At 72.6% G+C, this 57,671-nt stretch carries 45 protein-coding genes and 1 pseudogene (1 of these 46 running past the window's edge); 22 read left to right on the top strand and 24 right to left on the bottom strand.

The window, feature by feature from the left end:
* The 7 genes and pseudogenes from KBZ10_RS25145 to KBZ10_RS25110 form a co-directional block, all read left to right on the top strand.
* A protein-coding gene (locus KBZ10_RS25145) for a LacI family DNA-binding transcriptional regulator (RefSeq protein ID WP_210990010.1) crosses the window boundary here: on the top strand, window positions 1–523 show its 3' portion. The gene continues 515 nt to the left of window position 1, outside the view; only the last 523 of its 1,038 coding nucleotides appear in the window; its start codon lies off the left edge, out of view; its stop codon occupies window positions 521–523.
* A 755-nt stretch (window positions 524–1,278) separates the two neighbouring features.
* Window positions 1,279–2,589: an ABC transporter substrate-binding protein gene (locus KBZ10_RS25140; RefSeq protein WP_210990009.1), complete on the top strand. Its 1,311-nt coding sequence runs from the start codon at window positions 1,279–1,281 to the stop codon at window positions 2,587–2,589.
* Between the two features lie 5 nt (window positions 2,590–2,594).
* Window positions 2,595–3,554: a carbohydrate ABC transporter permease gene (locus KBZ10_RS25135; RefSeq protein WP_210990008.1), complete on the top strand. Its 960-nt coding sequence runs from the start codon at window positions 2,595–2,597 to the stop codon at window positions 3,552–3,554.
* Entirely contained in the window at window positions 3,551–4,453 is a 903-nt protein-coding gene (locus KBZ10_RS25130) for a carbohydrate ABC transporter permease (protein WP_374223415.1), read from the top strand. The genes KBZ10_RS25135 and KBZ10_RS25130 overlap by 4 nt, the downstream gene beginning before the upstream one ends.
* A 43-nt stretch (window positions 4,454–4,496) precedes the next feature.
* A pseudogene (locus KBZ10_RS25125) lies at window positions 4,497–7,160 on the top strand (glycoside hydrolase family 3 N-terminal domain-containing protein); the annotation flags it as partial.
* 311 nt (window positions 7,161–7,471) lie between these two features.
* The gene (locus tag KBZ10_RS29790) at window positions 7,472–8,512 is read left to right on the top strand and encodes an SDR family NAD(P)-dependent oxidoreductase (RefSeq protein WP_307847596.1); all 1,041 of its coding nucleotides are present in this window, start codon (window positions 7,472–7,474) and stop codon (window positions 8,510–8,512) included.
* Window positions 8,513–8,979: 467 nt separating this feature from the next.
* Entirely contained in the window at window positions 8,980–10,137 is a 1,158-nt protein-coding gene (locus KBZ10_RS25110) for an alkaline phosphatase PhoX (RefSeq protein ID WP_210990006.1), read from the top strand.
* Here KBZ10_RS25110 and KBZ10_RS25105 read toward each other — a convergent pair.
* A complete protein-coding gene (locus KBZ10_RS25105; protein WP_210990005.1) occupies window positions 10,115–11,209 on the bottom strand; it encodes a helix-turn-helix domain-containing protein in 1,095 nt (364 codons plus the stop codon). The genes KBZ10_RS25110 and KBZ10_RS25105 overlap by 23 nt on opposite strands.
* Window positions 11,210–11,955: 746 nt before the next feature.
* Window positions 11,956–14,706 carry a pyruvate, phosphate dikinase gene (gene ppdK / locus KBZ10_RS25100; RefSeq protein ID WP_210990004.1) on the bottom strand — a complete coding sequence of 917 codons (2,751 nt, stop codon included), beginning with the start codon at window positions 14,704–14,706 and terminating at the stop codon, window positions 11,956–11,958.
* 633 nt (window positions 14,707–15,339) lie between these two features.
* On the opposite strand from ppdK, the gene KBZ10_RS25095 reads away from it, so the two are divergent.
* Window positions 15,340–16,899, top strand: a complete 1,560-nt coding sequence (locus KBZ10_RS25095; protein WP_210990025.1) for a trehalase family glycosidase — start codon at window positions 15,340–15,342, stop codon at window positions 16,897–16,899.
* Between the two features lie 330 nt (window positions 16,900–17,229).
* Here the strand turns inward: KBZ10_RS25095 and dusB are convergent, their stop codons facing one another.
* Together dusB and KBZ10_RS25085 are read right to left on the bottom strand one after the other, a co-directional pair.
* Window positions 17,230–18,357 carry a tRNA dihydrouridine synthase DusB gene (gene dusB / locus KBZ10_RS25090; RefSeq protein WP_210990003.1) on the bottom strand — a complete coding sequence of 376 codons (1,128 nt, stop codon included), beginning with the start codon at window positions 18,355–18,357 and terminating at the stop codon, window positions 17,230–17,232.
* Between the two features lie 195 nt (window positions 18,358–18,552).
* Complete coding sequence (locus tag KBZ10_RS25085) at window positions 18,553–19,935, bottom strand: glycine--tRNA ligase (RefSeq protein ID WP_210990002.1); 1,383 nt, start codon at window positions 19,933–19,935, stop codon at window positions 18,553–18,555.
* A 175-nt stretch (window positions 19,936–20,110) separates the two neighbouring features.
* Here KBZ10_RS25085 and KBZ10_RS25080 point away from each other — a divergent pair, with 175 nt between their 5' ends.
* From KBZ10_RS25080 to KBZ10_RS25065, 4 genes are all read left to right on the top strand, one after another.
* Entirely contained in the window at window positions 20,111–21,082 is a 972-nt protein-coding gene (locus KBZ10_RS25080) for a metal ABC transporter substrate-binding protein (RefSeq protein WP_210990001.1), read from the top strand.
* Window positions 21,083–21,165: 83 nt separating this feature from the next.
* On the top strand, window positions 21,166–21,936 hold the full coding sequence (locus tag KBZ10_RS25075) for a metal ABC transporter ATP-binding protein (protein ID WP_247702955.1): 771 nt from the start codon (window positions 21,166–21,168) through the stop codon (window positions 21,934–21,936).
* Entirely contained in the window at window positions 21,936–22,835 is a 900-nt protein-coding gene (locus KBZ10_RS25070; RefSeq protein WP_210989999.1) for a metal ABC transporter permease, read from the top strand. Before KBZ10_RS25075 ends, KBZ10_RS25070 begins: the two co-directional genes overlap by 1 nt.
* Before the next feature lie 83 nt (window positions 22,836–22,918).
* Window positions 22,919–23,371, top strand: coding sequence for a Fur family transcriptional regulator (locus KBZ10_RS25065; RefSeq protein WP_210989998.1), 453 nt, complete (start codon window positions 22,919–22,921; stop codon window positions 23,369–23,371).
* Between the two features lie 150 nt (window positions 23,372–23,521).
* On the opposite strand, the gene KBZ10_RS25060 is transcribed toward KBZ10_RS25065, so the two are convergent.
* From KBZ10_RS25060 to KBZ10_RS25010, 11 genes are all read right to left on the bottom strand, one after another.
* Window positions 23,522–24,382 (bottom strand): isoprenyl transferase, encoded by an 861-nt coding sequence (locus tag KBZ10_RS25060; RefSeq protein ID WP_210989997.1) that lies wholly within the window; start codon window positions 24,380–24,382, stop codon window positions 23,522–23,524.
* 14 nt (window positions 24,383–24,396) lie between these two features.
* The gene (gene recO, locus KBZ10_RS25055) at window positions 24,397–25,143 is read right to left on the bottom strand and encodes a DNA repair protein RecO (RefSeq protein WP_210989996.1); all 747 of its coding nucleotides are present in this window, start codon (window positions 25,141–25,143) and stop codon (window positions 24,397–24,399) included.
* Between the two features lie 76 nt (window positions 25,144–25,219).
* Window positions 25,220–25,894, bottom strand: a complete 675-nt coding sequence (locus tag KBZ10_RS25050) for a TerB family tellurite resistance protein (protein WP_247702962.1) — start codon at window positions 25,892–25,894, stop codon at window positions 25,220–25,222.
* A 333-nt stretch (window positions 25,895–26,227) separates the two neighbouring features.
* Entirely contained in the window at window positions 26,228–28,015 is a 1,788-nt protein-coding gene (leuA, locus tag KBZ10_RS25045) for a 2-isopropylmalate synthase (RefSeq protein ID WP_210989994.1), read from the bottom strand.
* A 332-nt stretch (window positions 28,016–28,347) separates the two neighbouring features.
* Complete coding sequence (era, locus tag KBZ10_RS25040; RefSeq protein ID WP_210989993.1) at window positions 28,348–29,310, bottom strand: GTPase Era; 963 nt, start codon at window positions 29,308–29,310, stop codon at window positions 28,348–28,350.
* Between the two features lie 150 nt (window positions 29,311–29,460).
* Entirely contained in the window at window positions 29,461–29,826 is a 366-nt protein-coding gene (locus KBZ10_RS25035; RefSeq protein ID WP_210989992.1) for a cytidine deaminase, read from the bottom strand.
* Between the two features lie 51 nt (window positions 29,827–29,877).
* Window positions 29,878–31,218 carry a hemolysin family protein gene (locus KBZ10_RS25030; RefSeq protein ID WP_210989991.1) on the bottom strand — a complete coding sequence of 447 codons (1,341 nt, stop codon included), beginning with the start codon at window positions 31,216–31,218 and terminating at the stop codon, window positions 29,878–29,880.
* Window positions 31,215–31,712, bottom strand: a complete 498-nt coding sequence (ybeY, locus tag KBZ10_RS25025; RefSeq protein ID WP_210989990.1) for an rRNA maturation RNase YbeY — start codon at window positions 31,710–31,712, stop codon at window positions 31,215–31,217. Before ybeY ends, KBZ10_RS25030 begins: the two co-directional genes overlap by 4 nt.
* Window positions 31,713–31,724: 12 nt before the next feature.
* A complete protein-coding gene (locus KBZ10_RS25020) occupies window positions 31,725–32,789 on the bottom strand; it encodes a PhoH family protein (RefSeq protein ID WP_210989989.1) in 1,065 nt (354 codons plus the stop codon).
* A gap of 174 nt (window positions 32,790–32,963) precedes the next feature.
* The gene (locus KBZ10_RS25015; protein WP_247702954.1) at window positions 32,964–33,881 is read right to left on the bottom strand and encodes a ribonuclease Z; all 918 of its coding nucleotides are present in this window, start codon (window positions 33,879–33,881) and stop codon (window positions 32,964–32,966) included.
* Window positions 33,882–33,886: 5 nt separating this feature from the next.
* Window positions 33,887–34,246, bottom strand: coding sequence for a histidine triad nucleotide-binding protein (locus tag KBZ10_RS25010; protein ID WP_210989988.1), 360 nt, complete (start codon window positions 34,244–34,246; stop codon window positions 33,887–33,889).
* Window positions 34,247–34,513: 267 nt separating this feature from the next.
* On the opposite strand from KBZ10_RS25010, the gene KBZ10_RS25005 reads away from it, so the two are divergent.
* From KBZ10_RS25005 to KBZ10_RS24995, 3 genes are read left to right on the top strand one after another with little or no spacing between them, the layout of a single operon-like run.
* Window positions 34,514–35,689: a DUF262 domain-containing protein gene (locus tag KBZ10_RS25005; RefSeq protein WP_210989987.1), complete on the top strand. Its 1,176-nt coding sequence runs from the start codon at window positions 34,514–34,516 to the stop codon at window positions 35,687–35,689.
* Window positions 35,686–36,801, top strand: coding sequence for a DUF3696 domain-containing protein (locus KBZ10_RS25000; RefSeq protein WP_210989986.1), 1,116 nt, complete (start codon window positions 35,686–35,688; stop codon window positions 36,799–36,801). The genes KBZ10_RS25005 and KBZ10_RS25000 overlap by 4 nt, the downstream gene beginning before the upstream one ends.
* Entirely contained in the window at window positions 36,779–37,741 is a 963-nt protein-coding gene (locus tag KBZ10_RS24995) for a hypothetical protein (protein ID WP_210989985.1), read from the top strand. The genes KBZ10_RS25000 and KBZ10_RS24995 overlap by 23 nt, the downstream gene beginning before the upstream one ends.
* A gap of 32 nt (window positions 37,742–37,773) precedes the next feature.
* On the opposite strand, the gene KBZ10_RS24990 is transcribed toward KBZ10_RS24995, so the two are convergent.
* Window positions 37,774–38,271: an ATP-binding protein gene (locus KBZ10_RS24990; protein ID WP_210989984.1), complete on the bottom strand. Its 498-nt coding sequence runs from the start codon at window positions 38,269–38,271 to the stop codon at window positions 37,774–37,776.
* A gap of 183 nt (window positions 38,272–38,454) precedes the next feature.
* On the opposite strand from KBZ10_RS24990, the gene KBZ10_RS24985 reads away from it, so the two are divergent.
* The 4 genes from KBZ10_RS24985 to KBZ10_RS24970 all read left to right on the top strand — a co-directional run bounded on the left by KBZ10_RS24985 (window position 38,455) and on the right by KBZ10_RS24970 (window position 43,731).
* Window positions 38,455–39,294, top strand: coding sequence for a DUF5753 domain-containing protein (locus KBZ10_RS24985; RefSeq protein ID WP_210989983.1), 840 nt, complete (start codon window positions 38,455–38,457; stop codon window positions 39,292–39,294).
* A complete protein-coding gene (locus KBZ10_RS24980; RefSeq protein ID WP_210989982.1) occupies window positions 39,278–39,493 on the top strand; it encodes a DUF397 domain-containing protein in 216 nt (71 codons plus the stop codon). Before KBZ10_RS24985 ends, KBZ10_RS24980 begins: the two co-directional genes overlap by 17 nt.
* Before the next feature lie 185 nt (window positions 39,494–39,678).
* A complete protein-coding gene (locus tag KBZ10_RS24975) occupies window positions 39,679–42,906 on the top strand; it encodes a S41 family peptidase (protein WP_210989981.1) in 3,228 nt (1,075 codons plus the stop codon).
* A gap of 324 nt (window positions 42,907–43,230) precedes the next feature.
* Window positions 43,231–43,731 (top strand): hypothetical protein, encoded by a 501-nt coding sequence (locus tag KBZ10_RS24970; protein WP_210989980.1) that lies wholly within the window; start codon window positions 43,231–43,233, stop codon window positions 43,729–43,731.
* A gap of 85 nt (window positions 43,732–43,816) precedes the next feature.
* Here KBZ10_RS24970 and KBZ10_RS24965 read toward each other — a convergent pair whose 3' ends face one another.
* The 4 genes from KBZ10_RS24965 to hrcA all read right to left on the bottom strand — a co-directional run bounded on the left by KBZ10_RS24965 (window position 43,817) and on the right by hrcA (window position 48,082).
* Complete coding sequence (locus KBZ10_RS24965; RefSeq protein ID WP_210989979.1) at window positions 43,817–44,557, bottom strand: 16S rRNA (uracil(1498)-N(3))-methyltransferase; 741 nt, start codon at window positions 44,555–44,557, stop codon at window positions 43,817–43,819.
* Window positions 44,554–45,729: a nitronate monooxygenase gene (locus KBZ10_RS24960; RefSeq protein ID WP_210989978.1), complete on the bottom strand. Its 1,176-nt coding sequence runs from the start codon at window positions 45,727–45,729 to the stop codon at window positions 44,554–44,556. The genes KBZ10_RS24965 and KBZ10_RS24960 overlap by 4 nt, the downstream gene beginning before the upstream one ends.
* A 196-nt stretch (window positions 45,730–45,925) precedes the next feature.
* Window positions 45,926–47,065: a molecular chaperone DnaJ gene (gene dnaJ, locus KBZ10_RS24955; RefSeq protein ID WP_210989977.1), complete on the bottom strand. Its 1,140-nt coding sequence runs from the start codon at window positions 47,063–47,065 to the stop codon at window positions 45,926–45,928.
* The gene (gene hrcA / locus KBZ10_RS24950) at window positions 47,066–48,082 is read right to left on the bottom strand and encodes a heat-inducible transcriptional repressor HrcA (protein WP_210990023.1); all 1,017 of its coding nucleotides are present in this window, start codon (window positions 48,080–48,082) and stop codon (window positions 47,066–47,068) included. It lies immediately after the preceding gene.
* 204 nt (window positions 48,083–48,286) lie between these two features.
* On the opposite strand from hrcA, the gene KBZ10_RS24945 reads away from it, so the two are divergent.
* Together KBZ10_RS24945 and KBZ10_RS24940 are read left to right on the top strand one after the other, a co-directional pair.
* Window positions 48,287–49,009: an MBL fold metallo-hydrolase gene (locus KBZ10_RS24945; RefSeq protein ID WP_210989976.1), complete on the top strand. Its 723-nt coding sequence runs from the start codon at window positions 48,287–48,289 to the stop codon at window positions 49,007–49,009.
* Between the two features lie 35 nt (window positions 49,010–49,044).
* A complete protein-coding gene (locus tag KBZ10_RS24940; RefSeq protein ID WP_210989975.1) occupies window positions 49,045–49,890 on the top strand; it encodes a DUF3097 domain-containing protein in 846 nt (281 codons plus the stop codon).
* A 76-nt stretch (window positions 49,891–49,966) separates the two neighbouring features.
* Here KBZ10_RS24940 and hemW read toward each other — a convergent pair whose 3' ends face one another.
* The 3 genes from hemW to lepA all read right to left on the bottom strand — a co-directional run bounded on the left by hemW (window position 49,967) and on the right by lepA (window position 55,462).
* On the bottom strand, window positions 49,967–51,199 hold the full coding sequence (gene hemW / locus KBZ10_RS24935; protein ID WP_210989974.1) for a radical SAM family heme chaperone HemW: 1,233 nt from the start codon (window positions 51,197–51,199) through the stop codon (window positions 49,967–49,969).
* 267 nt (window positions 51,200–51,466) lie between these two features.
* Window positions 51,467–53,356, bottom strand: a complete 1,890-nt coding sequence (locus tag KBZ10_RS24930) for a long-chain fatty acid--CoA ligase (protein WP_210989973.1) — start codon at window positions 53,354–53,356, stop codon at window positions 51,467–51,469.
* Window positions 53,357–53,587: 231 nt separating this feature from the next.
* Window positions 53,588–55,462, bottom strand: coding sequence for a translation elongation factor 4 (lepA, locus tag KBZ10_RS24925; RefSeq protein ID WP_210989972.1), 1,875 nt, complete (start codon window positions 55,460–55,462; stop codon window positions 53,588–53,590).
* Between the two features lie 202 nt (window positions 55,463–55,664).
* On the opposite strand from lepA, the gene rpsT reads away from it, so the two are divergent.
* Window positions 55,665–55,931 carry a 30S ribosomal protein S20 gene (gene rpsT / locus KBZ10_RS24920; protein ID WP_030547367.1) on the top strand — a complete coding sequence of 89 codons (267 nt, stop codon included), beginning with the start codon at window positions 55,665–55,667 and terminating at the stop codon, window positions 55,929–55,931.
* A gap of 473 nt (window positions 55,932–56,404) precedes the next feature.
* Here rpsT and holA read toward each other — a convergent pair whose 3' ends face one another.
* Window positions 56,405–57,400 carry a DNA polymerase III subunit delta gene (gene holA, locus KBZ10_RS24915; RefSeq protein ID WP_210989971.1) on the bottom strand — a complete coding sequence of 332 codons (996 nt, stop codon included), beginning with the start codon at window positions 57,398–57,400 and terminating at the stop codon, window positions 56,405–56,407.
* Between the last annotated feature and the right edge of the window lie 271 nt (window positions 57,401–57,671).

Raw genomic sequence — 57,671 nt, 5'->3', positions numbered from 1 at the left:
CGGCATGGCCGCCACCGAACACCTGCTGGAGCTCGGGCACCGCCGGATCGGCTTCATCGGCGGCCCCATGCGGCTGCTGTGCAGCCGGGCCCGGATGGACGGCTACCGCACCGCGCTGGAGGCGGCGGGAATCCCCGCCCTGGACGAGCTGATGGTGGGCGGCGACTTCTACCACGAGTCCGGCTTCACCGGCGCGCAGAAACTGCTGGACCTGCCCGAGCCCCCCACCGCGATCTTCGCCTCCAGCGACCAGATGGCCCTGGGCGCCATCGAGGCGCTGCGCCGCCGGGGACTGCGGGTGCCCGACGACGTGAGCGTCGTGGGCTTCGACGACCTGCCCGAGATGCGGTGGTCCTCCCCGCCGCTGACGACGGTGCGGCAGCCGCTGGCCGAGATGGGGAAGGTCGCGGCGCGGACGGTGCTGCGCCAGGCCCGGGGCGAGGAACTGGACTCCCCGCGGGTCGAGCTGGCGACGGAGCTGATCGTCCGGCACAGCTCGGCGGCGCCCGCGCGGAGGCCCTGAGCGCCGCCGGACCCGCCGCCGGACCCGCCGGGGGGACTCCCGCTCCGGCACGCCCGGCCCGGACCCGCGGCCCCGGAGTCCGTACGCACCCCGCCGCGCGCGCCGGCACCCCGGCGGCCGTTGACGGTCCCGGCGGCCCTCGGCCTTTCTCCGCGCCGCCAGGTGCCGCACGGCCTCCCTCGGCTCGCCCCTGACCCGGCCCGGCCCGGCGCCCGGCGCCCCTCCCCGCCCCCCCGGCGGCCCCCTCGGCCCCGGGCGGCCCCATGAGCGTCCGCACATCCCCCGCACCGGGCACCGGAGCTCCCGGCGGCCCCGCGCGCCCGGGCGGCCCTCCTGGCGCCATCCGGCACCCCCGGGTGCGCCCGGCCGGCGACGGGCCCCGGTAGCCCACAGTGTCCTCGCCCGGCCTCCGGGCGCACCGGGCCCGGCCACCGTCAACACCGGCCGGCCGGAAACCCGTCCGGAAACCCGTCCGCAAGCCCGACCGGCGGCCCCGGGCAACCGGAAAGCCCTTGGGCGTCCCCGCCCGCGCACCGCGGGCGGCGCCGGGCGCCCGGGCCTCCGAGGTGGGTCAACGCGGCCGCCCCGCAGCCCCTTTCGGGCATCGCCGGGCGGGCCCCGGAGCCCTTTCACGCCGGTCCGGCGCGAACCCTCCGATCCCATTTTCGTTACAGCCGTTGACACAGCTCATGATGGATCCGTAACTTCCAGAAACATCGACCGATAATTTTCGGAAAGCTTCCGGAAGGTGTGCCATGCGGAACAACCTGTCACGTAGAGGCGGCCGCGCCATCGCCGCGCTCACGGCCACGATCGTCGCCTCGTCCGTCCTGGCCGCCTGTGGCAGCAGCGGCCCCGAGGGCGCCGGGGGCGGCGAGGAGGGGACCCTCAACGTCTGGGTCTACGGAGACGCCTCCACCAAGGTCCAGGACGAGGCCGTCAAGCGGTTCAACAAGAACTCCGACGTCAAGGCCAAGCTCACCAAGGTCCCCGGCGACAGCTACCAGGACAAGCTCCGCACCGCGATGGGCACCCCCAACGCCCCGGACGTCTTCTTCAACTGGGGCGGCGGAAGCATCGCCAACTTCGTCGAGAAGGACATGCTCGTCGACCTCACTCCGGAGTTCGAGAAGGACCCGGACCTCAAGGGTGCGTTCATCGACTCGATTGTCGACGCCGGCAAGGTCAACGACAAGTACTACGGCGTCCCCATGCGGGGCATGCAGCCGGTGATCCTGTTCTACAACAAGAACGTCTTCGAGAAGGCCGGCGCCGAGCCCCCGCAGTCCTGGGAGGACATGCTCGACCTCGTCGGCACCTTCAAGAAGGAGGGCGTCACCCCGTTCGCCCTCGCCGGCGCCGACGCCTGGCCCGAGCTGATGTGGGTCGAGTACCTGCTCGACCGCAACGGCGGCGCCGAGGTCTTCCAGCGCATCCAGGACGGCGACTCGGAGGCCTGGGGCGACCCGGCCGTGCTCAAGACCGCCGAGCAGATCAAGGAGCTGGTGGACCGGGGCGCGTTCGGCAAGAACTTCGCCTCCGTCAACTACACCGAGGACGGCGCCTCCACCCTCTTCGCCAAGGACCGCGCCGCCATGCACCTGATGGGCAGCTGGGAGTACGCCAACCAGAAGGCGAACCAGCCGGAGTTCGCCGAGGACGGCATCGGCTGGACCTCCTTCCCCGCCATCCCCGGCGGCAAGGGCGACCCCAAGAACGTCGTCGGCAACCCGACGAACTACTGGTCGATCAACGCCAAGGCCAAGGAGCAGGAAGCGGCCCTGGAGTTCGTGAAGACCGCCGCCGAGGACGCGTACGTCAAGGACCTGGTCGCCAACGGTGACGTGCCCACCACCTCCGACGCCGAGAAGCGGCTGACGGCCCACGACGCCCCGCAGTACGCCGAGTTCCAGTACGAGATGGTCAAGGCCGCCCCGAACTTCACCCTCTCCTGGGACCAGGCGCTCCCGTCCCAGCAGGCCGAGCCCATGCTCACGAACATCCAGAAGCTCTTCAACGGCCAGCTCTCGCCGAAGGCCTTCGTTGAAGCCATGAAGGGTCTGTAAGTCACATGCCGGCGTCCGCCACCCCTGGAACCACGGTGAAAGAGCCCCCCACGGGAGCGGTCAGGGCCCGGCCGTCCCGCGCCTCATCGGGCGCGGGGCGGCCGGGCCTCGGCTGGGCCGTCCCCGGGCTGCTCTTCTTCACCCTCTTCGCGATCATCCCGATGCTGCTCGTCGTGGCCCTGTCCTTCACCTCCTGGCAGGGCCTCGGCACCCCCCAGTGGACCGGTGGCGCCAACTGGTCCCGGCTCTGGGAGGACCCGGAGATGCGGCAGGCCATCTGGCTGAGCGTGCTGCTCACCGGGCTGTCCTGGCTCTTCCAGACCCCGGTGGCACTGCTGCTCGGCGTCTGGGCCTCGGGCAAGCAGCGCAACCGCGCCGTCCTCTCCGCGATCTTCTTCCTGCCGCTGCTGGCGTCCTCGGTGGCCCTCGCGCTGCTCTGGAAATCGCTGCTCGACCCGAACTTCGGCCTGATCGCCGACATCGGCCCGTACATCGGCTACCCGGACGGCAACCTGCTCGGCGACCCCCAGGGCGCCTTCGCCGCCGTGCTGTTCGTCGCCTCCTGGCAGTTCATCCCCTTCCACACGCTGCTCTACCAGGGCGGCGCGCGGCAGATCCCGAAGTCGCTCTACGACGCGGCCTACGTGGACGGGGCCGGCACCGTCCGGCAGTTCTTCAGCGTCACCCTGCCGCAGCTCAGGAACACCGTCATCACCTCGTCGGTGCTGATGGTGGTGGGCGCGCTGACCTTCTTCGACACCGTGCTCATCCTGACCGAGGGCGGTCCCGGCACGGACACCACCATCGTGCCGTACCTCATGTACACCACCGGATTCGACGCGTTCGACATGGGTTACGCCAGCGCCATCGCCACCATCCTGGTCGCCATCGCCACCGGCATCTCCCTGCTCCTCGTACGACTCACCGGCTTCAGCGCCATGCGCAGTACCCGGGAGGGAATGTGACCGACGTGCTGTCCAAGCGCCCCGCCACCGGCTCACCGGAGCACGGCGGCCCCCGGCCCGCGTCCGGACGGCGGTCCTTCCGGCTGCCGCGCTGGAACTACCCGGCCGGCTTCGCCTCGCTGATCTGGCTGCTCGTCGTGGGCGTGCCGCTCTACGCCCTGGTGACCTCCACCCTGCGGACCCGGGACGACTACCTCGACAGCGGAGCGCTGTCGGTGCCGGGCGACCCGACGCTGGACAACTACCGCAAGGTCTTCGAGAGCGACTTCCTGACCTACCTCACCAACACGGCCATCGTCACCGTGGCGACCGCCGCCATCGTGGTGGTGCTCGCCGTGACGATCGGCTACACGGTCGTCCGGACCCGCAGCCGGATGTCCAACCGGGTCTTCCAGGTCTTCCTGCTGGGCCTGGCGATCCCCGCGCAGGCCGTGATCATCCCGGTCTATCTGATCATCACCAAGATGCATCTCTACGACTCGCTGCTCGCGATCATCCTCCCGACGGCGGCCTTCACGCTGCCGGTCAGCGTCGTGATCCTGGCGGGCACCATGCGCGACATCGACGAGGAGATGTACGAGTCCATGGCCCTGGACGGCGCCGGCTCCCCGCGCATCCTGTGGCAGCTCGTCGTCCCGCTCAGCCGGTCCGGCATCTCCACGGTGATCGTCTATGCCTCGCTCCAGGCGTGGAACAACTTCCTGTTCCCCCTGATCCTCACCCAGTCCCCGGAGACCCGGGTGCTGACCCTCGGCCTCTACGACTTCGTCGGCCAGTTCCGGGTGGACATCCCGGCGCTGCTCGCGGCGGTCGTGCTGTCGATCGTGCCCATCTTCGTCGTCTATCTCTTCGCCCGCCGTCAGCTGGTCAGCGGCCTGATGGGCGTCGGCGGCAAGTAGACGGCGCCGCCCCCCACCACTTCATGCGCCGGACAGGAGTCCCATGCACCCCGAGACGAAAGGCCCCTGGCAGGACACCTCGCTGTCCACCGGGGCCCGCGTCAGCGACCTGCTCACCCGGATGACCCTGGAGGAGAAGCTCGCCCAGCTGTTCAGCATCTGGCCCGGCTCCGACAACGAGGGCGAGGACGTCGCCCCCCTGCAGCACGAGATGACGGCGTCCGGCGAGCCCGCGGACCTGGACGCCCTGATCCGGCACGGGCTGGGCCAGCTCACCCGGGCCTTCGGCACCGCGCCCGTGGAACCGGCGGCGGGCGCCGCGGCCCTGGCCCGCACCCAGGCCCGGATCGCCGCAGCGAACCGTTTCGGCATCCCGGCCATCGCCCACGAGGAGTGCCTCACCGGCTTCACCACCTGGGGCGCCACGGTCTTCCCCACCCCGCTGGCCTGGGGCGCCACCTTCAACCCGGCGCTGGTCGGCCGGGCGGCGGAGCTGATCGGCTCCACCATGCGCTCCGCCGGCATCCACCAGGGCCTCTCCCCCGTCCTCGACGTGGTGCGCGACCCCCGCTGGGGCCGCACCGAGGAGTCGATCAGCGAGGACCCGTACCTGGTGGCGACCATCGGCACCGCCTATGTCCGGGGGCTGGAGTCCAGCGGCGTCATCGCCACCCTCAAGCACTTCGCCGGCTACTCCGCCTCCCGCGCCGGCCGCAACCACGCCCCGGTCTCCGCGGGGCGGCGCGAGCTGGCCGACGTCCTGCTGCCGCCGTTCGAGCTGGCGGTACGGGACGGCGGCGCGCGCTCCGTCATGCAGGCGTACAACGAGATCGACGGGGTGCCGGCCGCCGCCGACCCCTGGCTGCTGACCGAACTGCTGCGCGACGCATGGGGGTTCACCGGCACGGTCGTCGCCGACTACTTCGGCATCTCCTTCCTGGAGTCGGCCCACCACGTCGCCGGCTCGCCCCGGGAGGCGGCCGGGATGGCCCTGGCCGCCGGCGTGGACGTGGAACTGCCCGCCGTCCGCTGCTACGGCACCCCGCTGCTGGACGCCGTACGGGCCGGGGACGTCCCCGAGTCCCTGGTGGACCGCGCGGTCAGCCGCGTCCTCCGGCAGAAGTGCGAACTCGGCCTCCTCGACCCGGACTGGGACCCGGCGCCGCCGGTCCTCGCCGGACCGCCCGCCGCGGTCACCGGCCCCGCCGGTGCCCCGGCGGACGGCACCGCCGCTCAGGACACGGCCGGCGACGGCGGAGCCGTGGCCCCGCTGACCGCCGCCCGCGAGGCGGCCCTGCGGCCCGGCACCGTCCCGGGCGCCGCGGGCGCCGACTTCGACCCGGCCGAGATGCGGGCGGTGGCCCGTCAGCTGGCGGAGGAGTCCGTCGTGCTGCTCGCCAACGACGCGGGACTGCTGCCGCTGACCGCCGGACCGGGCACCCGGATCGCCGTGGTCGGCCCGCTGGCCGACGACCCGGCCGCGATGCTCGGCTGCTACACCTTCCCCCGCCACGTCGGCGTGGAGCACCCGGAGCTGCCGCTGGGCGTGGAGGTCCCCACCCTGCTGAAGGCCGTCCGGGAGGCTCTGCCCGAGGCCGAGATCTCGCACGTGCCCGGCTGTGCCCCGCCGGAGCCGGAGAAGTCCGGCGCGGTGGCCGCGGGCGTCACCGGCGCGGGCTCCGCGCCGCTCGGCGGCGTCCTCACCAAGGCGGAGACCGCGGCCGGCGGCGCCGGGCTGCCCACGGCCGCGGAGCTGCTCGACGCCGAGGCCGGCCTGCTCACCGAGGCGGTCGCGCTGGCCGCCGGGGCGGACGTCTGCGTGGCCGTCCTCGGCGACCGCTCCGGTCTCTTCGGCCGCGGCACCTCCGGCGAGGGCTGCGACGCCGCGGACCTCGAACTCCCCGGCGCGCAGGGCGCGCTGCTGGACGCCCTGCTGGCCACCGGCACCCCGGTCGTGCTCGTCCTGCTGACCGGGCGCCCGTACGCCCTCGGCCGGTACGCCGGCCCGGGACGCTCCGGCGGCACCCCTCCGGCCGCCGCCGTCGTCCAGGCCTTCTTCCCCGGCGAGGAGGGCGGGCCGGCGGTCGCCGGTGTGCTGTCCGGGCAGGTCAACCCCTCCGGGCGGCTGCCGGTCAGCGTGCCGTACGGGCCCGGCGGCCAGCCGTGGACGTACCTGGCACCGCAGCTCGGGCTGCACAACGAGGCCAGCTCCCTCGACCCCACGCCGCTCTACCCCTTCGGGCACGGCCTGTCGTACACCGCGTTCGCCTGGACCGGCGGCGGTGTGGAGCCGGCGGACGGCTCCCCGGCCGGCGCGGACGGCGACGGGACCGTCCTGCTGGACACCGACGACGAGGCGACCGTCCGGCTCACCGTGCGCAACACCGGCGACCGGCCCGGTACGGAGACCGTCCAGCTCTATCTGCACGACCCGGTGGCCCGGACCACCCGCCCGGTGAACCGCCTCATCGGCTACGCGCGCGTGCCGCTCGGGCCGGGAGAGGCCGCGGAGGTGCGGTTCGGCTTCCACACCGACCTCGCCGCGTACACCACGCGCGACGGCCGCCGCATCGTGGACTCCGGCGACCTGGAGCTGCGGCTGGGCGCGTCCAGCGCCGACATCCGGCACACGTCCCGGGTCCGGCTGAGCGGCGCGGAGCGCACCGTCGGGCACTGCCGGCGGATGGTCTGCGCGGCCATGGTGCACCGGCTGGGCGTGCCCGGGCAGGGCGCGGCGCCGGCGGCGCCGGAGGCCGCGCGCGAGGAGAGCGGCACCGTGGCCGTCGCGCCCTCGGGCCGGTCTCTCTAGTGCTGTGACCGGAGGGTTCGCCGGCTCGCTCACGCCCTCCCGTGCCGGGGTGCCTCCCAGCCGTCCGCGGCGGGAGGTGCGCGGGCGGTGTGACGATGCGGCGGTCGCCGCCCCGGACCCCGCGGGCCGGTGCACCCTCCCCTTGCGGCACTAGGCTGGCCGGCGGGCCGCGCGAGCGGCCCGCCACCGGCCGATCCGAGGAGCAGGGCGTGCGGCGCTGGACCGTGAAGGACATTCCCGACCAGAGCGGCCGTACGGCCGTGGTGACCGGCGCCAACAGCGGCCTCGGCCTCGTCACGGCCCGCGAACTCGCCCGGTGCGGCGCCGCGGTGGTGCTCGCCTGCCGGGACGAGACACGCGGCCGGGCGGCCGAGGCGCGGATCGCGGAGGAGGTTCCGGGCGCGCGGGTACGGCTCGCCCTGCTCGACCTGGCGGATCTGTCCTCCGTCCGGGAGTTCGCCCGGTCCTTCGGGCAGGTCTCCGGAACCGGCGGGTCCGGGCCCGGGTCCGGGAACGGCGGCTCCGGAGAAGGCGGTTCCCGGGACGCGACGCGTGCCTCCGGCGCCCCGGGCGGCGGCCGGGGCACCGCCCGGCTGGACCTGCTGATCAACAACGCGGGCGTCATGGCGCTGCCGTACCGGCGCACGGCCGATGGCTTCGAAATGCAGTTCGGGGTCAACCACCTCGGCCACTTCGCCCTCACCGGCCTGCTGCTGCCGGCTCTGCTCGCGACACCGGGCGCGCGGATCGTCACGGTGTCCAGCGCGATGCATCTGCTGCCCGGGGCGGGGGATCCGGGTGATCCGTCCGGCGAGGAGCCGTACCGCCGCTGGATGGCCTACGCCCGCTCCAAGAGCGCCAATCTGCTCTTCACCCACGAGCTGTCCCGCCGGCTGCGGCGGGCGGGCTCGGACGTGGTGGCCGCGGCCGCCCATCCCGGCTACGCCGCCACCGATCTCCAGACCGCGGGCCTCCGCATGGAGGGGCGCCGCAGAACCGAGCGCCTGGTGGGGCTCGGCGGCAGACTGCTGGCCCAGCCCGCGGCGGACGGCGCGCTGCCGTCGCTCTACGCGGCCACCGCGCCCGGCGTCCGCCCGGACGACTTCTACGGTCCGGGCCGCGCGGTGCCGCCCCGGAGCGGGCCGGCTCCCGCGCGCCGCGCGGCGCGCACGCTGGACGACGCGGCGGCCGAACGCCTGTGGCGGCGCTCGGAGGACCTCACCGGCGTCCGCTACGAGGCCCTGGGCTGACCTCCCCGGCCTGAGGGCGGGTTCCCGGCTCGGCCCGGGCCCCCGACTCGGCCCGGAGTCCCGGCTCGGCCCGGAGTCCCGGCTCGGCCCGGCCCGGGTGCCGCCCGGCCGTGGCCTGCTGCGACCGGGCGGGCCGCGCTGTACCCGGCCACGGTCTCCGGGCCCGTCCCGTCCGGTGGTTGCCCCGGGCGGCACCCGCATCCCCGTCCCGCCCGGCCCCCGTGCGGTCCCCGGGACGGCGACCCCGGTGAGGGCCCAGCCCCCGGGGCGGCCCGGGAGCGGCCGGGCTCGCGTGCCGTACGGGCCGCGGGGGAAGCCGTGACCGGTTCCGGCACGGTCGTCCCCGCCCCGCCGCCCACCCGTCACCGCTTGTTGATGCACAGTCAACTACCGCCGCACAGACTCCCGTCACCCGACTCCGCGCCCGGTCCCGGCGCGGGGCAGACACGATCCCGGTGGGAGGATCTGTGGAACGTCGTACCTTCCTGCGCACCACCGTCGCCGGCGGTTCGGCCGCGGCCTTCGGCGGCAGTCTCTGGCGCGGTGCCGCGCACGCGGCACCCGCCCAGCCCGGCAGCGGCCCCTACGGCGCCCTGCGGCCGGCGGACGCCAACGGCATCCGGCTGCCGGCCGGTTTCAGCAGCAGAGTGATCGCCCGGTCCGGGCGGAAGGTGTCCGGCACCTCGTACACCTGGCACAACGCCCCCGACGGCGGCGCCTGTTACGCCGACGGCGGCGGGTGGATCTACGTCTCCAACTCCGAGATCAACCCCTCGGGCGGGGCGGGCGCGGTGCGCTTCTCCTCCTCCGGCGCGATCACCGGCGCGTACCGCGTCCTCTCCGGCACCCGGCAGAACTGCGCGGGCGGCAAGACGCCCTGGAACACCTGGCTCTCCTGCGAGGAGGTGGACCGCGGCTACGTCTACGAGACCGACCCGTGGGGCGTGCAGGCGGCCGTCCGCCGGGACGCCATGGGCCGCTTCAAGCACGAGGCCGCCGCGGCCGACCCGGTACGCAAGGTCGTCTATCTCACCGAGGACGTCTCCGACAGCTGCTTCTACCGCTTCCGTCCGGCCACCTGGGGTGACCTCTCCTCCGGCACGCTGGAGGTGCTGAGGATGGGATCGGGCACCTCCGGCCCGGTCACCTGGGCCCCCGTGCCCGACCCGAGCGGCGCCTCCACCGCCACCCGCAACCAGGTCTCCGGCGCCAAGCGGTTCAACGGCGGCGAGGGCTGCCACTACGCCGACGACACCTGCTGGTTCACCACCAAGGGCGACAACCGGGTCTGGCAGTACAACGCCGCCTCCGAGACCATCGAACTGGCCTACGACGACTCGCTGGTGAGCGGCGGCGCACCGCTCACCGGCGTCGACAACCTCACCCGCGCCGCCTCCGGCGACCTGTTCGTCGCCGAGGACGGCGGCAGCATGGAGATCTGCGTCATCACCCCGGACGACGTGGTCGCCCCCTTCCTGCGCGTCGACGGCCAGTCCTCCTCCGAGATCACCGGACCGGCCTTCTCCCCCGACGGCAGCCGCCTCTACTTCTCCAGCCAGCGCGGCACCAGCGGCCGCTCCTCCGGCGGTATCACCTACGAGGTCACCGGCCCGTTCCGCTCGTAGCCGCGGCCCGGGCCCCCGGGGCGGGGCCGGCGGAGACCTCCGCCCGCCCCGCCCCGTCCGCCGCCGGGGACACGTCGGCGCCGCCGTGGAGGAGGGCGGCGCCGAGCGGCGTCAGGGTGTGCAGGACGGCGCTGCCGTGCCGCAGGGTCACGACCAGACCGGCGTCGCGGAGCACGCTGGCGTGCTGGCTGGCGGAGGCCGCGGAGACGCCGACCCGGCGGGCCAGCTCGCCGGTGGTGCACCCGCCCTCGATGGTGCGCAGCACGGCGGAGCGGGTCTGGCCGACGAGCCTGCCCAGCGAGCCGACGTCCGCCGCGTACGGCCGGAGCGGTGCCGGGGCGGCGTTCTCACCGGCGTGCCGCACCGGGTAGACGAGCACGGGGGCCAGCTCCGGGTCGTGGAAGGCGACCGGGGTGACCCGGCAGAAGAAGGACGGCAGCAGGAGCAGGCCGCGGCCGTTCAGCCGGAGGTCCCGGTCGACCGGGTAGTCCGCCTCCAGGACGGGCGGGCGCCAGCGCATCGCCGGGGGCAGCGAGGCCAGCAGCCGGTCGGCGCCGCCGTCGAGCAGCGCCCGCCCCCGGGCGGCCCGGTCGGCCTCGATCTGCGCGCGGATGTGCGGCCAGTAGGGGGCGATGGCGGCCCGGTGGTAGCCGCGCAGCGCCCCGATGAGCTCGTCCAGGGCCCGGGGCCGTCCGGTGGCCAGTTCCTCGTGCCGCGGCGCGGGCCCGGACGGGCGGCGGTCGCGGGCGCCGGCGGCGAGCAGACCCAGATCGCGGCGGAGGCGCTCCGGTGGGGTCTCACGGAGCGCCTCCATGGCGGGCTCCATCCCGCAAATACCCTCGGGCGGTGTCAGAAAATCGGGGAAATACCCGCGCATCGGCACCAGCGGGGCGAGCAGCCGTGCTTCACCGTTCAAGCGGGTGCGGGTCTCCCTCCGCCATTCCCCGAAGACCGCGGCGGAGCGTTTGTCGCGCAGCCGGTGGAAACTCAGAACCGTTTCCCACAGGGCGTCCGGACGCGCGGCTATGCGTATGCGCCCCAGGTCGCGTCCGGTGAAATGGATGCGTAGCACCAAACCCCCACAAGTATCCCCCCGTCCGGCTTCCCGACGAGTATGCACCTGCACACAGTGGGTCACCACGTGCTTTTGGCCACAGTTGAAACGGGTCGCGGCCGACGGGCGTCCCACGGAAGGGTGGAACCCGTCGGGCACCGGGAAACGGTTGTGAGGCTGTCGTGGGGGCAGTGCGGAAACCGTTTCCGGGCGGCTGGGTACCGTCCATGGGCCCGATGGGGTGGAGGACCGCGGTCCGGTGATTCTCGAGCTCGCCGGACCGCGGGAGTCCAGTTATGCGCGCGCCGGCGTCCGGTCCCGCCGCCTCCGGCACGGAATGCGCTTTCCGGTCAGGTTGAATTTCCGAACATTTCCCGCCGCGGCCCGGGGCGCGCCATGGAGCCGACACCGAAAAGGGGCGCGAAATTAGCGGTGGCAATCCCTCCGCGCCCGGCACCGGCCCCGCCCGCGCCGGCCCCGCGGCCCGCCGGCATCACGCTCCGGCCGCCGCCGAACGCCGCGGCCGCCGAGCCCCGTGCCGCTCCCGTTGCCGCTCCCGTTCCCGCTCCCGGCGCCGCTGCCGTGCGGTCCCGTCCGCCGGCGCGCCCGTACGGGCGGACCCGCGGTGGAGCCCGGTCCGGGCATGCGGAAGGGGGCGGCCGCCCCGCACAGGCGCCGCCCCCTTCCCCCGGTGACCCGGGTCCGGCCGCCCGTGGTGAGGGTCGTGTCCGCGGCGGCCGGCTCCGGTTCGGTCGTGCTCCCGGTCAGCGGCTGTCGCTGCCCAGGCTCTCGGCCGCCGCGCGGCCCGCCTCCAGGCGGGCGACGGGAATGCGGAAGGGCGAGCAGGAGACGTAGTCCAGGCCCACCTCGTGGAAGAAGTGGACGGACTCCGGGTCGCCGCCGTGCTCACCGCAGACGCCGAGCTTGATGTCGGGACGGGTGGACCGCCCGGCCTCGACGGCGTTCCGCACCAGCGAGCCGACGCCGTCGCGGTCGATGGTCTCGAACGGGCTGACGCCGAAGATGCCCTTCTCCAGGTAGGCGGTGAAGAAGCTGGCCTCCACGTCGTCGCGGGAGAAACCCCACACCGTCTGGGTCAGGTCGTTGGTGCCGAAGGAGAAGAACTCCGCGGCCTCGGCGATCTGGCCGGCGGTCAGCGCGGCCCGGGGCAGCTCGATCATGGTGCCGATGGTCAGCTTGAGGTCGGCGCGGGCGGCGGCCTCGACCTCGGCGATGACCCGCTCGGCCTCCTCGCGGACGAACTCCAGCTCCTGGACGGTGCCCACCAGCGGGATCATGATCTCGGCGCGCGGGTCACCGTTGGCCGTCCGGCGCTCCGCCGCCGCCTCGGCGATCGCCCGTACCTGCATGGCGAAGAGGCCGGGGATGACGAGGCCGAGGCGCACACCGCGCAGACCCAGCATCGGGTTCTGCTCGTGCAGCTTGTGGACGGCCTGGAGCAGGCGGAGGTCGTTCTCGTTGGCGTCCTTGCGGGCCTCCGCGAGAGCGACGCGCACCGACAGCTCGGTGATGTCGGGCAGGAACTCGTGCAGTGGCGGGTCGAGCAGCCGTACGGTCACGGGCAGCCCGTCCATGGCCTCGAACAGCTCGACGAAGTCGGCCTTCTGGAGCGGCAGCAGCGCGTTCAGCGACTCCTCGCGCTCCTCGTCGGTGTCGGCGAGGATCAGCCGTTCGACCAGCTCGCGCCGCTCGCCGAGGAACATGTGCTCGGTGCGGCAGAGGCCGATGCCCTGGGCACCGAAGCGGCGGGCGCGGGAGGCGTCCTCGGCGTTGTCGGCGTTGGCGCGGACCCGCAGCCGGCGGACGCGGTCGGCGTAGGCCATGATCCGGTGCACGGCCTTGACCAGGTCGTCGGCGTCCTCGGCACCGGCGTGCATCCGGCCCTCGAAGTACTCCACGACCGGCGACGGCACGACGGGCACCTCGCCGAGGTACACCCTGCCGGTGGAGCCGTCGATGGAGATGACGTCGCCCTCCTCGACGACGACCCGGCCCTTGCCGTCGGGCGACTTGGCGGTCAGGCAGCGCTTCTTGGTGTCGACCTCCAGTTCCTCGGCGCCGCAGACGCAGGTCTTGCCCATGCCGCGGGCGACGACGGCGGCGTGCGAGGTCTTGCCGCCGCGCGAGGTGAGGATGCCCTCGGCGGCGATCATGCCGTTGAGGTCGTCCGGGTTGGTCTCGCGGCGGATGAGGATGACCTTCTCGCCCGAACGGGACCACTTGACCGCGGTGTACGAGTCGAAGACGGCCTTGCCGACGGCGGCGCCCGGCGAGGCGGCGATGCCGCGGCCGAGCTGCTCGGAGGCGGCGGACTCGTCGAAGCGCGGGAACATCAGCTGCGCGAGCTGGGCGCCGTTGACGCGCTGCAGCGCCTCCGCCTCGTCGATCAGGCCCTGGTCGACGAGCTGGGTGGCGATCCGGAAGGCGGCACCGGCGGTGCGCTTGCCGACCCGGGTCTGGAGCATCCAGAGCTGGCCGCGCTCGATGGTGAACTCGATGTCGCACAGGTCCTTGTAGTGCGTTTCGAGCGTCTCCATGATCTGCATGAGCTGGTCGTAGGACTTCTTGTCCAGCTGTTCGAGATCGGCCAGCGGCACGGTGTTGCGGATGCCGGCGACGACGTCCTCGCCCTGCGCGTTCTGCAGGTAGTCGCCGTAGACGCCCTGCTGACCGCTGGCGGGGTCGCGGGTGAAGGCGACGCCGGTGCCGGAGTCGGGCCCGAGGTTGCCGAAGACCATGGAGCAGACGTTGACGGCGGTGCCGAGGTCGCCGGGGATGCGCTCCTGGCGGCGGTACAGCTTGGCCCGGTCGGTGTTCCAGGACTCGAAGACCGCGCACACGGCCAGGTCCATCTGCTCGCGCGGGTCCTGCGGGAAGGAGCGGCCGGTCTCCTCCCGCACGATGCCTTTGAAGCGTTCGACGATCTGCTTCAGGTCGCCGGCGTCGAGATCGATGTCGACCGTGACGCCCTTGGCCCGCTTGGCCTCGTCGATGGCCTCCTCGAAGAGTTCGCCGTCGACGCCGAGCACGGTCTTGCCGAACATCTGGATGAGGCGGCGGTACGAGTCCCAGGCGAACCGCTCGTCGCCCGACTGCCGCGCGAGGCCCGCGACGGAGTCGTCGGAGAGGCCGATGTTGAGGACGGTGTCCATCATGCCGGGCATGGAGAACTTCGCGCCGGAGCGGACGGACACCAGCAGCGGGTCGTCGGCCTGGCCGAGTTTCTTGCCCATCTTCGCCTCAAGGGCGGAGAGGTGCGCGCTCACCTCGTCGCGCAGGGCGGGCGGTTCGGCACCGGTCTCCAGGTAGACCTTGCACGCCTCGGTGGTGATGGTGAACCCCGGTGGCACGGGGAGACCGAGGTTCGTCATCTCGGCCAGGTTGGCGCCCTTGCCGCCCAGCAGGTCCTTGAGATCCTTGTTGCCCTCGGTGAAGTCGTAAACGAACTTCTGCTGCTCGGCTGCGGCTACATGGGGGTTCGTGGTTTCCGACACGGGATCTCGCACTCCTCGTGGTGGGGTTCCCCCTCGGAGCGGTTCGGGGGAGGGGCTGCCCTGACGGCGGGGAGCGTACCCAGATCGAAGGTTGATGAGTACGTCCACTGGATGGTCATCGGGTTGTAACCCCGCGTCTGCCACCGGATCGAAAGTGAGCTTGCTCTCCTGGTGGAATCGTTATGGGTTCAGGAAATGAACTCACGGCGACCGGAGAGGCGGTGCGAGGGACCGGAGCGCGGCCATGGGGCCACAGCGCGTCACGTGATCCGCGACCTCTTGAAGCCAGAATGGATGGCACTGGGTGCCACCCTTTGAGAGGTGCAGGCCAATGCAAAACGCTCATCTGAGCGGACCTCCGATCACAGTGGCGAGAATCACGCACCCTCCAGGTACCCCGTCTCACGACATGGACACATGAGGGCGGCCGATCGCTCGAATGAGCGATAAGGGTGCCGGGCCCGGCTGAGGCGCGCATCACAATGAGACTTTTGCCCTGGGACTGGACAAAACCCTCCGGTACGTTCGTGCGGTATCGACAAGCCGTCGACAAGCCGTCCCCTACTCGGAGTCCCGGAGCCTCTCGTGGAAAGCGTCGCCCCCGCCGGCAACCCGCGCCTCCCGCGACCCACCATGCCCGCGTCACCCCCGGACGCACTGCGCCGCGGCGCCGAACGCGTCCTCGCGGGCAACTGGACCGGCACCTCCACCGTCCCCTCCCGCGGCCTCTATCCGCACCAGTGGAGCTGGGACTCCGCGTTCATCGCCATCGGCCTGCGCCACCTCTCCCCCGACCGCGCCCGGCGCGAGCTGTCCACACTGCTCGACGCGCAGTGGGAGGACGGCCGCGTACCGCACATCGTCTTCAACCCGGAGGTGCCGGCCGGCGCCTACTTCCCCGGGCCCGAGTTCTGGCGCTCCTCGCGGGCCGGCTCCGGTACCGGGGCACCCGACCGCACCGAGACCTCCGGCCTCGTCCAGCCCCCGGTCCACGCACTGGCCGCCTGGCTGGTGCACGAGGCCGACCCGGAGTCCTCCGCCCGCGAGCGCTTCCTGGCACGGCTGTACCCGCGGCTGGCGGCCTGGCACCGCTATCTCGTGGAGCGCCGCGACCTCCGGGGGCACGGACTGGTCTCCATCGTCCATCCCTGGGAGTCGGGCATGGACAACAGCCCGTGCTGGGACGCGCCGCTGGAACGCGTCGAGCCCGCCGGCCGCGGCACCTTCCGGCGCGCGGACCTCGACCACTGCGATCTCGCCGACCGGCCCACCGATCTCGACTACGGCCGCTATGTCCGGCTCGCCGCCGACTACCGCGACCACGGCTACCGTGACGACGCCCCGCACGCCTTCGCCGTGGAGGACGTGGGCCTCAACGCGCTGCTCACGGTCTCCGAGCACGCCCTCGCCCGGATCGCCGCGTCCCTCGGCGCCGACCCGGCGGAGCACCGGGCGCGCGCCGAACGCCTCACCCGGTCCCTGGTCGAGCACCTGTGGGACCCGGAGACGGGGATCTTCCGGGGCCACGACGTGCCGGGCGACGAACCGCTCTCCGGACTCAGCGCCGCCGGACTCCTGCCGCTCGCCGTGCCGGGACTGCCCGACGAGGTCGTCGCCGGGCTGCTGGCCACCGCCACCGGCCCGCACTTCGGCCTCGGCCGCACGGTCCGGCTGGTGCCCAGCTACGACCTGCGCGGACAGGCCTTCGACCCGTCCCGCTACTGGCGCGGGCCGGCCTGGTTCAACGTCAACTGGCTGCTGGAGCGGGGCCTGCGGCAGTACGGCGCCGTGGCGGCGGCCGACGAACTGCGCGCCGCGGCGCTGGCCGCGGCCGACGCCTCGGGCTTCGCCGAGTACGTCGACCCGCACAGCGGACTGGCGCGCGGCAGCCGGGACTTCGGCTGGACGGCCGCGCTGGTCCTCGACCTGCTGACGGCAGCCGAACGTTCGGAGGCCGCGGCCGGGGCCGGGGTGCCCGCCACGGCGCCCCGCGCGGCGCGGTCCCCGGTGGTCGCCGCGGCCGCGGCGACGGTGCTCGGCGCGGAAACCGGCGGGGACGGAAGCGGCGCGGGCGGCCCGGGCGGCGGCAGGGGCGGGGCGGCCGGCCGGCCCGCTCCGGCCGGGGGACCCGAGCCGGTACCGGTCCGGGTCAGCCTGGTCCGGAGGCCGGGGCCGCCGCGGCGCGAGACGTAACGCGCGGCGCGCGGGCCCTCACGGGCCGCCGCCCGGTGCACCGCCCTGTGGGCCACCGCCCGGTGCACCGCACTGTGGGCCACCGCCCGGTGCACCACACTGTGGGTCACCACCGGGCACACCGCCCCACGGGCCGCCGCCCGGTGCACCGCCCCTGACGGTCACGGCCACACCGCCCTCCCTGGGCCACCACCCGGCACACCGCGCGCCCCTGCCGTTCGCCCCGCCTCCGCGCCCCGCCGAGGGCGGGCCCGACCGCCCGGAGCGGCCCGCCGAAGCGGCCCATCCGGGCAGCAGCGGCCGGGCCCGGCCCGGCGCGGGCCGGCGGCGTCAGCCGCCCGAGGTGTCCAGCTCCGCGTCCGCGCTCACGCACGCGCTGTCGTACGGATCGGCCAGCCAGCCGTCCGGCAGCACCACCCGGTTCCGTCCCGAGGTGCGTCCGCGCGGGCCGTCCGCGTGGGCGGGCCAGGGCTGGTCCGGGTCCAGGCGGCCCAGCAGCTCGTCCAGTTCGGCCAGGGACGAGGCGGTCGCCAGCCGCCTGCGCAGCTCGGAGCCGACCGAGAAGCCCTTGGTGTACCAGGCGATGTGCTTGCGGAAGTCGATGACCCCGCGCGCCTCGTCCTCCAACCACTCCCCCAGCAGCCGGGCGTGGCGCCGCATCACCGCGGCGACCTCCCCGAAGGACGGCTCCGCGGTCTCACCGCCGCCCTCGAAGGCCGCCACCAGATCGCCGAACAGCCAGGGCCGCCCCAGGCAGCCGCGGCCGACCACCACGCCGTCACAGCCGGTCTCGCGCACCATGCGCACCGCGTCGGCGGCGGACCAGATGTCGCCGTTGCCGAGCACCGGGATCTCCGGAACGGCCTCCTTGAGGCGGGCGATGGCCTCCCAGTCGGCGGTGCCGCCGTAGTGCTGAGCCGCCGTCCGGCCGTGCAGGGCGATCGCAGTGACGCCCTCCTCGGCGGCGATCCGCCCGGCGTCGAGGTAGGTGAGGTGGTCGTCGTCGATGCCCTTGCGCATCTTCATGGTGACGGGCAGCCCGCCCGCGCCGGCGACGGCCTCCCGCAGGATCGCCCGCAGCAGCGGCCGCTTGTACGGCAGCGCCGAACCGCCGCCCTTGCGGGTCACCTTGGGCACCGGGCAGCCGAAGTTGAGGTCGATGTGGTCGGCCAGGCCCTCGTCGGCGATCATCCGGACGGCCTTGCCGACGGTCGCCGGGTCGACTCCGTAGAGCTGGACGGAGCGGGGCTTCTCGGTGCCGTCGAAGTGGATCAGCCGCATGGTCTTGGCGTCCCGCTCGACCAGCGCCCGAGTGGTGATCATCTCGCTGACGAACAGGCCCTTACCGCCGGAGAACTCCCGGCAGAGCGTGCGGAACGGCGCGTTGGTGATCCCGGCCATGGGGGCGAGCACCACCGGCGGCTGCACGGTGTGCGGGCCGATCTGCAACTGCGTCATCGAGCGGCTTTCCTCGGTTCGTACGGTTCCGGCCACCCGCGTACGGGGGCGGAGGCGGAAGGGACGGTCTCCCATTGTCCCGCACCGCCGGACGGCACCGCGCCCCGGCGCCCGCCGTCAGCGGGTACCGGGGCGCCGGTGGCGTTCACCGGGCGGGCGGCCGGCCGGGGAAGCCGGGCCGCCGCGCGGCCGGAGTCAGCAGCCCAGGAGGCGGGAGGCCAGGTAGCCCTGGATCTGGTCCAGGGAGACCCGCTCCTGCTTCATGGTGTCGCGCTCGCGGACGGTCACCGCGTTGTCGTCGAGGGTGTCGAAGTCGACGGTGACGCAGAACGGCGTGCCGATCTCGTCCTGGCGGCGGTAGCGGCGGCCGATGGCGCCCGCGTCGTCGAACTCGATGTTCCAGTTCTTCCGCAGGTCGGCGGCGAGGCCCTTGGCCTTGGGCGAGAGCTCCGGGTTGCGGGAGAGCGGCAGCACGGCGGCCTTGACCGGCGAGAGGCGCGGGTCGAGGCGGAGCACGGTGCGCTTCTCCATCTTGCCCTTGGCGTTGGGCGCCTCGTCCTCGACGTAGGCGTCGAGGAGGAAGGCGAGCATGGCGCGGTTGACGCCGGCCGCCGGCTCGATGACGTACGGCGTCCAGCGCTCGCCGGCCTCCTGGTCGAAGTACGACAGGTCGTGGCCGGAGGCCTTGGAGTGGGCGCCGAGGTCGAAGTCGGTGCGGTTGGCCACGCCCTCGAGCTCGGAGAACTCGCTGCCGCCGAAGTTGAAGCGGTACTCGATGTCGGCGGTGCGCTTGGAGTAGTGGGAGAGCTTCTCCGCCGGGTGCTCGTACCAGCGGATGTTCTCCTCCTGGATGCCGAGGTCGCGGTACCAGTTCCAGCGCTCCTCCATCCAGTAGATGTGCCACTTCTCGTCCTCGCCGGGCTTGACGAAGAACTCCATCTCCATCTGCTCGAACTCACGGGTCCGGAAGATGAAGTTGCCGGGCGTGATCTCGTTCCGGAAGGACTTGCCCATCTGCGCGATGCCGAACGGCGGCTTCTTGCGCGAGGTCTGCTGCACCGCGGCGAAGTTGGTGAAGATGCCCTGGGCGGTCTCGGGCCGGAGGTAGGCGACGGAGGCGGAGTCCTGGGCCGGGCCGAGGTGGGTGGCGAGCAGCCCGGAGAACTGCTTGGGCTCGGTGAAACCGCCCTTGTTGCCGCAGTGCGGGCAGTTGACGTCGGCGAGGCCGTTCGCCGGCAGCCGGCCGTGCTTGGCCTCGTACGCCTCTTCCAGGTGGTCGGCGCGGAACCGCTTGTGGCAGGAGGTGCACTCGGTGAGCGGGTCGCTGAAGGTGGCGACGTGGCCGGAGGCCTCCCACACCTCGGGGGCGAGGATCACCGACGAGTCGATACCGACCACGTCCTCGCGCGAGGTGACCATGGCGCGCCACCACTGGCGCTTGATGTTCTCCTTGAGCTCCACACCGAGCGGCCCGTAATCCCAGGCGGCGCGCTGACCGCCGTAGATCTCACTGCACGGGTAGACGAAGCCACGGCGCTTGCTGAGGCTGACGATGGTGTCGATCTTGTCGGCGGCCACGGTGCTCTCTTCATGATGACGACGAACAGCGGAATGCCTCAGGCTACCGGCGGGCGGTCCTCCGGGACCAATTGGTGTCCGGGCTTTGGCCGTCCGGCCCGGGCGGGGGTCCGTGCCGCGGGCTTCTCATCCGCTTTATTGACAATCGTTTCCACCTTTGTTGAAAATGGATGTCATGAACGTACGCCGGAACCGCCCCGCCTCCCGAATATCCGCCGCCGCGGCCGCCGCCGGGGTCACCGCCCTCGGGCTCGTCACGCTCACCGCCTGCGGCACCGGCACGGCGGGCGCGGGCGGGGACGGCAAGGTGAACGTCGTCGCGTCCTTCTACCCGCTGGAGTACCTCGCCGAGGAGATCGGCGGGGAGCACGTCTCCGTCACCACGCTGACGAAGCCCGGGGTGGAGCCGCACGACCTGGAGATCAAGCCCCGCCAGACGGCCGAGCTGGGCGAGGCCGACGTGGCCTTGTACCTCAAGGGACTCCAGCCCGCCGTGGACTCCGCCGTGGCCCAGTCCGGCGTGAAGAACGCCGTGGACGCCGCGGAACTCGCCGCCGGGGAGCACGGCGACGAGCCCTCCGGGGAGCCGGAGTCCGGCGGGGACGGCCACGACCACTCCGGCGGCGCCTCCGACCCGCACCTCTGGCTCGACCCGACCGCTTACGCCGAGGTGGCCGAGGGCTTCGCCACGACCCTCGCCGAGGCCGACCCGGACCACGCCGCCGCCTACGAGAAGAACGCCGGCGTCCTGGTGAAGAAGCTCAGGGCGCTCGACAAGGAATTCGCCGACGGCCTGCGCAACCGCACCACCGACACCTTCATCACCACCCACACCGCCTTCGGCCACCTCGCCGCCCGGTACGGCCTGGAGCAGGAGGCGATCGGCGGCCTCGACCCCGAGGCCGAGCCGAGCCCCGCCCGGATGCGGGAACTGCACACCATCGCGGAGCGTGAGAAGGTGACCACCGTCTTCTTCGAGACGCTCGTCAGCGACGCCACCGCGAAGACCCTGGCGGCGGACACCGGCCTGAAGACGGATGTGCTCGACCCCCTTGAGGGAATCACCGACCGGTCCGCCGGCGATGACTACTTCGAGGTCATGCGCGCCAACCTCGACGCGCTGCGGAAGGCCCTCGGCTCCGGGTGACCCGGCGCCCGCCTCCCATGACCACCCACCCGCACGCCCCCTCCGCCCCACCCACCCCACGACCGTCCCCGGAGGACCGGATCATGGCCGCACAGCCCGTTGTCTCCCTGCGCGGGGCCACCGCCCGGCTCGGTGCGCGCACCGTGCTGCGCGGAATCGATCTGACCGTCGCCCGGGGCGAGGTCGTCGCCCTGCTCGGCGCCAACGGATCGGGCAAATCCACCGCCGTACGGGCCGTGGTCGGCCAGGTGCCCCTGGAGCAGGGCTCCCTGGAGCTGTTCGGCACCCCGCTGCGCCGCTTCCGCGACTGGGCCCGCATCGGGTACGTACCGCAGCGGACCACCGCCGCGAGCGGCGTGCCCGCGACGGTGCGCGAGGTCGTCTCCTCCGGCCGCCTGGCCCGTACGGGACTGCGGCCGCGGCGGAGGGCCGACCGGGCCGCCATCGACCGGGCGCTGCGGCTGGTCGGCATGGACCACCGTGCCGGGGACTCCGTGAACGCCCTCTCCGGCGGCCAGCACCAGCGGGTGCTGATCGCCCGCGCGCTGGCCTCCGAACCGGACCTTCTGATCATGGACGAGCCGATGGCGGGGGTCGACCTCGCCGGGCAGGAGGTCCTCGCGGACATCCTGCGCGCACAGGTCGCCGCCGGCGCCACCGTCCTCCTCGTGCTGCACGAACTGGGCCCGCTGGAGCCGCTGATCGACCGCGCCGTCGTCCTCCGTGACGGCTGCGTGGTGCACGACGGGCCGCCGCCCGAGGCCGTGGGCCAGCACGCGCTGCCCGGCCACGACCATGTCCACCCGCACGCCGGACCGACGGCGGAACCGATCCGGACGGGGCTGCTGACCTGATGGAGATCCTGAACTACGCCTTCATGCAGCGGGCCCTGCTCGCCGCCGTGCTCGTCGGCGTCACCGCCCCGGCCATCGGCATCTACCTCGTCCAGCGCCGCCAGGCGATCATGGGCGACGGCATCGGCCACGTCGCCATGACCGGCGTCGCCCTCGGCTTCCTGCTGAACAGCAGCCCGGTGTGGATGGCGACCCTGGTCGCGGTGGCCGGCTCGGTCGGCATGGAGCTCATCCGCTCCCGCGGCCGCACCAGCGGCGACGTCGCGCTCGCCCTGCTCTTCTACGGCGGCATGGCCGGCGGGGTCATGATCATCAACCTGGCGCCGGGCGGCTCCACGGCCAATCTCTCCACCTATCTCTTCGGCTCCATCACCACCGTCGCCCCCGAGGACGTGGTGGCGATCTGCCTGCTGGCGGCCTTCGTGATCGCGATCACCCTCGGACTGCGCCGCCAGCTCTTCGCCGTCTGCCAGGACGAGGAGTTCGCGCGGGTCACCGGACTGCCGGTGCGGCTGCTGAACCTGCTGCTCGCGGTCACGGCCGCGCTGACGGTCACCGTCGCCATGCGCATCGTCGGGCTGCTGCTGGTCAGCGCGATGATGGTGATCCCGGTCGCCGCCGCCCAGCGGGTCACCCGCGGCTTCGCGGCGACCCTGGCCATCGCGATGGGGATCGGCGTCACGGTCTCGCTGACCGGTACGGTGACGACGTACTACGTGGACGCCCCCTCGGGCGCCGCGATCGTCCTGCTGGCCATCGCCGTCTTCCTGGCCTTCGCGGCCGCGACCGCGCCGCTGGCCCGCAGCCGGGCCCGCCGGGCCGCGGCGGACGAGGGGGAGCGGTGCGCTCTGGAGAAGGCGGACGGGGAGCGCCCGGCGGGCGACGACGTGAAGGTCTGAGGTCCCGGACGGGACCGGCGAGGGCGGCCGTGGGGGCTGGCACAATGGCCAGTCGGATGCGGGCCGGCGAGGAGGAGGCAACGGTGGCCACAGCGGGGAGCGGCGGAACGAGCACGGCGCCGGTGCGCGGCCGGTCGACGCGGCAGCGCGCGGCCGTGGCCGCGGCCCTGGACGAGGTGGACGAGTTCCGCAGCGCCCAGGAGCTGCACGACGTCCTCAAGCACCGTGGCGACTCCGTCGGCCTGACGACCGTCTACCGCACCCTGCAGTCGCTCGCCGACGCGGGCGAGGTGGACGTCCTGCGCACCGACGAGGGCGAGGCCGTCTACCGCCGGTGCAGCACCGACGACCATCACCACCACCTGGTCTGCCGGGGCTGCGGCAAGGCGGTCGAGGTGGAGGGCCCGGCCGTGGAGACCTGGGCCGACCAGATCGCGGCCGAGCACGGCTTCGTGGACGTCGCCCACACCATCGAGATCTTCGGCACCTGCGGCGACTGCGCGGCGAAGGCCGCGGCGGGCGGCGGCAGGCGCTGACGGCACCCGCCCGCGCGGCACGGGCCCGCCCCGGGCGGGGCCGGACACGGCCGCCCCGGAGACGTACACGGCGAGGGGCCCCGCGGCCCCTCGCCGTATCGCTGTCCTCCGGGCACTCCCCGGGCACCGGCCCCGGAACGGCCCGGAAGCTCAGCCCCGCGGGGCGCCGGCCCCGCCGGCCGCGTCGCCCGGCGGCGGCTGCGGCTCCGTACGGTTCGGCTCCGCGCCGCCGAAGCGGCGGTCGCGCTGGGCGAACTCCAGGCAGGCCCGCCACAGGTCGCGGCGGTCGAAGTCCGGCCACAGCACGTCCTGGAAGACCATCTCGGCGTAAGCGCTCTGCCATATCAGGTAGTTGGAGGTGCGCTGCTCCCCCGACGGCCGGACGAAGAGGTCCACGTCCGGCATGTCCGGGTAGTACAGGTACCGCTGCACCGTCTTCTCGGTGACCTTGGACGGGTCGAGCTTCCCGGCCCGCACATCGGCCGCGATGGCCGCCGCGGCGTCGGCGATCTCGGCGCGCCCGCCGTAGTTGACGCAGAAGTACAGCGTCATGGCGTCGTTGTCCTTGGTCTGCTCCTGCGCTATCTGCAGCTCCTGGACCACGGACTTCCACAGCTTGGGCATCCGCCCCACCCAGCGGATGCGGATGCCCAGGGCGTCCATCTCGTCCCGGCGGCGGCGGATCACGTCCCGGTTGAAGTTCATCAGGAAGCGCACCTCCTCGGGCGAGCGCTTCCAGTTCTCCGTGGAGAAGGCGTACAGCGACAGGTTCTTGACGCCCATCTCCAGGCAGCCCTTGAGCACGTCCAGGACGACGCCCTCACCGACCTTGTGCCCCTCGGTGCGCGGCAGCCCGCGCTCCTTCGCCCAGCGCCCGTTGCCGTCCATGACGACCGCCACGTGCTTCGGGATCAGCTCCCCGGGGATCTCCGGCGGGCGCGCGCCGCTGGGGTGCGGCTCCGGCTGCTGGTACTCGCGACGGGTACGGCCCAGAATCCCGCGTCGTGCCATGCGGTCCACGTCTCCTATTTCTCCACATACCTGAGGGAACGCAGTCCGCGCTCCAGGTGCCAGTGCAGATAGGCTGCCACGAGCCCGCTGCCCTCCCTGACGTACCGCGCCTCGCACGCGTCCGCCGTCTCCCAGTCGCCCGCCAGCAGCGCCCCGAGCAGGGCCAGGGCCTCCCCCGAGGGCACGACGCTCCCCGGCACCCGGCAGTCCCCGCACACCACGCCGCCCGCCGACACCGAGAAGAAACGGTTCGGGCCCGGGAGGCCGCATCGGGCGCAGGCGGCGAAGCTGGGCGCGTAGCCGTTCACGGCCAGCGAGCGGAGCAGGAAGGCGTCGAGCACCAGCCGCGGCTCGTGCCCACCGCCCGCGAGCGTCCGCAACGCCCCCACCAGCAGCAGGTACTGCTGGACGGCCGGCTCCCCCTCGTGGTCGGTGAACCGCTCGGCGGTCTCCAGCATGGCCGTGCCCGCCGTATAGCGGTCGTAGTCGGCGACGATGGCCCCGCCGTACGGCGCGATGGTCTCGCTCTGGGTGCACAGCGGCAGACCACGGCCGACGAGCTCGCCGCCCCGGGCGAAGAACTGCACGTCCACATGGGAGAAGGGTTCCAGCCGGGCCCCGAACTTCGACTTGGTGCGCCGCACCCCGCGCGCCACCGCCCGCACCCGGCCGTGGCCCCGGGTGAGCAGGGTGATGATCCGGTCCGCCTCACCCAGCTTCTGGGTGCGCAGCACGATGCCGTCGTCGCGGAACAGAGTCATACGGGCCATTCTCCCGCACGGGGAGCACGGCCGGGGGCGGGGGCGGGGGAAGCCCGTACGGCTCCGGGAGGACGGCTCAGGAGGGTGTGCGAGCCGCGGCGGCGAGCAGGCGCTCGGTCTCCTCGCGGCGGATGGTGAGGGCCGCGCCGACGGCGGAGAGGGCCTCCCGCTCGGCGGGGCGGTACGGCCCGTCCGCGAGGGCGATCCGGGCGCCCTGCAGCAGGATGCTCTCCCGGCCCGCCGGGGCGAGGTGCGGGGCCAGCGGGCCCAGGGCCTCGTGGAGCTCTATGGTCAGCGCCGTGCCGCTGTGCTCGCCGAAGTCCTCGGCCCAGCCGGGGAGCCGGCCGGCGTCGGCGGCCAGCGCCTCGACGAGGGTGAGGAGCTGCTCCTCGGTGCAGTCGGCGAAGCCCGCGGCGCGCACCACCGAGACGGCGGCCTCCCGGGTCGGCCGGGACTCGGTGCCGCCCGCGGCGAGGACGGCGAGCGCGACGGTGTGCACGGCGTCGCGGAGCATCGCCGAGAAGCGGACGGTGGTGGGGTGGTCCAGGGTCTCCGTGCCGAAGTGCCCCCGGCAGGAGGAGCACTCGACGACCGGGCCGGCCGTGCCCCGGGGCAGCACGGGGACCCCGAGGAAGGTGAACCGGCGGCGCCCGGTGCGGCGCCGGTAGTTGCGGTCGCCGCCGCAGTCCGGGCAGAAGAACTCACCGTCGCCGACCGTGTGCCAGCTGGCGCACACTCCCCACACGCGCATCTCGCGCACCTCCGGCGGCTCATCCCGAAACATCGGGGCACCGCGCGCCGCCGGATTGTCATCGTGCGGCAACGGTGCCGTATGGACGTGATGTTAACCACAGCGGACGGGTCGCGTCAGCACCCCGTCCGGAGGGGGCGGGGGTCCGGTGGCGGGCGGCGGTGGCCGGGAACGGCCGTCCACACCCGGTGCGGGTGCTCCGACCTGCGGCGCGGCCCTCGCGGAGGGTCCGGTTCCGGCCGGGCCGGCATGGCCGGTTCCGGCGGAAGAACGGCGGAGGAGCGGGGGCGGAACGGAGGCGGAGCGGCCGTGGTGCGGAAGCGGCCGAAGAGGTCAGGCGGCCCGGGCCGAGCGGTTGACGGCGGAGACCACGGCCTTCAGGGAGGCGCGGACGGTGTTGGGGTCCATGCCGACGCCCCACAGGACCTTGCCGTCCACGGCGCACTCGACGTAGGCGGCGGCCCGGGCGCCGGCACCCTCGCTCAGGGCGTGCTCGGCGTAGTCCAGGACGCGGACGTCCACCCCGATCGTGCCCAGGGCGTTGATGAAGGCGGCGATGGGACCGTTGCCGCTGCCGGTCAGCACGGTCTCCTGCCCGTCGACGACCGCCTCGACGGTGAGCGCGTCGCCCCCCTCGCCGGTGGTCGAGGTCTGGGCGGAGCGCAGCGCGATCCGGCCCCAGGGGGCGTCGGTGGTGGGCAGGTACTCGTCCTGGAAGACGGACCAGATCTGGGCCGGGGTGACCTCGCCGCCCTCGCTGTCGGTCTTCGCCTGGATGATCTTCGAGAACTCGATCTGCATCCGGCGCGGCAGGTCCAGCTTGTGGTCGTTCTTCAGGACGTAGGCCACGCCGCCCTTGCCGGACTGCGAGTTGACCCGGATGACGGCCTCGTAGGAGCGGCCGACGTCCTTGGGGTCGATGGGCAGGTACGGCACGGCCCACTCGATCTCGTCCACGGTCTTCCCGGCCTCGGCGGCCCGGGCGTCCATGGCGTCGAAGCCCTTCTTGATGGCGTCCTGGTGGGAGCCGGAGAAGGAGGTGTAGACCAGGTCGCCCGCGTAGGGGTGGCGCGGGTGGACCTCCATCTGGTTGCAGTACTCGGCGGTGCGGCGGATCTCGTCGATCCGGGAGAAGTCGATCATCGGGTCGACGCCCTGGGAGAACAGGTTCATGCCCAGGGTGACCAGGTCGACGTTCCCGGTGCGCTCGCCCTGCCCGAACAGGCAGCCCTCGACCCGGTCGGCGCCGGCCATGACGGCCAGCTCGGCGGCGGCCACGGCGGTGCCGCGGTCGTTGTGCGGGTGCGTGGACAGGCAGACGAACTCACGGCGGGAGAGGTTCCGCGACATCCACTCGAAGCGGTCGGCGTGGGTGCTGGGTGTCGAACGCTCCACGGTGGCGGGCAGGTTGAGGATGATCTCGCGGCCGTCCTCGGGCTGCCAGACGTCCATGACGCTCTCGCAGACCTCCAGCGCGAAGTCCAGCTCGGTGTCGGTGAAGATCTCCGGGCTGTACTGGTAGCCGAAGACGGTCTCCTCGCCCAGCAGCTTCTCGGCGTACTCCATGACCAGCCGGGTGCCGTCGACGGCGATCTGCCTGACCTGCTCGCGGCTGCCGCGGAAGACGACGCGGCGGAAGACGGGGGCGGTGGCGTTGTACAGGTGGACGGTCGCACGGCGGGCGCCGCGCAGGGACTCGACCGTGCGCTCGATCAGTTCCTCGCGGGCCTGGGTCAGGACGGAGATCGTCACGTCCTCGGGGATCGCGTCCTCTTCGATGATCGACCGTACGAAGTCGAAGTCGGTCTGGCCGGAGGAGGGGAAGCCCACCTCGATCTCCTTGTAGCCCATGGAGACCAGCAGGTCGAACATCGCCCGCTTGCGGGCCGGGGACATCGGGTCGATCAGCGCCTGGTTTCCGTCCCGCAGGTCCGTGGACAGCCAGCGGGGGGCCTCGGTGATGCGGTTCTCGGGCCAGGTGCGGTCGGGGATCGCCACGGCCTCGTAGGGCCCGTACTTGTGGACCGGCATCCCGGAGGGCCGCTGGGCGACGGTGGCGGCGGTGACGGGGGTGGTGCGGCCGACGGGCCGGTGACCGGCGGCGGGCTGGGAGGAAGACATCTGCGCGGGGCTCCTGTCGAAGGATGCTCGACGGCCGACGGTGGCATCACCGAACTCCGCGGGGAGGGGGTCGGCCTCGACTACAGGCCCTCGCCGCGGCGGCTAAGGAGAAGCAGCCCGATACGCATGGTGCACAGCACCCTAGCCGAGGGGAGCCGTGACGTGTGGGGTCATTCCAGTATGCGGGACGGCGGGGAGCCATCGGGGCATGCGTGCGGTATCCCTCATTCCCGGCGCACCGGAATGTTCCGGACTCCGGCCGGACGTTCGCCGGGCCACGGCATCCCCTTCGCCACCGCGGCTCGCCCCGCCCCGCCCCGGGGAGACGCCCGTCAGAAGCCCAGCTTGCGGAGCTGCCGCGGATCCCGCTGCCAGTCCTTGGCCACCTTCACATGGAGGTCCAGATAGACCGGGGTGCCCAGGAGCGCCTCGATGTGCCGACGGGACTTCATGCCGACATCCTTCAGCCGGGCGCCCTTGGGACCGATGACGATGCCCTTCTGGCTGGGCCGCTCGATGTAGAGGTTGGCGTGGATGTCCAGCAGCGGCTTGTTCTCCGGCCGCCCCTCGCGGGGGACCATCTCCTCCACGACCACGGCGATCGAGTGCGGCAGCTCGTCCCGGACACCCTCCAGCGCGGCCTCGCGGATCAGCTCCGCGACCATGATCTGCTCCGGCTCGTCGGTGAGATCGCCCTCCGGGTAGAGCGCGGGGCCCTCCGGCAGCAGCGGCACCAGCAGATCGGCCAGCAGGGACACCTGCTGGCCCGCGACGGCCGAGACGGGGATGATCTCCGCCCAGTCCAGGCCCAGCTCCCGCCCGAGCCGGTCCACGGCGATCAGCTGCTCGGCGAGCTGCTCGGAGTCCGCCAGGTCGGTCTTGGTGACGACGGCGATCTTCGGCGTCTTCTTGACCTTGGCCAGTTCCCCGGCGATGAACCGGTCACCGGGGCCCAGCTTCTGGTCGGCGGGCAGGCAGAAGCCGATGACGTCCACCTCGGCCCAGGTGGTCCGCACGACGTCGTTGAGCCGCTCGCCGAGCAGGGTGCGCGGCTTGTGCAGCCCCGGGGTGTCGACCAGCACGAGCTGGGCGTCCGGCCGGTGCACGATGCCGCGGACGGTGTGGCGGGTGGTCTGCGGCCGGCTGGAGGTGATCGCCACCTTCGTCCCCACCAGGGCGTTGGTGAGGGTCGACTTGCCCGCGTTGGGGCGGCCGACGAAGCAGGCGAAGCCCGCGCGGTGCGGGGCGGCCTGCGGCCGGGGCTGGGACGGGGAACGATCGCTCATGGCGGTCATTCTCCCCGATCGGCGCAGCGCCACCGACCACCGGACCGGGCGGGCACGGTGAGGCGCGGTGAGGCGCGGTGAGGCGCGGCCACCGCGGTACGGCCGGGCGTGCGCGGTCAGGCGCCGGCCTGACGGGCCGCCCCCGCTTCCGGGGCCCGCTCAGCCGGCGCCGACGGCAGTCCGGAGCGTGCCGTCCGGGCCGGCGAGCAGGACGGGGGTGTCCGGGCCGCCGAGGTCGCGCACGGCCGCGCGGTCCTCGTCCGGTACGGCCCCGGCGGAGGAGACCACGACCGCGGCTTCCAGGGACCGGGCGCCACTGGCCACGGCCATGGCGACGGCGGTGCGCAGGGCGCTGAGCTCCAGCGACGCCAGGGCCACCGTCCCGGCGACGTACGTCCTGCCCGTCTCGTCGCGCACGGCGGCGCCCTCGGGCACGCCGTTGCGGGCCCGGGCGGAGCGGGCCAGGGTGACGAGCTTGGCGTCTTCGGCGTCGAGGGCGGGAGCGCTGTCCGTGGTGTCCGTCATGGCTACGAGGATAAGGACCGCCCGGGCCCGCGGCGGCCACCGGGGCGGGCCCTACGCCCGGCCGGCGTCCTCCCCGTCCTCGTCCCCGGCGGGGCCGCCCTCCTCGGCGGGGACCGGCTCCACCAGCACCGTGACGATACGGTTGCGGCGGCCGGCCGGGGACTCCGCGGTCAGCCGCAGGGCCGGCGGTTCCGGGTCGGTGACGTAGTCGGCGAGGTCCACCACGGCGGTCGCCCCCGCGATCGGCACCCGGCCCAGCAGCTTGGCGAGCAGCCCGCCGACCGTCTCCACGTCCTCGTCGTCCAGGTCGAGCCCGTAGAGGTCCCCCAGGTCGCCGATGTCGAGGCGGGCGGTGACGCGGTGGCGGCCCCCGCCCAGCTCCTCCACCGGCGGGAGCTCCCGGTCGTACTCGTCGGTGATCTCGCCGACGATCTCCTCCAGGATGTCCTCGATGGTGACGATGCCGGCGGTGCCGCCGTACTCGTCGACCACGACCGCGACGTGGTTGCGCCGCTGCTGCATCTCGCGCAGCAGGTCCCCGGCGTTCTTGGTGTCGGGGACGAACGCGGCCGGGCGCATGGCCGTGGAGACCAGGTCGTTCTCCGACTCCCGGTTGATGTGGGTCTTCCGGGCGAGGTCCTTGAGGTAGACGATGCCGACGACGTCGTCCTCACTCTCCCCCACCACGGGGATCCGGGAGAAGCCGGAGCGCAGGGCGAGGGTGAGGGCCTGCCGGACGGTCTTGCCGCGTTCGATGACGATGAGGTCGGTGCGGGGCACCATCACCTCGCGGACGAGGGTGTCGCCCAGCTCGAAGACGGAGTGCACCATCTTCCGTTCCTCGGCCTCGATCAGCTGCTCCTGCTCGGCCAGGTCCACCATGGCCCGCAGCTCCGCCTCCGAGGCGAACGGGCCCTTGCGGAAGCCCTTGCCGGGGGTGAGGGCATTGCCGAGGAGAATCAGCAGCTGCGGGACCGGCCCCATGATCCGGGCCAGCGGCAGCAGGACGTACGCGGCGGCGGTGGCGGTGTTCAGCGGGTGCTGCCGGCCGATGGTGCGCGGGGAGACGCCGACGGCGACGTAGGAGACCAGCACCATCACGCCGGTGGCGAGGGCCAGGGCCTCCCAGGTCTCGTCGAACTCCCGCACCGCGGCGAAGGTGACCAGTACGCCGGCCGCCATCTCGCAGGCCACCCGCACCAGCAGGGCCACGTTGAGATAGCGGCTGGGGTCCTCGGCCACCGCCATCAGCTTGGCGCTGCCGCGGCGCCCCGAGCGCACGGCCTCCTCGGCGCGGAACCGGGTCGTCCGGGCCAGGCCCGTCTCGGCGCAGGCGGCGAGCCAGGCCACGACGACCAGCAGGACGGCCGCGCCGATCAGTTGGCCGGTCACCGGGTGGTGGGCGCCGGCGAGGGGCCCTCGACGCCGCGCTCGGCGCGCCAGCCGTCGATGATCGCTTTCTGCAGGCCGAACATCTCGACCTTGTCCTCCGGCTCCTCGTGGTCGTAACCGAGGAGGTGGAGGACGCCGTGGACGGTGAGGAGCTGGAGCTCCTCGTCCATCGAGTGCGCCGTCGGCGCCTCCTCGCCCTGCCGCCGGGCCACCTCGGGGCAGAGCACGATGTCGCCGAGCAGCCCCTGCGGGGGCTCCTCGTCGTCCTTGGCCGGCGGGCGGAGCTCGTCCATCGGGAAGGACATGACGTCCGTGGGGCCCGGGAGGTCCATCCACTGGCGGTGGAGCTGCTCCATGGCGTCGCTGTCGACGACGATCACGGAGAGCTCGGCGAGCGGGTGGATGCGCATCCGGGCGAGGGCGTAGCGGGCGACGTCCAGCAGCGCCTGCTCGTCCACTGCGGTACCGGACTCGTTGTTGACGTCGATCGACATGGTGCGGTGAGTCTACTTGCCGGGGTGCCCGTGGCCCCGGGTGTGCCCCCGGGCGCCGTCATGACCGCCTTCCCGGCTGTCGTAGCGGTCGTAGGCGTCGACGATCCGGCCGACCAGCTTGTGCCGGACCACGTCGGTGCTCGTCAGCCGGGCGAAGTGGACGTCCTCCACGTCGTGGAGGATCTCCTGCACCTGGCGCAGACCGCTCCTGGTGCCGCCGGGGAGGTCGACCTGGGTGACGTCACCGGTGATCACGATCTTGGAGTCGAAGCCGAGCCGGGTGAGGAACATCTTCATCTGCTCGGCGCTGGTGTTCTGCGCCTCGTCGAGGATGATGAAGGCGTCGTTGAGCGTCCGGCCGCGCATGTACGCCAGCGGCGCCACCTCGATCGTCCCGGCCGCCATCAGGCGGGGGATGGAGTCGGGGTCGAGCATGTCGTGCAGGGCGTCGTAGAGCGGGCGCAGATACGGGTCGATCTTCTCGTAGAGCGTGCCGGGCAGGAAGCCCAGCCGCTCCCCCGCCTCCACGGCGGGCCGGGTCAGGATGATCCGGTTGACCTGCTTGGACTGCAGGGCCTGCACCGCCTTGGCCATGGCCAGATAGGTCTTGCCGGTACCGGCCGGGCCGATGCCGAAGACGATCGTGTGCCGGTCGATGGCGTCGACGTAGCGCTTCTGGTTGAGCGTCTTGGGGCGGATGGTGCGGCCGCGGTTGGAGAGGATGTTCTGCGTGAGCACCTGGGCCGGGGTCTCGGGCCCGCCCTCGCCGTTCTCGGGGGCGCGCAGCATGGCGATGGAGCGTTCCACGGCGTCCTCCGTCATCGGCTGGCCGGTGCGCAACACCAGCATCATCTCGTCGAACAGGCGCTGGACCAGGGCGACTTCCGCCGGGTCGCCGACCGCGCTGACCTCATTTCCCCGGACGTGGATGTCGGTGCGGGGAAAGGACTTCTCGATCACGCGCAGCAGGGAGTCTCCGGAGCCCAGGACCGTCACCATCGGGTGATTGGCCGGGACGGTGAAGCGGGCGCGCGCCTGCCCCTCGTCGGGGTTCTGTGCTGAAGGTGTCTGCGTCATGGGCCGGCTCTGGGGCCTGCTGTCCCGCCTTCTTCGTCGGTGCACCGCATCTGTGCCGTGCGGTTTCTCTCGTGATCCAGGGTACGACGGGGGGGCTGACAGGCCCGAGTGGTTTTCCCGGCCTGTCGGGGCCGCCCCGGTGACGCCCGGGGCCCTCCCGCGGCCTTCCGGAGGTCAGTGGCGTTTCGGTACGGGGACCCGCAGGAGGTCCCGGGCCACCGTCAGCTCGCCGTCGAAGCCGGCGGCGCGGGCCTGCCGCCCGAACTCCTCCGCGTCCGTGTACCGCTGGGAGAAGTGAGTGAGCACGAGGTGCCGCACCCCGGCGGCGGTGGCCAGCCGGGCGGCCTGCCCGGCGGTGAGGTGGCCGGCCTCGGCCGCCAGCCGTTCGTCCTCGTCGAGGAAGGTGGACTCGGTGACGAGCATGTCGCAGCCCTCCGCGAGCGCCTCGGCGCCCTCGCACAGCCGGGTGTCCATCACGAACGCGAAGCGCTGGCCGCGCCGCACCTCGCTCACCTGCTCGACATGGACGGTGCCGTGCTCCGCGGTCTCCAGGCTGCCCTCCCGGGCCAGCCGGCCGACGTCGGGGCCGGAGACGCCGTACGCGGCCAGCCGCTCGGGGAGCATGTGGCGCCCGTCCGGTTCGGTCAGCTTGTAGCCGTAGGCCTCGACGGGGTGCGAGAGCCGCCGGGCCTCCAGGGTGAACGGCTCGGTCTCGGCGATGACCCCGTCCCCGTGCACCGGGTGCTCGTCCAGCTCCACGGCCTCGTAGTAGGAGGTGGAGTAGCGGAGCCGTTCGAAGAAGTGGGCGCCACTGGCCGGGTAGTGCGCGGTGACGGGGTGGGGCACCCGGTCGAGGTTGATGCGCTGGATGACGCCGGCGAGGCCCAGCGAGTGGTCACCGTGGAAGTGCGTCACGCAGATGCGGGTGATGTCGTGGACGGCCGCGCCCGCGTAGAGCATCTGCCGCTGGGTGCCCTCGCCGGGGTCGAACAGGATGCCCTCGCCGTCCCAGCGCAGTATGCAGCCGTGGTGGTTGCGTTCCCGGGTGGGCACCTGGCTGGCGGTGCCGAGGATGATCAGCTCGCGGGTCAAGGGGACTACCCGGGAGGCCAGTTGAGGCCGCGTCCGCCGAGGACGTGCGCGTGGACGTGGAACACGGTCTGCCCGGCGCCGGCGCCGGTGTTGAGCACGATGCGGTAGCCGGACCCGTCGATGTGTTCGTCGGCGGCGACGGCGCCCGCCTCGCGCAGGATGTCCGCGGCGAGCTGCGGATCGGCCGCCGCGACGGACGCCGCGTCGGGGTGGTGCGCCTTGGGGATGACGAGAACGTGCGTCGGAGCCTGGGGGTTTATGTCGCGGAAGGCGACCGTCGTCTCGCTCTCGCGCACGAGGGTGGCCGGCACCTCCCCCGCCACGATCTTGCAGAACAGACAGTCGGCCTGCGGCTCTCCCGCCATCAGCGGACCTCCTCGGCACGTTCGTTCGGTGGCCGGCCGGTCGGCGACCGGCGGCTGGTCGGCCGGTCCGGTGACCGGTGGTGACCGGCCGGCACCCGGCCGGTCTGGCGGCATGCTACCGGCCGGATCTTCCGCCCGCCGTGCCCGCGTCGCCCGGCGGGGTACGTCGTGCCAGCGCAACCGGCCGGGCGGCCAGCGCGCCCGGCATCGGGAGTTCCGCTTCGAACACGGGGAGCCGGGCCGTAGTCCCCCGATACGATCGCGTCCATGACGACCCCGGAGCGCCAGCACCCGCAGAAGATTACGGAGGAGTACTTCCTCGACAAAGCCACCGACGTCGAAGCGGAGGAGGAGAACGACGACGCCCTCCCCGAGATCGACCGGCCCTGGAATCCGGAGCAGATCAGGGTCAATACCCGGCAATTCTCGCTGCGCAACGCTCTGGACATGATCGACGATGATTCGCTGGAGCTCGCTCCCGACTTCCAGCGGGGCCGGGTCTGGAAGCTGGGGCAGAAGTCCAGGCTCATCGAGTCGGTGCTCCTGCAGATCCCGCTCCCCGCGTTCTATTTCGCGGAAGACACCGACGGGTACATGCGCGTGGTCGACGGGCTTCAGCGGCTGTCGACCATCCACGACTTCGTGCGCGGCGGGGAGGGTGCGGGCTTCGCGTTGAAAGGGCTCGAATATCTCAAGGAAACCGTCGAGGGGAAGCGGTTCGACGACCTCCCCGCGCCGTGGAAGCGGCGCATCAACAACGCGCAGATCGTCGCCCACGTCATCGATCCGACGACTCCGACAGACGTCATGTATGACATCTTCAAGCGCATCAACACCGGCGGGACCCCCCTCAGCGCCCAGGAGATCCGGCACTGCATGAGCCGGGACCGCAGCCGGGCGATCCTCAAGGCGATGACCTCAACGGCGGCGTTCAACGAGGCGACGAACAACCTGGGCGGCCACCTTCGGATGAATGACCGGGAGATGGCACTGCGCTTCGCCGCGTTCTGGCTGCTGGGAGTGGACGGTTATGCGCACGCCAAGGGCCCGGCGATGGACCCGTTTCTGCAACGCACCACGGCCATGCTGGACAACCCGAAGGAGGTATCCAGCGAACGTGTCGAGGAACTCAAGTCCGCCTTCGAAAAGGCCATGCGAAACGCACGCACAGTCTTCGCCGAATACGCCTTCCGCAAGTGGCCGCTGGGCGTGTCCGGAAGAAACCCGATCAACCGCGCTCTATTCGAGACCTGGTCGATCACACTGGCTGACAGCGACCCAGAGGATCTGGAACGCCGTCGGAAGGACATCATCAGGGCGGCGCGCGAGCTCATGACGAACGACTACCGGTATCTGGAGGCGATCACCTCGTCTACGGGTGACGTCCGCCGCGTTCTCTACCGCTTCGAAGCCACCGCGCGCGCTGCGGAGGCAGGCGCGTGATCACCTCGCTGGGGATCCGGAACTTCAAGCGTTTCACCGATGCGTCCTTCACGTTCCGGCCTTTCACGGTGCTGACCGGCCTGAACGGCACCGGCAAGAGCACCACCATTCAAGCGCTGCTGATGGCCCGGCAATTGGCGGATTCCAGGGGCAGTGGCGTGGTGCAGCTGAATGGACCGTACGGACTGGCGCTGGGAGAGGCTCATGAGGTGCTGCACCCGTCCGCGCCGGATTCGGTCATCGAGATCCGGCTCGACAACAGCGACCCTGCCTTCGCCCCTGTCGTCCACCGCTTCGAAGTCCCCGACGAGCAGGCGCTATACCTCGTGGACGCGACAGCTCCCGAGCGCATGCTGCCCGAGTTGCACGGCCGCGGATGTGGCTTCACCTACCTCTGTGCCGAGCGGCTCGGCCCTCGGGACCAACTGGGCGTATCCGCCGAACATCCAGACCGGATCGGTGTCGGGACGCAGGGTGAGTTCACCGCGCAGGTGCTCGCTCTCCACGAAAGTGATCAGGTGGCCGCAGAACTGCTGCACCCGGGCACCGCTGCCACCCACGGCGTCACCATCCTCCGTACGCAGGTGGAGACCTGGGCATCCGACATCATCCGGCCCGTCAAGATCACGGCCCAGTGGCCCCCGGGCATCACGGCGAGCACCATCCGCTTCCAGGAACCAGGTCTGCTGAGTGAACCGATCCGTCCGACCAACATGGGGTTCGGCTTCTCCTATGCGCTGCCAGTCATCGTGGCCGGCCTCCTCTCCCGCCCCGGTGATCTTCTGATCGTGGAGAATCCCGAGGCACACCTGCACCCGGGTGGCCAGTCCAAGCTGGGCCGCTTCCTGGCACGGGTCGCGGGCGCCGGCACTCAGGTGATCGTGGAGACCCACAGCGACCATGTGCTGAACGGCGCCCGCCTCGCCGTGGCGGAGGAACGGGTGCTGGCACCCGAGGACGCCCTCGTCCATTACTTCGGCGAAGAGGCAGCCGGAGCCGCACCCATTGAGTTCACCGCGAAGGGCGAACTGACCGACTGGCCGGCGGGCTTCTTCGACCAGATGGAACATGACCTGGGGAGGTTGGCGCGTGCCAGGCGCGGAGTCAGGTGAGCCGTACCGCTTCGTCGTCGACGAGTCGTCCTTTGACTTTCGGGGACTCACGGAGGACCGGCTCACGGACCTGTTGAATGATTTCAGCGACGCGCTCACGGAGCTGCGCGAACAACACGGGATCGCCGTATCGCCCTGGTGGAGCGAGACCGAGTGCGCGGACGGTGTTGAGCTGTACGAGATCCTGTACGGCGGCGCCGAGCCGCGCGCCGGCAGGGACGCGCGGCTGCGGATGGCTGGTCTGATGGACCGCTGCCCCTCCTGGGACACCGAACTCCCCGGCCTGCCGGACCAGGTGGAGATCGCCGGAGTCGTGCAGGAACTCGCATGGTCGGTGGGGTACGCGCTGTGGCAGGGAGTGCGCGGCCACAACGTCGGATGTCTCGTCTTCCCCGCAGTCGGGCGACGGGGCTGGCACCCGGTGACCGGCGGGGAGACGGGAGCAGACGTCTACTTCATCGCCGAGACCTCCGCTCTCGCCGGCTTCTGGCGTGAGCTCTTCGTCCGGGAGAACGTCCCGGAGGGTGATTTCTTCGCCAGAGCCGCCGCGGCCTTCCCAGGGCTCGTCTTCGCCGAGTCACTCACCTTCCGCAAGTTCGACGGCTCTTACCAGGACTTACGCGACTGGGTGGTCAATGTGCTGGCCGTCGTGCACGACCACTTCACAGACGCCCTGGCCGCGCACCCCGGCAACACCAGGGCCGTCCAGCAACTGCTCGGCAGCCATGGCATCACGCTCTCACCCGAGAGCGTCAAAACCCGCTCCAAGACTAAGATCATGAAGCAGCGCGACGTCAAACACGAGGGTGAGATCTACCGGTGCGAATGGCACGCCAAACAGCACCCCGCCCGTAATCGCGTGCACTTCAGTCTCCCCGCCCCCCGGTTGGGGCAGCGCATCCTCGTGGGCATCTTCGTGGATCATCTCGACACCGAGTGATGGCAGCACACGCGGGAGCCGTGTGAGTCCAGTCACGGTGAAGTGTCGTCCCCTCGGGCCGGAAGCGACAGGTGCCCCCACACCACCTTCCCCGGGCCGTTCCGGTCGCCGATGCCCCAGGAGTCGGCGAGGGCGGCCACGAGGAGCAGTCCCCGGCCTCCGCACGCGTCCGGGTCCGGCGCGCAGAGTTCGGGCCGGGCGGGCGAGGCGTCGTGGACCTCGATCCGCAGGCCGCTCGGCAACGCCGGGATGTACCGGGTCTCGATCTGCCGTCCCGGCGATACGCGGGCGTGCCGACCGGCGTTGGTGAGGAGTTCGGAGAGGACCAGCGTGGCCGACTCCTCCAGCGCGGCCAGTCCCCAGTCGGCCAGCGCCTTGCGCAACTCCAGCCGCGCCAGCCCGACGCAGCTCGGGTGACGGCTCCAGCGCAGGACGACGGGGTGGCCCGCGTGTTCCGCCGACCGGCTTTCGGACGGCGGACGCGAGCGGTCCGGGGACGCGGGGTCGGGACGGCTGGCAAAGCCCGGCATTGCTGACGCTCCTTGATGCGGTGACCACGCCCCGGCCGCGAACAGGAATGTGTATGCGCGCGACCGGAATTGGCGGGAGTGACCACACCACCATCGCTGTCCGGGCACACTGGGGTACATATCCGAGCCGTCACCAATAGGGCTGCGTGGACGGCCAGTTGCACGAAAGAAGGTTCGGTCGAAGTGGAGCTGAACAATGAATCCGACCAGCTCACACCACGGGTCAGGCTGGGGCGCCGACTCCGCAGGATGCGGGAGCGCAGGGAACTGTCACTACGCCAACCGTCCGAACAGGTGGGCGGATATTCGCACAGTTATCTCGGCCGGGTGGAACTGGGGGAGCAACTCCCCTCCGAGGCGCTGGTGAACTCGCTGGACAGCTTCTTCGACACCGACGGCGTGTTGGGCGAACTGCTGGAGATCGCCCACGCGTCGGTCATCGCCGACTACAGCCGCACCGTCGTGAGCAAGGAACCCGAGGCGGAACGGATCCAGGTATTCACCAGCAGCCTGGTTCCGGGACTTCTCCAAACCGAGGAATACGCGCGCGAATTGTTTCGCAGGTCACTTCCCGGCGAATCCGAGGAGGATAGAAATGCGCGCGTCACCGTTCGTTTGCGTCGGCAGAGAATTCTCTACCAGGAGAAACCTCCGTACTACTGGTCAATCATGGATGAAGCGGCGCTAAAGCGCCCAGTGGGCGGCCCAAGGCGCATGTCCGCACAACTCCGCCATCTGCTGCACATGGCGTCCCAGCCCCGCGTCACGGTCCAGATCCTGCCGTTCGCCGAGGGGGCACACCCCATGCTGGGAGGGGGGTTGACTCTCATGACCCTGAAAGAGGGCAGGACCATCGCCCTGGTCGAGAGTTTCGACACCGGGGAAGCGGTGGAATCGACGCGCAGGGTGGTCGATCTCACCGACCGATTCGATCTGGCACGGTCACTGGCCCTGACGGACGACGCATCCATCGACTTGATCTCCGAATACCTGAAAGAGTACGAGGATGACTGTGATTCCTGATGCCTCGGCTCTGCCTTCCTGGCGCAAATCGAGCTACAGCGACAACGGAGGCGGCGGATGTATCGAGGTCTCCGACGGCCACCCCGGGCGCGTCCCCGTCCGGGACAGCAAGAACCCCCACGGGCCCGCGCTGGTCTTCCCGGCGGATCGCTGGTCCGCCTTCGTCGCCGCTCTCAAGGTCGGGGGCTTCCCGGCCTGAGCCCCGGGCGACGACATGACCGGTCCGGCGGGGCCGCTGCCGTCCGGGGGCGGCCCCGCCGGCCTCGCGGCCCCGGCCGCAACCGTCCGGCGGCACCGGTGCGTTGGGGGCGGAAGGCCCCGTCCCGGCCGGGAACCGCCGGTGCCCCCTGTTCGCTCCGGTAATGGGTGAATAGGGTTGCAGTTGTGACGCAGCCTTCGTACCTCCGCTACCCGCATCCGCACGGTGAGTTGATCACCTTCACCGCCGAGGACGACGTCTGGGCGGCACCGCTCGACGGCGGCCGTGCCTGGCGTGTGAGCGCCGACAACATGCCGGTGTCGCATCCGCGGATATCCCCCGACGGCCGGCACATCGCCTGGACGTCCACGCGCGACGGGTCGCCGGAGGTCCATGTGGCCCCCGTCGACGGCGGCCCGTCCCGGCGGCTGACGTACTGGGGCAACGCCCGTACGGCCGTGCGCGGCTGGACGCCCGAAGGCGAGGTGCTGGCGGTGACCGCCGCCGGGCAGGCGTCCCTGCGCCGCACCTGGGCGCGGGCCGTGCCGCTGGACGGCGGTCCCGCGCGCACCCTGCCGTACGGGCCGGTCGGCGACGTGGCGTACGGGCCCGAGGGCGCCGTGCTGCTGCTGTCCGCGACCATGGGGCGCGACGCCTCGTCCTGGAAGCGCTACCGGGGCGGCGCGGCCGGCAAGCTCTGGCTCGACGCCAGCGGCGACGGCGAGTTCGAACGGATTCACGCCGGTCTGGACGGCAACATCGAGCAGCCGCTGTGGGCGGGCGGGCGTATCGCGTTCCTCTCCGACCACGACGGCACCGGGGCCCTGTACTCCTCACTGCCCGACGGCAGTGATCTGCGCCGGCACTCCCCCCTCGACGGCTTCTACGCCCGGCAGGCCACCGGCGACGGCACCCGCGTCGCCTACGCCGCCGCTGGTGAACTCTGGCTCCTGGACGACCTCGACAGCGCCGAGCCGCGCCGCCTCGGCCTCCGCCTCGGCGGCTCCCGCACGGACCTCCAGCCGCACCCGGTGCGCGCCGCACACCACCTGGGGGAGGCCCGGCCCGACCACACCGGCCGCGGCAGCGCCGTGGAGGTGCGCGGCACCGTCCACTGGGTCACCCACCGGGAGGGCCCGGCCCGCGCGCTCGCCGCCGAACCCGGGCAGCGTGCGCGGCTGCCGCGCACGTTCGGGGTGGACGGCACCGAGCACGTCGTCTGGGTGACGGATGCCGAGGGCGACGACGCGCTGGCCATCGCCCCGGCCTCCGGCGCCGAGCCGGGCAGCGGGCCGCGCCGCATCGGCGCCGGGCGGCTCGGGCGCGTGCTGGATCTGGCCGTGGCCCCGGACGGCGGCCGGATCGCCGTGGCCTCGCACGACGGACGGGTCCTGCTCGTGGAGCGCGAGTCCGGGGAGATCCGCGAGGTGGACCGGAGCGAGGACGGCGACGCCGACGGCCTGGTCTTCTCCCCGGACTCCGGCTGGCTGGCCTGGTCGCACCCCGGGCCGGGGGCGCTCCGCCAGCTCAAGATCGCCAACACCGCCGATCTGTCCGTGTCCGAGGCCACCCCGCTGCGCTTCCGCGACTTCTCGCCCGCCTTCACCACCGACGGTCGGCATCTGGCCTTCCTCTCCGAACGCGCCTTCGACCCGATCTATGACGTCCACGTCTTCGACCTGGCCTTCGTGGGCGCCTGCCGGCCGCATCTGATCACGCTCGCCGCCTCCACGCCCTCACCGTTCGGCCCGCAGCGCCACGGGCGTCCGCCGACGCCCGAGCGCAACGACGGCGACGAGGGGGAGGGCCGCGCGGGCTCCTCGTCCGGCTCGTCGTCCTCGGTGCCCGTCACCCGCGTCGATCTGGACGGGCTGGCCGACCGCATCGTGCCGTTCCCCGTCGAGGCCGCCCGCTACTCCACCCTGCGGGCCGCCGAGGGCGGCGTCCTGTGGCTGCGCCACCCGCTGCGCGGGGTGCTGGGCTCCGCCCTGGCCCCGGACGCCTCCGGGCCGTCCACCGCCCTGGACCGCTACGACCTCGTGCAGCAACGGCTCGAACACCTGGCCGACGACGCCGACGACTACGCGGTCACCGGCGACGGCAAGCGGGTGCTGCTCTCCACCGGCAGCAAGCTCCGCCTGGTGCCGGCCGACAGCAAGCCCGGCGACGACGACAGCGACGACAACGTCACCGTCGACCTCTCCCGGGTACGGCTCATGGTCGACCCGGCCGCCGAGTGGCGGCAGATGTACGCGGAGGCCGGCCGGCTGATGCGGGACAACTTCTGGCGGCCGGACCTCGGCGGCGTCGACTGGGACGGCGTCCTGCAGCGCTACCGGCCGGTGCTGGACCGGGTGGCCACGCACAGCGACCTCGTCGACCTGCTCTGGGAGGTCCAGGGCGAGCTGGGCACCTCGCACGCCTACGTCAACCCACCGGGCGGCTGGACCGACTCCGCGCACCGGCAGGGCCTGCTCGGGGCCGATCTGGAACGGGACGAGGAGGGCGTGTGGCGCGTGGCGCGCGTGCTGCCGTCCGAGACGTCCGACCCGCAAGCCCGTTCCCCGCTCGCCGCGCCCGGTGTCGCGGTGCGGGCCGGGGATGCGATCCTCGCCGTGGACGGCCGGCCCGTCGACCCGCTGCTGGGCCCCGGCCCGCTGCTCGTCGGGGCGGCCGGCAAGCCCGTCGAACTGACGGTCGCCCCGGCCGGCGGCGGATCCCCGCGGTACCCCGTCGTCGTCCCCATCGCCGACGAGGAGCCGCTGCGCTACCACGACTGGGTCGCCGGACGGCGCGCCCATGTGCACGAGACATCCGGCGGCCGGCTCGGCTACCTCCACGTGCCGGACATGGTGGGCTCCGGCTGGGCGCAGCTCCACCGCGATCTGCGGGTGGAGGTCACGCGCGACGGGCTGATCGTGGACGTCCGGGAGAACCGCGGCGGGCACACCTCGCAACTCGTCGTGGAGAAGCTGGCCCGCCGCATCATCGGCTGGGATCTTCCGCGCGGGACGCGGCCGTTCAGCTATCCGCAGGACGCTCCGCGCGGGCCGGTCGTCGCGGTCGCGAACGAGTTCTCCGGCTCCGACGGCGACATCGTCAACGCCGCCATCAAGGCGCTGGGCATCGGCCCGGTCGTCGGCACCCGCACCTGGGGCGGCGTCATCGGCTTCGACGGCCGCTACGACCTGGTGGACGGCACGGGCGTCACCCAGCCCAAGTACGCGACATGGATGGAGGGTTGCGGCTGGGCCGTGGAGAACCACGGTGTCGATCCGGACGTCGAGCTGGTGCACACCCCACAGGACTCCGCGGCCGGCCGCGACCCGCAGCTCGACGAGGCGGTGCGGATCGCGCTGGCGGCCCTGGCGGAGAACCCGGCCAAGACCCCGCCGGAACTCCCGCCGCTCTGACGGGCCCACGGGGCGGCCGGGCCGGCCGGGCCGCCCCGGAGCTCCGCCGGACGGCGCTGTGGTGGCGGGGCCGGGTCCGCGGCACGGTCTGCGGCGGCACACAGCGGCACCCCAACGGCGTACGGCGGTCCGGCGAACGGCCTCCCCCGGCGGGGGCGTTGACGGGCGGCATCGCAGCGGCACACCGGGGAGCGCGCCCGGCCGCGCCGGCCGCGCCGGCCGGGGCGCAGGGCCACCGGCCCCGCCCGGCCCTCCGGGAGGGGTCCCCTACCGCGCGGTACGGGACCATACTGGCGGGCGACCACCGCCAGGAGGAGACCAGCCATGAGTTCCGCCCCGCCCGCGGACACCGCCACCCGCCGCGTTCCCCGTCGCCGGATGCCGCACCGGGCCGCGGCTGCCGGGGCGGCCGCCGCGGTGGTCCTCTCCCTCGCGGCCTGTGGGCAGAGCGACGGCACGGCCCCGGCACCGGCCCCCTCCCGGCCGCCGGTGGCCGGAGGGCCGTTGCTGACGCTCACCGTCAGCGGCGGCGTGGCCGGCCACACCAGCCGGGTGACCGTGGAGGCGGACGGCACCGTCGAGACCGTCCGGCGGAGCGGTGTGCCGCGGTCCGGGCGGATGCGGGACGCACAGGTGACCGAGCTGCGCGACGTCCTGGCGAGCGAGCGGTACGCGCGGCTGCCCGCGCGCACCTTCAACCGGCCCACCACCGACGCCTTCGTCTACGAATTCGAAGCCCAGGGGCGCACGGTGGTCGCGGACAGCACCTCGCTGCGGAGACCGCTGAACGAGGTCCTCCAGTTGCTCGGCTCCTGGCGGCCGTAGCCGCCCTCGCACGGTCCTGCGGGCCGGACCGGACCGATCCGGTGTCGAGGTGTCGAGGTGTCAAGGTGTCGAGGTGTCGAGGGGGTCAGGACCAGCGGCCCGTGCGCCCCAGCAGCAGCGCGGCGGCGGCCGTACCGGCCGTGGAGGTGCGCAGGACGGTCGGCCCCAGCCGGTACGGCTTCGCACCCGCCGCCGTGAACGCCGCCAGCTCCTCCGGTGAGACACCGCCCTCCGGGCCGACCACGAGCACGATGTCCCCGCCCTCCGGAAGCACGGCGGTGGCCAGCGGTTCGGCGGCCTCCTCGTGCAGCACGGCGGCGAACGCGGCGCCGGACAGCAGACCGGCGACCTGGCGCGTGCTCATCGGGCCCGGCACCTCCGGCAGCCTGAGGCGGCGGGCCTGCTTGCCCGCCTCGCGGGCGGTGGCCCGCCACTTGCCGAGCGCCTTGGCGCCCCGCTCACCCTTCCACTGCGTGATGCAGCGGGCCGCCGTCCAGGGCACGACGGCGTCCACGCCGGTCTCCGTCATGGTCTCCACGGCGAGTTCGCCGCGGTCGCCCTTCGGCAACGCCTGGACGACGGTGATCCGGGGGCTGGGCTCCGGCTCGTGGCGAACCTCGGTGATCTCGGCCTCCAGGCGGTCCTTGCCCTCGACGGCCGCCACCGTGCCGTACCCGCCGGTTCCCCGGCCGTCCGTCAGCACGATCTCCTCGCCGGCGCGCAGCCTCCGCACGGAGACGGCGTGGCGCCCCTCGGGGCCGTCGAGCACGAACCGGCCGGGGGCCGGCGGACGCTCGGGGTCGGTCAGGAACACCGGTGCCGTCATGCGGGCTCACCTTTCTCGGGTGGTGCGGCCGGCGGGCCGGCCGGGCTCTCCGGACCGGTCGCGGCACCGGCGCCGTACGGGCCGGCGACGAGGGCCGCACGGGCCGCGTCCAGTTCGGCCACCAGGGTCCGTACCAGCTGCTCCGCGGGGAGCGTCCGCGCCATCCGGTGCCCCTGCCCGGCCCAGAGGGCCATGCCCTGCGGGTCGCCCGCGTGGGCGGCCGCCCGGCGCAGCCCGGCCGTCATCCGGTGCACCTGCGGATACGCGGCCGGGGCGTACGGGCCGTGCTCCCGCAGGAAACGGTTGACGAGCCCCCGCGCCGGGCGCCCCGTGAAGGCCCGGGTCAGCTCGGTGTGCGGAAAGAGCGGATCGGTCAGCGCCCGCTTGTGGACGGGGTGCGCGCCCGACTCCGGGCAGGCCAGGAAGGCGGTGCCGAGCTGCGCGGCGACCGCTCCGCCCGCCAGGACGGCCGCGATCTGCGAGCCCCGCATCAGCCCGCCCGCCGCGATCAGCGGAAGGTCCACGGCCTCACGGACCTGGGCGAGCAGCGTCAGCAGCCCGAGCCCGGGCGCACCGCGGTCGGCATACGGGTCGTCCCGGTGGGTGCCCTGGTGGCCGCCGGCCTCCACACCCTGCACGCACACCGCCGCGGCACCGGCCGCCTCGGCCGTCCGCGCCTCGGCCACGGAGGTGACGGTGACGACGGTGACGGTGCCCGCGCGGGCCAGGGCCCGCAGCACACCGGCGTCGGGACAGCCGAAGGTGAAGGAGACCACGGCCACCGGGGCGTCGGTGAGGACGGCGAGCTTCCCCTCGTAGCCGTCGTCGCCGGCCGTGTCGGGGTCGGGGTCGCCGAGCGGGGTGGCGTACCAGGAGGACTCCCCGGCGAGTTGCTCCGCGTAGACGGCGACCGCGGCGGAGTCGGCGACGGGGCGCTGCGGCAGGAACAGGTTGACCCCGAAGGGGCGGTCGGTGAGCCCGCGCAGCAACCGGATCTCCTGGTACACGGCCTCGGGCGTCTTGTAGCCGGCGGCCAGGAATCCCAGCCCGCCGGCCCGGCACACGGCGGCGGCCAGCTCCGGGCGGGAGGCCCCGCCCGCCATGGGCGCCTGGACGATCGGATACCGGAAGAGGTCCGTCACCGCGGGGGCACCCCCCGTTGCTGCAGCCATGCGGCACATGGTGTCACGGAGGACCGGGCGGCCGGACTCTTCCCCCGGTTCTCTCCACCAAGCGGTCCCGGCGGAACGGCCCGGCGGAACGGCCCGGCGGAACGGCCCGGCGGAACGGCCCGGCGGAACGGCCCCGGGCCCCGGCCGTCCGCCGGGGCCGGGGTGTCACACGGTTGTGCCGCCCACCGGTTCGGGTTCAGCGGCCGTTGAAGGCGTCCTTCAGCCGGGAGAAGAGACCCTGCTGGCCGGGCTGGAAGTGGCCGGCCGGGCGCTCCTCGCCGCGGATCTTGGCGAGCTGCCGGAGCAGGTCCTCCTGCTGGGGGTCGAGCTTGGCCGGCGTCTGCACCTCGACGTGGACGATGAGGTCGCCGCGCCCGCCGCCGCGCAGATGCGTGATGCCGCGCTGGTGGAGCGGGATCGACTGGCCGGACTGGGTACCGGGCCGGATGTCGACCTCCTCCAGGCCGTCCAGCGTCTCCAGCGGACACTGGGTGCCGAGGGCCGCCGCCGTCATCGGGATGGTGACCGTGCAGTGCAGATCGTCACCGCGCCGCTGGAAGACGGGGTGCGGCACCTCGTGGATCTCGACGTAGAGGTCGCCGGGCGGGCCGCCACCGGGGCCGACCTCGCCCTCACCGGCGAGCTGGATGCGGGTGCCGTTGTCCACACCCGCCGGGATCTTGACGGTCAGCGTGCGCCGCGAGCGGATGCGGCCGTCGCCCGCGCACTCGGGGCACGGCGTGGGCACGACGGTGCCAAAGCCCTGGCACTGCGGGCAGGGGCGGGAGGTCATGACCTGGCCCAGGAAGGACCGCGTCACCTGGGAGACCTCGCCGCGGCCGCGGCACATGTCGCAGGTCTGGGCGGAGGTGCCGGGGGCGGCGCCCTCGCCGCTGCAGGTGTTGCAGACGACGGCCGTGTCGACCTGGATGTCCTTGGTGGTGCCGAACGCGGCCTCGTCCAGCTCGACCTCGAGCCGGATCATCGCGTCCTGGCCGCGCCGGGTGCGGGACCTCGGGCCGCGCTGCGAGGCGGTGCCGAAGAACGCGTCCATGATGTCGGAGAAGTTGCCGAAGCCGGCCCCGCCGAAGCCGGGGCCCGCGCCACCGCCGCCGGCCCCGGACACCGGGTCCCCGCCGAGGTCGTAGACCTGCTTCTTCTGCGGGTCCGAGAGCACCTCGTAGGCGGCGTTGATCTCCTTGAACCGCTCCTGCGTCTTGGGGTCCGGATTGACGTCCGGGTGCAGCTCGCGTGCGAGACGGCGGAACGCCTTCTTGATCTCGTCCTGTCCAGCGTCCCGGCTCACGCCCAGTACGGCGTAGTAGTCGGTGGCCACTTACGACTCCGCCAGGATCTGTCCGACGTAACGTGCCACTGCGCGTACCGCTCCCATCGTTCCGGGGTAATCCATGCGGGTCGGTCCGACCACGCCGAGTTTCGCCACCGCCTCGTCGCCCGAACCGTAGCCGACGGCGACGACGGAGGTGGACGTCAGGCCCTCATGGGCGTTCTCATGCCCGATACGCACCGTCATTCCGGGCTCCTCGGAGGCGCCGAGCAGCTTCAGCAGCACGACCTGCTCCTCCAGGGCCTCCAGCACGGGCCGGATGGTCAGCGGGAAGTCGTGGCGGAAGCGGGTGAGATTGGCGGTACCGCCGATCATCAGCCGCTCCTCGGTCTCCTCGACGAGCGTCTCCATGAGGGTGGCGAGCACCGTGGAGACCGTCCCGCGGTCCTCCGTCTCGAAGGACTCCGGAAGATCCTGCACCAAGCGCGGCACTTCCGCGAAACGGTGGCCGGACACCGCGCTGTTGAGGCGGGCCCGCAGATCGGCCAGCGAGGTCTCGCCGAACGGCGCCGGGCAGTCCACCATGCGCTGCTCGACCCGTCCGGTATCGGTGATCAGGACGAGCATGAGCCGCGCGGGCGCCATGGACAGCAGTTCGACATGGCGCACGGTCGAGCGGGTGAGCGACGGATACTGCACCACCGCCACCTGCCGGGTCAGCTGCGCGAGCAGCCGCACCGTGCGGCCCACCACGTCGTCGAGGTCGACGGCGCCGTCGAGGAAGTTCTGAATGGCCCGGCGCTCCGCCGTCGAGAGCGGTTTCACACCGGCGAGCTTGTCGACGAACAGCCGGTAGCCCTTGTCCGTGGGGATGCGTCCGGCACTCGTGTGCGGCTGGGCGATGAAGCCCTCGTCCTCCAGCGCCGCCATGTCGTTGCGCACGGTGGCGGGCGACACCCCGAGGCGGTGGCGCTCCGTGAGTGCCTTGGAGCCGACCGGCTCCTCGGTGCCGACGTAGTCCTGGACGATGGCGCGCAGCACTTCGAGTCTGCGTTCGCTCAGCATCGCGCTCACCTCCAGTCGGTCTCTCGGTCCCGGTCCTCGTCCCGGTCCTTGGCACTCGATCCGGACGAGTGCCAGTTTCCCCGGCCAAGTGTACGGCGGTGTGGTACGGCGAGGGCAAGGGCGGACCCGTCACCGGGCGAATACACGGCCGGTGGACAGCGCACCGGGCGGACACGAACACCCGCCTGCGGCTAGCGTCATCGTATGGAACGCGGTTGGGAAGAGGCGGGCGGGGAGCACCTGGCGCGCGGCGTCGCACGCCGCCGTCTGCCGCGCTGGGACGCCACGGCGGGGCTGGTGCACGGGCCGGACGCGGTCCTGGTCGTGGACGCGGGAGCGAGCCTCGCCGAGGGGGCGGACATCCGCCGGTGGGCACGGCGCCTGGCGGGCCGGGACGTGACCCATCTCGCATTCACCCACGGGCATTTCGACCACGTACTCGGCGCCGCGGCCTTCGCCGGCGCCGAGACGTACGCCGCCGTGGGCCTGGACCGGCTGCTGGCCGGCGGGCGGGAGACGGTGGCCGCCGACGCGGTCCGGCACGGGCTGGACGCCGGGGACGCGGCCGAGGCCGCCGATCTGCTGGTCCGGCCGCGGCACCTCGTCTCGGGCGAGATGGCGGTGGCCCTCGGCGGCGGCCGGGAGGCCGTGCTCGTCAACATCGGGCCCGGGCACACCCCGCACGACCTGGTGGTGCTGGTGCCCGGCGACCCCTGCGTCGTGTTCTGCGGCGATCTCGTGGAGCAGTCGGGGGAGCCGCAGGCCGGCCCGGACGCCGTACCCGGGCGCTGGCCCGCCGCGCTGGACCGGCTGGTGGAACTCGGCGGCGCGAACGCGCTGTACGTGCCCGGTCACGGAGCGGTGGTGGACGCCCGCTTCGTCCGGGCCCAACGCGAGGCGCTGGCGGCGCGGTTCGGCGTGTCGTGACCGGCGCCCGCCCGCCGTTCGTATCGTCGGTGCCCATGCGCAGCAGACAGTACGGGCCCGACCTGACCCCGCCGTGGAAGAAGACCGAGCCGGTGCCCGAGGTGGCGGCCGAGCCCGGTCTCGTGGTGGAGGAGGCCGCCACCGGGTTCTGCGGCGCGGTGATCCGCAGCGAGAAGACGGCCCAGGGGCCGGTGGTGACCCTGGAGGACCGCTTCGGCAAGCACCGGGTTTTCCCGATGGGGCCGCGCGGCTTTCTGCTGGAGGGGCGCACGGTCACCCTGGTGCGCCCCTCGGCCGCCTCGGCCGCCGCCCCGCGCCGCCCCGCCCGCACCGCCTCGGGGTCGATCGCTGTCCCGGGAGCGCGGGCCCGGGTCGCGCGCGCCGGGCGGATCTACGTGGAGGGCCGGCACGACGCCGAACTCGTCGAACGGGTCTGGGGCGACGACCTGCGCATCGAGGGCGTGGTGGTCGAGTACCTGGAAGGCATCGACGACCTCCCGGCGGTGGTACGGGAGTTCGGGCCGTCGGCGGACGCGCGGCTCGGGGTGCTCGTCGACCACCTGGTGCCCGGGTCCAAGGAGTCGCGGATCGCGGCCCGGGTCATGGCGGACGGCACCTGGGGCGAGCACGTCCTCGTCGTCGGCCATCCGTACATCGACATCTGGGAGGCCGTGAAGCCGGCCTCCGCCGGCATTCCCGCCTGGCCGTCGGTCCCCCGGGGCCAGGACTGGAAGACGGGCGTCTGCCGGGCCCTGGGCTGGCCCGAGAACACCGGCGCGGCCTGGCAGCGCATCCTGTCCTCCGTGCACACGTTCCGGGACCTGGAGCCGGAGCTTCTCGGGCGGGTCGAGGAGCTCATCGACCATGTGACGGCCCCGTAGCCCGCCGGACCCGCGGGGAGCCCCCGCCCGGCCCCGCGGAGCCCCGGTGCGTGGTGCACGGTGCGCGGCGCCCGGGTCAGTCCACCAGGTCGCGGACCACCGCGTCGGCAAGCAGCCGGCCCCGCAGCGTCAGCGCCGCCCGGCCGCGCTCGTACGGCCCGGGCCGGAGCAGGCCGTCCGCCACCGCGCGGGCCGCCGCGCGCCGGCCGGCCGGGGCCAGCAGGTCCAGCGGGCAGCCGTCGGAGAGCCGCAGTTCGAGGAGGATCCGCTCGACGCGCCGGTCCCCGGCCGTCAGCACCTCGCGGCCGGCCCCGGGGGCACGCCCCTCGGCGAGCGCCTGGGCGTACGCCCCCGGATGCTTCACATTCCACCAGCGCACCCCGCCGACGTGGCTGTGCGCGCCGGGGCCCGCGCCCCACCAGTCGGCGCCGCGCCAGTACAGCTCGTTGTGGCGGCAGCGGGCGGCCTCGGTGGTCGCCCAGTTCGACACCTCGTACCAGTGGAAACCGGCCGCGGACAGCCGCTCCTCGGCGATCAGGTAGCGGTCCGCGTGCACGTCGTCGTCGGTCATCGGCACCTCGCCGCGCCGGATGCGCCGGGCGAGCCCCGTGCCCTCCTCGACGATCAGGGCGTAGGCGGAGATGTGGTCCGGGCCCGCGCCGACCGCCGCGTCCAGGGAGGCCCGCCAGTCGTCGTCGCTCTCCCCCGGGGTGCCGTAGATGAGGTCGAGGTTGACGTGCGCGAAGCCGGCCGCGCGCGCCTCGGCGACGCAGGCCTCGGGACGGCCGGGGGTGTGGGTGCGGTCCAGCACCCGCAGGACGTGCTCCTTCGCGCTCTGCATCCCGAAGGAGATCCGGTTGAAACCGCCCTCCAGCAGCGCTTCGAGATAACTGGGGTCCACCGACTCCGGATTGGCCTCGGTGGTGATCTCGGCGCCCTCGGCCAGCCCGAACTCGTCCCGGACCGCCCCCAGCATCCGCGACAGGCCGGCGGCGGGCAGCAGGGTCGGCGTGCCGCCGCCGACGAAGACGGTCTCGACCGGGCGCGGGTCGTCGCCGAGCACCTTGCGCGCCAGCCGCACCTCCTCGGCCAGCGTCTCGGCGTAGTTCTCGCGCGAGGCGAGAGCACCCCCGGAGCCGCGCAGCTCGCCGGCGGTGTAGGTGTTGAAGTCGCAGTAGCCGCAGCGCGTGGCGCAATAGGGCACATGGAGGTAGAAGCCGAGGGGCCGCTCCGCGGCGCCGTCGAGGGCGTGAGCGGGCAGCGCCCCGTCGTCGGGCACGGGTTCGCCGTCGGGCAGTACGGAGGGCATACCGGCCATTGTCCGTCATCGCCACGGGTCCCCGAACGGTCCGGGCGGGCGGTCCGGGAGTGCGGAACCGGGAGCGCGGAACCAGGAGTGCGGGATCCGGGAGGGCCGGACACGGCCCGGGCCCGGCGCGGATCACCTCCACACCGGGCCCGGGCCCTTCCCGCGGTCACGCCTCCTGCGCCCCCGCGTACATCTCACCGGTCAGCTGCCCGGCAGCCACCCTCCGGGGAGCCCCCCGTACCCCGGGGCGCCCCACCGCCGCGCACCTCACGCCTCACGCGACCCCGCGTACATCTCATCGATCAGATGCTTGTACTCGCGCTCCACGACCGGGCGCTTGAGCTTGAGGCTCGGGGTGAGCTCGCCGTGCTCGACGTCGAGGTCCCGCGGCAGGATGCGGAACTTCTTGATCGTCTGCCAGCGCTGCAGCCCCTCGTTGAGCCGCTGCACGTAGCCGTCGATGAGCTGGTGCATCTCCGGGGAGGCGACGATCTCGGCGTACGGCCTGCCGGCCATCCCGTTCTCCTCGGCCCAGCCCATGACCGTAGGCTCGTCGAGCGCGATCAGGGCGGTGCAGAAGTTCCGGTCGGCGCCGTGCACCAGGATGTTGGAGACGAACGGGCAGACCGCCTTGAACTGGCCCTCGACCTCGGCGGGGGCGATGTACTTGCCGCCCGAGGTCTTGATCAGGTCCTTCTTGCGGTCGGTGATCCGCAGGTAGCCGTCGGCGGAGAGCTCGCCGATGTCCCCGGTGTGGAACCAGCCGTCGGCCTCCAGCACCTCCGCTGTCTTCTCCGGCAGTCCGTGGTAGCCCTGCATGATGCCGGGGCCGCGGAGCAGGATCTCGCCGTCGTCGGCGATGCGCACCTCGGTGCCGGGCATGGGCTTGCCGACCGTGCCGGTGCGGTAGGCCTCGCCGGGGTTGACGAAGCTGGCGGCGCTGGACTCGGTGAGACCGTAGCCCTCCAGGATGTGGATGCCGGCGCCGGAGAAGAAGAAGCCGATGTCGGGGGCGAGGGCCGCGGAGCCGGAGATGGCCGCCCGCAGATTGCCGCCGAAGGCCTCGCGCAGCTTGGCGTAGACGAGCTTGTCGGCGATGGCGTGCTTGATCGTCAGGCCGGTCGGGGCGCCCGCCTTGCCGGTGCGGCGGTAGTTGTCCTGGGACACCCGGGCGTACTCGCGGGCGACGCCGGCCGCCCACTGGAAGATCTTGTACTTGGCGCCGCCGCCGGCCCGGGCCTTGGCCGCCACCCCGTTGTAGACCTTCTCGAAGATCCGCGGCACGGCCGCCATGTAGGTCGGCTTCACCACCGGCAGGTTCTCGATGATCTTGTCAATGCGGCCGTCGACCGCGGTGACGTGCCCGACGCCGATCTGGCCGGCCGTGAGGACCTTGCCGAAGACGTGCGCGAGCGGCAGCCAGAGGTACTGCACGTCCTCACCGGTGACCAGCCCGCTGGCCTCGATCGCCCGGGCCATGTACGACCAGCAGTCGTGCTGGAGCCGCACGCCCTTGGGCCTGCCGGTGGTGCCGGAGGTGTAGATGAGGGTGGCAAGCTGGTCGGAGGTGATCGCGGCGACCCGCTTGCGGATCAGGTCCGGCTCCTTCTCCAGCCGGGCCGCGCCGCGCCGCTCCAGCTCCGCGAGGGAGAGGACCCAGCCCTCCGGGTCGCCCTCGGCGGGCGCGGCGGCGGCCTCGTCGAGCACCACGACATGCGCCAGCTCGGGGAGTTCGGCTCGCCGTTCGCGGACCTTGGCGAGCTGTGCGGCGTCCTCGGCGATCAGCACCCGGCTGCTGGAGTCGGCGAGGATGTAGGCCGTCTCCTCGGCGTTCGTGCTCGGGTAGACCGTGGTGGTGGCAGCGCCGGCGCAGAGGATGCCCAGGTCGGAGAGGATCCACTCGACCCGGGTGTTGGAGGCGATGGCGACCCGCTGCTCGGCCTCCACGCCCAGCTCGATCAGACCGGCGGCCGCGGCGAAGACCCGCTCGGCCGCCTGTCCCCAGGTGTAGGAGCGCCACTCGTCGGGGCCCTTGCCCGAGGCAGGCGGGACCGGGTAGCGGTAGGCCTCCCGGTCCGGGGTCGACTCGACCCGGTCGAGGAAAAGAGTCGCCACGGAGGGCGGCCTGTTCTCAATCAACGTCTGCGTGTCGCTCACGACAATCCTCCGTGCCCCGCTGTGGTGCTGCAACGGAACTTGTTTAACCGGCGAGTAACCTTCAGGCAGGCCCAGAGTAGAGTGCGACCGGCTCGTTTGTAAGGGTCTGAGTGCCACTCGTTCACGAAGCGGAATTCCCCCCTCCCCGGGGGCGTGGCCAGCACAAAGGCGCCCGCCCCGGGGAGGACGGGCGCCTTCAGGGTGTGTCGCGGTGGCAGCGGCCGCCGCGGTCTACTTCTTGCCCTTGCTCTCGCCGGCGGCGGAGTCGGAGGACAGCACCGCGATGAAGGCCTCCTGGGGCACCTCCACGCTGCCGACCATCTTCATCCGCTTCTTGCCCTCCTTCTGCTTCTCCAGCAGCTTCCGCTTCCGGGAGATGTCACCGCCGTAACACTTGGCGAGGACGTCCTTGCGGATGGCGCGGACGGTCTCGCGGGCGATGACCCGGCTGCCGATGGCGGCCTGGATCGGCACCTCGAAGTTCTGCCGCGGGATGAGCTCGCGCAGCTTGGCGACGAGCCGCACCCCGTAGGCGTACGCCTTCTCCTTGTGCGTGATCGCCGAGAAGGCGTCCACTTTGTCGCCGTGCAGCAGGATGTCGACCTTGACCAGGTCGGCGGTCTGCTCGCCGGTGGGCTCGTAGTCGAGCGAGGCGTAGCCGCGGGTCTTGGACTTCAGGGCGTCGAAGAAGTCGAAGACGATCTCGGCCAGGGGCAGGGTGTAGCGGAGTTCGACCCGTTCCTCGGAGAGGTAGTCCATGCCCAGCAGCGTGCCGCGGCGGGTCTGGCAGAGCTCCATGATCGCCCCGATGAACTCGCTGGGCGCGAGCAGGGTGGCCCGGACGACCGGCTCATGCACCTCGGCGATCTTGCCGGTGGGGAACTCGCTGGGGTTGGTGACGGTGTGCTCGGTGCCGTCCTCCATGATCACGCGGTAGATCACGTTCGGCGCGGTGGCGATCAGATCGAGACCGAACTCGCGCTCCAGCCGCTCACGGATCACGTCCAGGTGGAGCAGGCCCAGGAAGCCGACGCGGAAGCCGAAGCCGAGCGCGGCGGAGGTCTCCGGCTCGTAGACCAGGGCGGCGTCGTTGAGCTGGAGCTTGTCCAGGGCGTCCCGCAGCTCCGGGTAGTCGGAGCCGTCCAGCGGATAGAGACCGGAGAACACCATCGGCTTGGGGTCCTTGTAGCCGCCCAGGGCCTCGGTGGCACCCTTGTTGAGCAGCGTGACGGTGTCGCCGACCTTGGACTGGCGGACGTCCTTCACCCCGGTGATGAGATAGCCGACCTCACCGACGCCCAGGCCGTCGGAGGGCTTCATCTCGGGGGAGGAGACACCGATCTCCAGCAGCTCGTGGGTGGCGCCGGTGGACATCATCCGGATCCGCTCGCGCTTGGCGAGGTGGCCGTCGACGACCTTCACATACGTCACCACACCGCGGTAGGCGTCGTACACGGAGTCGAAGATCATCGCGCGAGCGGGCGCGTCGGCGTCGCCGACCGGCGCCGGGACCTCGGCGACGACCTTGTCGAGCAGCGCCTCGACGCCCTCGCCGGTCTTCGCGGAGACCTTCAGCACGTCGGACGGGTCGCACCCGATGAGATGCGCCAGCTCCGCGGCGAACTTCTCGGGCTGTGCGGCCGGCAGGTCGATCTTGTTCAGCACCGGGATGATCGTGAGGTCGTTCTCCATCGCCAGATACAGGTTGGCGAGGGTCTGGGCCTCGATGCCCTGGGCCGCGTCCACCAGCAGGATGCAGCCCTCGCAGGCGGCCAGGGAACGGGAGACCTCATAGGTGAAGTCGACGTGGCCGGGAGTGTCGATCATGTTGAGCACATGGGTGGCGCCCTGGTTCTCGCCCCCTCCGGGCGCCCAGGGCAGCCGCACGGCCTGGGACTTGATCGTGATGCCGCGTTCGCGCTCGATGTCCATGCGGTCGAGGTACTGGGCGCGCATCTGACGCTGCTCGACCACACCGGTCAGCTGGAGCATCCGGTCGGCGAGCGTCGACTTGCCGTGGTCGATGTGCGCAATGATGCAGAAGTTGCGGATCAGCGCCGGATCGGTACGGCTCGGCTCCGGCACAGGGGTAGGGGTCGCGGGCACGCAGGGTCCATTCGGTGATGAGGCGCAGCTTGGCCGGGTCTGTGACAGTCCCCCCATCGTCCCATGACCGCGGCGCCCGGTCCGGTTTGGGAGGCCTCGGCCCTGCTGGTAGCCTGGTCCATCGCGTCTCGTGCCCTCTTCGTTGAAACGACACGGCGCACGGCGCACCCGAGAATCCGACGAAGCTGCAAAGGCTCTTTACGTGGCGAACATCAAGTCCCAGATCAAGCGGAACAAGACCAACGAGAAGGCGCGCCAGCGCAACAAGGCCGTCAAGTCCTCGCTGAAGACCGCGATCCGCAAGACCCGCGAGGCCGTGGAGGCCGGTGACCTGGAGAAGGCCACCACCGCCGCCCGCGAGGCCGCCAAGAAGCTGGACAAGGCCGCCAGCAAGGGCGTCATCCACAAGAACGCCGCCGCCAACAAGAAGTCGGCGCTGGCCCACCGGGTCGCCTCCCTCAAGGGCTGACCTCCGCCCCTCCGCTTCACCCGCGGTACGGAACCGCCCCGCCGGCCGCACGCCGCGGGAAGCCGTACGGCACTCGCTCGACCCGGGATCGTTTCCCGGATTCCGCCGGTCAGGACCCAGCGGGCCCTCTCAACCGCTCCGAACCGGCACTCTCCTCCGCGGCCCCGCCGCGGAACCGCGCCGCACGCGGCCTGCGTTCGCCACGCGGGTGCGGCGCACCCAGCTCGGACCGCGAGGCCCCGTAGCACCCTTCCCCAGGGTGGTACGGGGCCTTCGGCGTACGGGCCCCTCGGCCCGGCCGGGCCCGGCGGCGGGCCGCCGACCGCGGTGATGCGGCGGAGCCGCGCGACGGGACGGTACGAAGAGCCCCGCGGGGTGACAGCACGGGCAGGGGCCGCGCGAGCTGTGGCGGACGGGTGATACGGGCGGGTGATACGGGCGGAGTCGCGCCGGTGAAGGCGGTCCGGCCCGGGTCAGCCGCGCCGGCCGGCTGGGCGGGCCGCGCGGGCCACCGCCACCACGGCCTTCTCCAGGGCGTAACCGGGGTCGGCGCCACCGCCCTTGACGGCGCCGTCCGCCTCCGCGACGGCCCGCAGCGCGGTGGACACCCCGTCGGCCGACCAGCCGCGCATCTGCTGCCGCACCCGGTCGACCTTCCAGGGCGGCATGCCCAGGTCACGGGCGAGATCACCGGGCCGGGCCCCGCGCGGGGCGGACGCCAGCCTCCCGATGGCCCGGACCGCCTGAGCCAGCGCACTGGTGATCAATACGGGGGCGACACCGGTGGCCAGGGACCAGCGGAGTGCCTCCAGCGCCTCGGCGGCCCGGCCCTCGACCGCCCGGTCGGCGACCGTGAAACCGGAGGCCTCGGCGCGGCCCGTGTAGTAGCGCGCCACGACGGCATCGTCGATCGGGCCGTCGACATCGGCGGCGAGCTGCGAGCAGGCGCTCGCCAGCTCCCGCAGATCACTGCCCAGGGCGTCGACCAGCGCCTGGCACGCCTCCGCGGTCGCGGACCGCCCCGCGACACGGAACTCACCGCGGACGAAGGACAGCCGGTCGGCGGGCTTCGTCATCTTCGGGCAGGAGACCTCCCGGGCGCCCGCCTTGCGTGCCGCGTCCAGCAGCCCCTTGCCCTTGGCGCCCCCGGCGTGGACCAGCACGAGGGTGATCTCCTCGGCGGGCGAGCCCAGATAGGCCTTGACGTCCTTCACCGTGTCGGCCGAGAGGTCCTGTGCGTTCCGTACCACCACGACCTTGCGCTCGGCGAACAGCGAGGGGCTGGTCAGCTCCGCGAGGGTGCCGGGCTGCAGGGCGTCGGGCGTGAGGTCGCGCACGTCGGTGTCGGCGTCGGCGGCGCGCGCCGCCGCGATCACCTCCCGCACCGCGCGTTCCAGGAGCAGCTCCTCCTGCCCCACGGCGAGGGTGACGGGGTTGAGCGGGTCGTCGGTCGTCGTCTTTCTGGCCATCGCGGTCAAGCATCCCACGGGGCACCGACAGCGCTCACCGGGCGGACCGCCCATGCGCCCCGTTACCTTTTTCGTGGCCCCGCAATGGGGCGCCTGGCCCCCGGGTCCGGTATGGCTGTGTGCCCCCTGTCGTACGGATGACCTGGGGGTGTTGCCGCCGGGCTTCGGGGCACCGCTTGACCGCTGATGAGGGGCCTGACGACCGCCTGGCCCGGCGCAATGCCGGGCTGCTTCGGGCGGCATGTCTGCGTAACGTGGTTGCCGGCGTGCG

Source organism: Streptomyces sp. F63 (assembly GCF_018070345.1).
Taxonomy (GTDB): domain Bacteria; phylum Actinomycetota; class Actinomycetes; order Streptomycetales; family Streptomycetaceae; genus Streptomyces.
The sequence above is the reverse complement of the archived record's forward strand: the minus strand, read 5'-3'. Positions and strand labels throughout refer to the sequence as shown.

What these genes read in the sequence shown, in the direction of transcription:
- KBZ10_RS25140 (WP_210990009.1), top strand. Translation starts at nt 1,279, where the DNA reads ATGCGGAACAACCTGTCACGTAGAGGCGGCCGCGCCATCGCCGCGCTC.
- KBZ10_RS25135 (WP_210990008.1), top strand. Translation starts at nt 2,595, where the DNA reads ATGCCGGCGTCCGCCACCCCTGGAACCACGGTGAAAGAGCCCCCCACG.
- KBZ10_RS25095 (WP_210990025.1), top strand. Translation starts at nt 15,340, where the DNA reads ATGCCCGCGTCACCCCCGGACGCACTGCGCCGCGGCGCCGAACGCGTC.
- dusB (WP_210990003.1), bottom strand. Translation starts at nt 18,357, where the DNA reads ATGACGCAGTTGCAGATCGGCCCGCACACCGTGCAGCCGCCGGTGGTG.
- KBZ10_RS25080 (WP_210990001.1), top strand. Translation starts at nt 20,111, where the DNA reads ATGAACGTACGCCGGAACCGCCCCGCCTCCCGAATATCCGCCGCCGCG.
- KBZ10_RS25075 (WP_247702955.1), top strand. Translation starts at nt 21,166, where the DNA reads ATGGCCGCACAGCCCGTTGTCTCCCTGCGCGGGGCCACCGCCCGGCTC.
- KBZ10_RS25070 (WP_210989999.1), top strand. Translation starts at nt 21,936, where the DNA reads ATGGAGATCCTGAACTACGCCTTCATGCAGCGGGCCCTGCTCGCCGCC.
- KBZ10_RS25060 (WP_210989997.1), bottom strand. Translation starts at nt 24,382, where the DNA reads ATGGCACGACGCGGGATTCTGGGCCGTACCCGTCGCGAGTACCAGCAG.
- recO (WP_210989996.1), bottom strand. Translation starts at nt 25,143, where the DNA reads ATGACTCTGTTCCGCGACGACGGCATCGTGCTGCGCACCCAGAAGCTG.
- KBZ10_RS25050 (WP_247702962.1), bottom strand. Translation starts at nt 25,894, where the DNA reads ATGCGCGTGTGGGGAGTGTGCGCCAGCTGGCACACGGTCGGCGACGGT.
- leuA (WP_210989994.1), bottom strand. Translation starts at nt 28,015, where the DNA reads ATGTCTTCCTCCCAGCCCGCCGCCGGTCACCGGCCCGTCGGCCGCACC.
- era (WP_210989993.1), bottom strand. Translation starts at nt 29,310, where the DNA reads ATGACCGCCATGAGCGATCGTTCCCCGTCCCAGCCCCGGCCGCAGGCC.
- KBZ10_RS25035 (WP_210989992.1), bottom strand. Translation starts at nt 29,826, where the DNA reads ATGACGGACACCACGGACAGCGCTCCCGCCCTCGACGCCGAAGACGCC.
- ybeY (WP_210989990.1), bottom strand. Translation starts at nt 31,712, where the DNA reads ATGTCGATCGACGTCAACAACGAGTCCGGTACCGCAGTGGACGAGCAG.
- KBZ10_RS25020 (WP_210989989.1), bottom strand. Translation starts at nt 32,789, where the DNA reads ATGACGCAGACACCTTCAGCACAGAACCCCGACGAGGGGCAGGCGCGC.
- KBZ10_RS25010 (WP_210989988.1), bottom strand. Translation starts at nt 34,246, where the DNA reads ATGGCGGGAGAGCCGCAGGCCGACTGTCTGTTCTGCAAGATCGTGGCG.
- KBZ10_RS25005 (WP_210989987.1), top strand. Translation starts at nt 34,514, where the DNA reads ATGACGACCCCGGAGCGCCAGCACCCGCAGAAGATTACGGAGGAGTAC.
- KBZ10_RS24990 (WP_210989984.1), bottom strand. Translation starts at nt 38,271, where the DNA reads ATGCCGGGCTTTGCCAGCCGTCCCGACCCCGCGTCCCCGGACCGCTCG.
- KBZ10_RS24980 (WP_210989982.1), top strand. Translation starts at nt 39,278, where the DNA reads ATGACTGTGATTCCTGATGCCTCGGCTCTGCCTTCCTGGCGCAAATCG.
- KBZ10_RS24970 (WP_210989980.1), top strand. Translation starts at nt 43,231, where the DNA reads ATGAGTTCCGCCCCGCCCGCGGACACCGCCACCCGCCGCGTTCCCCGT.
- KBZ10_RS24965 (WP_210989979.1), bottom strand. Translation starts at nt 44,557, where the DNA reads ATGACGGCACCGGTGTTCCTGACCGACCCCGAGCGTCCGCCGGCCCCC.
- KBZ10_RS24960 (WP_210989978.1), bottom strand. Translation starts at nt 45,729, where the DNA reads ATGGCTGCAGCAACGGGGGGTGCCCCCGCGGTGACGGACCTCTTCCGG.
- hrcA (WP_210990023.1), bottom strand. Translation starts at nt 48,082, where the DNA reads ATGCTGAGCGAACGCAGACTCGAAGTGCTGCGCGCCATCGTCCAGGAC.
- KBZ10_RS24945 (WP_210989976.1), top strand. Translation starts at nt 48,287, where the DNA reads ATGGAACGCGGTTGGGAAGAGGCGGGCGGGGAGCACCTGGCGCGCGGC.
- KBZ10_RS24940 (WP_210989975.1), top strand. Translation starts at nt 49,045, where the DNA reads ATGCGCAGCAGACAGTACGGGCCCGACCTGACCCCGCCGTGGAAGAAG.
- hemW (WP_210989974.1), bottom strand. Translation starts at nt 51,199, where the DNA reads ATGCCCTCCGTACTGCCCGACGGCGAACCCGTGCCCGACGACGGGGCG.
- holA (WP_210989971.1), bottom strand. Translation starts at nt 57,400, where the DNA reads ATGGCCAGAAAGACGACGACCGACGACCCGCTCAACCCCGTCACCCTC.